Here is a 56739-nt window from a genome sequence, read left to right as displayed (position 1 = left end):
CGGCCTGGCGTCGTACATCTGGACCCAGGACGTCAGCAAGGTGCTGCGCCTGGCGCGCAATATCGAAGCGGGCATGGTGTTCGTTAACACCCAGAACGTGCGCGACCTGCGCCAGCCGTTTGGCGGCGTGAAGGCCTCCGGCACCGGCCGCGAGGGCGGGGAGTACAGCTTCGAGGTGTTCGCGGAGATGAAGAACGTCTGCATCTCCATGGGCGACCATCCGATTCCAAAATGGGGGATCTGACCATGGGTACATTAGCGTTAGCGGCAAAAATCACCCACGTTCCGTCGATGTACCTCTCCGAGCTGCCGGGGAAAAACCACGGCTGCCGCCAGTTGGCCATCGACGGGCATAAAGAAATCAGCAAGCGCTGCCGCGAGCTGGGCGTCGATACCATTATCGTCTTCGACACCCACTGGCTGGTAAACAGCGCCTACCACATCAACTGTGCGGACCATTTTTCGGGCGTCTACACCAGCAACGAGCTGCCGCACTTTATCCGCGACATGACCTACGACTACGACGGCAACCCGGAGCTGGGCCAGCTGATTGCCGACGAGGCGGTAAAGCTCGGCGTGCGCGCCAAGGCGCACAACATCCCGAGCCTGAAGCTGGAGTACGGCACGCTGGTGCCGATGCGCTACATGAACGCGGATAAACGCTTCAAGGTGGTCTCCATCTCGGCGTTCTGCACGGTCCACGACTTCGCCGACAGCCGCAGGCTGGGCGAGGCCATCGTCAGCGCCATCGAAAAATACGACGGCACCGTGGCGGTGCTCGCCAGCGGCTCGCTGTCGCACCGCTTTATCGACGACCAGCGCGCCGAGGAAGGGATGAACAGCTACACCCGCGAGTTCGACCGCCAGATGGACGAGCGGGTGGTGAAGCTGTGGCGCGAGGGCCAGTTCAAAGAGTTTTGCAGCATGCTGCCGGAATACGCCGACTACTGCTACGGCGAGGGCAACATGCACGACACGGTGATGCTGCTGGGCATGCTCGGCTGGGACCAATACGACGGCAAGGTGGAGTTTCTCACCGAGCTGTTCGCCAGCTCCGGCACCGGCCAGGTCAACGCCGTTTTCCCGCTGCCCGCGTAAGGAGCCATCATGCCGCACTTTATTGCTGAATGTACCGACAACATCCGCGAGCAGGCAGACCTGCCGGGGTTGTTCGCCAAAGTGAACGAGGCGCTGGCCGCGACCGGCATCTTCCCGATCGGCGGCATCCGCAGCCGCGCCCACTGGCTGGACACCTGGCAGATGGCCGACGGCAGGCACGATTACGCGTTCGTGCATATGACGCTGAAGATTGGTGCCGGGCGCAGCCTGGAGAGCCGGGAAGCCGTGGGGGAGATGCTGTTTGGGCTTATCAAAGCGCATTTTGCCGACCTCATGGCCGCCCGCTATCTGGCGCTGTCGTTCGAGCTCGACGAGCTGCACCCGACGCTCAATTACAAACAGAACAACGTGCACGCGTTGTTTACGTAATACCGCTCGATCTGTCCCCTCTCCCTCAGGGAGAGGGAGAAAAAAACATAAAACAGGATATCGCCATGCTCGATAAACACACCCATACCCTGATCGCCCACCGCCTGCATCAGGCGGAACAATCCCGGGAGCAGATCCGCGCGATCTCGCTGGACTACCCGACGATCACCATCGACGACGCCTACGCCGTCCAGCGCGAATGGGTCAGCCTGAAAATCGCCGAAGGCCGCGTGCTGAAGGGCCACAAGATCGGCCTGACCTCCAAAGCGATGCAGGCCAGCTCGCAGATTAGCGAGCCGGACTACGGCGCGCTGCTGGACGACATGTTCTTCCACGACGGCAGCGATATCCCCGTCGATCGCTTTATCGTCCCGCGCATCGAAGTAGAGCTGGCGTTCGTGCTGGCAAAACCGCTGCGCGGCCCGAACTGCACGATCTTCGACGTCTACAACGCCACGGACTACGTCATTCCCGCGCTGGAGCTGATCGACGCCCGCTGCCACAACGTTGATCCGGAGACCCAGCGCCCGCGCAAGGTGTTCGACACCATCTCCGATAACGCCGCCAACGCGGGGGTGATCCTCGGCGGCCGTCCGATTAAGCCCGACGAGCTGGACCTGCGCTGGATCTCCGCCCTGCTCTACCGCAACGGCGTGATCGAGGAGACCGGCGTGGCCGCAGGCGTGCTAAACCACCCGGCGAACGGCGTGGCGTGGCTGGCGAACAAGCTGGCGCCGTACGACGTGCAGCTTGAGCCGGGGCAGATCATACTCGGCGGCTCGTTTACCCGCCCGGTGCCCGCCAGCAGAGGTGACACTTTCCACGTCGACTACGGCACCATGGGCTCCATCAGCTGCCGCTTTGTTTAGGAGAGACGCATGCAAAACGCATTTAAAGCGGCGCTGAAGGCGGGCCGTCCGCAAATCGGATTATGGCTGGGGCTGACCAGCAGCTACAGCGCCGAGCTGCTGGCGGGGGCAGGCTTCGACTGGCTGCTGATCGACGGCGAGCACGCGCCTAACAGCGTGCAGACCGTCCTGACCCAGCTGCAGGCCATCGCCCCTTATCCGAGCCAGCCGGTGGTGCGCCCGTCGTGGAACGATCCGGTGCAGATCAAACAGCTGCTGGACGTCGGCGCGCAAACCCTGCTGGTGCCGATGGTGCAAAACGCCGACGAGGCGCGGCTGGCGGTACGTGCCACCCGCTACCCGCCTGCGGGCATTCGCGGGGTGGGCAGCGCGCTGGCTCGCGCGTCGCGCTGGAACCGCATACCAGACTATTTGCAGCAGGCCAACGACGCCATGTGCGTGCTGGTGCAGATTGAAACCCGCGAGGCGCTGAGAAATCTGCCGCAAATCCTCGACGTGGAAGGCGTCGACGGCGTGTTTATCGGCCCGGCCGATCTCAGCGCCGACATGGGCTTTGCCGGTAATCCGCAGCACCCGGAGGTCCAGGCCGCCATCGAGCAGGCCATCGCGCAGATCCTCAGCGCGGGCAAAGCCCCCGGCATCCTGATGGCCAACGAGGCGCTGGCAAAACGCTATCTCGAGCTCGGCGCGCGGTTTGTCGCCGTCGGCGTTGACACCACCCTGCTCGCCCGCGGCGCGGAAGCGCTGGCGGCACGCTTTATCGAAAACCCGGTTACGTCAGTTAATAACAATAAATCCGTCTACTAAACGTAAGATCTGGAGCGCACCATGACGACCTCTACCCTGCAAACCCATGATAATAAAGCTGTTGAACACCGCGCCATTAGCAAGCTGTTCCGACGTTTAATCGTCTTTCTCTTTATCCTGTTTGTCTTTTCGTTTCTCGACCGCATCAACATCGGCTTTGCCGGGCTGACGATGGGTAAAGATCTGGGCCTGACCTCCACCATGTTTGGCCTGGCCGCGACGCTGTTTTACGTCACCTACGTGCTGTGCGGGATCCCGAGCAACATCATGCTGGCGAAGATCGGCGCGCGGCGCTGGATCGCCGGGATCATGGTGGTGTGGGGCATCGCCTCCACCTGCACCCTATTCGCCACCAGCCCTGAAACCCTCTACGTGCTGCGCATGCTGGTGGGCATTGCGGAAGCGGGCTTCCTGCCGGGGATCCTGGTCTATCTCACCTGGTGGTTCCCGGCCTATCACCGCGCCCGCGCCAACGCGCTGTTTATGATCGCCATGCCGGTCACCATGATGCTCGGTTCGATCCTGTCCGGCTACATTCTGGCGATGGACGGGCTGTGGAACCTGAAGGGCTGGCAGTGGCTGTTCCTGCTGGAAGGGCTGCCGTCGGTGGTGCTCGGCGTGGTAACCTGGTTCTACCTTAACGACACGCCGGACCAGGCCACCTGGCTGGATGAGGACGAAAAGCAGGCGCTGAAAACGATGATCGCCCGCGAGCAGGAAGTCACTATTGCCCAATCCGTCACGCCGCGCTCGACGCTCCGTGAGGTGCTGACTCCGGCGGTGCTGCTCTACACCCTCGCCTACTTCTGCCTGACCAACACGCTGAGCGCCATCAACATCTGGACGCCGCAGATCCTGCAGAGCTTTAACACCGGGAGCAGCAATATCGTCATCGGCCTGCTGGCGGCGATCCCGCAGTTCTGCACTATCCTCGGGATGATCTGGTGGAGCCGCCGCTCCGACAGGCTGAAAGAGCGAAAAAAGCACACCATCCTGCCGTACCTGTTCGCCGCGGCGGGATGGATGCTGGCCTCCGCCACCGATCACAGCCTGATCCAGCTGCTTGGCATCGTCATGGCCTCAACCGGATCGTTTACCGCCATGGCGATATTCTGGACCACGCCGGATCGGGTCATTAGCCTGCATTCCCGGGCGGTGGCGCTGGCGGTGATCAACGCCATCGGCAACGTGGGATCCGCCGTCAGCCCGCTGCTGATCGGCATTCTGCGCGACGCGACCGGCAGCTTCAGCTCCGGGCTGTGGTTTGTGGCCGGGCTGCTGGTGGTCGGCGCGCTGGTGCTGACCCGCATTCCGATGACGCAGCGGGATCAACAGAGGAACGACCGTGTGCCAGAGCCCTATCGCCAACATTGATATCAGCAGGGAGTACGACGAAAGCCTGGGCACCGACGACGTGCACTACCAGTCGTTCGCGCGCATGGCGGCCTTTTTTGGCCGCGACATGCAGGCGCATCGTCACGACCAGTATTTTCAGATGCACTTTCTCGATACCGGGCAGATTGAGCTCCAGCTCGACGATCACCGCTACTCGGTGCAGGCTCCGCTGTTCGTGCTCACGCCGCCGTCGGTGCCGCACGCGTTTATCACCGAATCCGACAGCGACGGGCACGTGCTGACGGTGCGCGAGGATCTGATCTGGCCGCTGCTGGAGGTGCTCTACCCCGGCACCCGGGAAGCGTTTGGCCTGCCGGGGATCTGCCTCTCGCTGGCGGATAAGCCGGACGAGCTGGCGGCGCTGAAGCACTACTGGCAGCTGATTGCCCGTGAGTCCACGGAACAGCTGCCCGGGCGCGAGCATACTCTGGTCCTGCTGGCCCAGGCGGTGTTTACCCTGCTGCTGCGCAACGCGAAGCTCGACGACCACGCCTCAGGCGGCATGCGCGGCGAGCTGAAGCTGTTCCAGCGCTTTACCCAGCTGATCGACACCCACTACCACCAGCACTGGACGGTGCCGGAATACGCCAGCGAGCTGCACCTGACCGAATCCCGCCTGACCGATATCTGCCGCCGCTTCGCCAACCGCCCGCCGAAGCGGCTGATCTTCGACCGCCAGCTGCGGGAAGCCAGGCGGCTGCTGCTCTTTTCCGACAGCGCGGTCAGCGAGATTGCCTGGCAGCTGGGGTTTAAGGATCCGGCCTATTTTGCCCGCTTTTTTAACCGCCTGGTGGGGTGCTCGCCCAGCGCGTATCGGGCGCAGAAAGTACCGGTTTCCCCTGTTCCCCTCACCCCTGCCCTCTCCCAAAGGGAGAGGGAGTAATCGTCCCCTCTCCCTTTGGGAGAGGGTTAGGGTGAGGGAAATCACACTCTGCGATCTCTCGCGAAAAGTACCCGTCGTTGTCCCAATCGTCCCTTCACGTCCCGCCCCTCTCACGCTTCAATTAAACAACAAAAACAAAACATAAATTTAACATCACCATTCCGATACGAGGTCCCTATGAAGCCTGAAGAGTTCCGCGCCGATGCCAAACGCCCGTTAACCGGCGAAGAGTATTTAAAAAGCCTGCAGGACGGGCGTGAGATTTATATCTACGGCGAGCGCGTCAAAGACGTCACCACCCATCCGGCGTTTCGCAACGCGGCAGCGTCTATCGCGCAGATGTACGACGCGCTGCACAAGCCGGAGATGCAGGACACCCTGTGCTGGGGCACCGACACCGGCAGCGGCGGCTATACCCACAAGTTCTTCCGCGTGGCGAAAAGCGCCGACGACCTGCGCCAGCAGCGGGACGCCATCGCCGAGTGGTCGCGCCTGAGCTACGGCTGGATGGGCCGCACGCCGGACTACAAAGCCGCGTTCGGCTGCGCGCTGGGCGCCAACCCGGCGTTCTACGGCCAGTTCGAGCAGAACGCCCGGAACTGGTACACCCGCATTCAGGAAACCGGCCTGTACTTCAACCACGCCATCGTTAACCCGCCGATCGACCGCCACAAGCCAGCGGACGAGGTAAAAGACGTCTACATCAAGCTGGAGAAAGAGACCGACGCCGGGATTATCGTCAGCGGCGCGAAAGTGGTGGCAACCAACTCGGCGCTGACCCACTACAACATGATCGGCTTCGGCTCCGCGCAGGTGATGGGCGAAAACCCGGACTTCGCGCTGATGTTCGTCGCGCCGATGGATGCCGAGGGCGTCAAGCTCATCTCCCGCGCCTCCTACGAGATGGTGGCAGGCGCGACCGGCTCCCCGTACGACTATCCGCTCTCCAGCCGCTTCGACGAGAACGACGCGATCCTGGTGATGGACAACGTGCTGATCCCGTGGGAAAACGTGCTGATCTACCGCGATTTCGACCGCTGCCGCCGCTGGACGATGGAGGGCGGTTTCGCCCGCATGTATCCGCTGCAGGCCTGCGTGCGTCTGGCGGTGAAGCTCGACTTCATTACCGCCCTGCTGAAGAAATCCCTGGAGTGCACCGGTACCCTGGAGTTCCGCGGCGTACAGGCGGATCTCGGCGAAGTGGTGGCCTGGCGCAACATGTTCTGGGCGCTGAGCGACTCCATGTGCTCCGAAGCCACGCCGTGGGTCAACGGGGCGTATCTGCCGGATCACGCCGCGCTGCAAACCTACCGCGTGATGGCGCCGATGGCCTACGCGAAGATCAAGAACATCATCGAACGTAACGTCACATCCGGGCTGATCTACCTGCCTTCCAGCGCCCGGGACCTGAACAACCCGCAGATCGACCAGTATCTGGCGAAATACGTGCGCGGCTCCAACGGCATGGATCACGTCGAACGCATCAAGATTTTGAAGCTGATGTGGGACGCCATCGGCAGCGAGTTTGGCGGTCGCCACGAGCTGTATGAGATCAACTACTCCGGCAGCCAGGACGAAATTCGCCTGCAGTGCCTGCGCCAGGCGCAAAGCTCCGGCAACATGGACAAGATGATGGCGATGGTCGACCGCTGCATGTCCGAATACGACCAACACGGCTGGACGGTGCCGCACCTGCACAACAACAGCGATATCAACATGCTGGATAAGCTGCTGAAATAGCGCAGCGGGAGGTTGCAATGCAATTAGATGAACAACGCCTGCGTTTTCGCGACGCGATGAGCAGCCTGTCGGCTGCGGTCAATGTGGTCACTACCGAGGGGGAGGCGGGCCGCTGCGGCATCACCGCCACCGCCGTCTGCTCGGTCACGGACACCCCGCCGTCGGTGATGGTGTGCATCAACGCCAGCAGCGCCATGAACCCGGTCTTTCAGGGCAACGGCCGGCTGTGCGTGAACGTGCTGAACCACGAGCAGGAGATCGTGGCGCGCCACTTCGCCGGGATGACCGGTATGGCAATGGACGAGCGCTTTGCCCTCTCCTGCTGGCAGAAAGGCCCGCTGGCGCAGCCGGTGCTCAAGGGCGCGCTCGCCAGCCTTGAAGGCGAGATTAGCCAGGTGCAAACCATCGGCACGCATCTGGTTTATCTTGTTGAAGTTAAGAACATCATCCTGAGCGACGCGGGACACGGCCTGATCTACTTTAAGCGCCGCTTCCACCCCGTCATGCTGGAGGCGGAAGCCGCCGTCTGATCCCCACCCGCGCTGGCCTTTTATCCGGCCTGCCCGGCTTTCTGCAAAAAATCCTAAGGTTTCCGCTAAATCACGCCGTTATATAACCATAAGAGAAATTTTCTGTGACTGAATACTGACGCCACCCGTCAGCGCATCCGCATCATTCAGCGCATACCTAATATACAGGATGACCTTATGGCTAAAACGACGCGGAGCCGCTCGGCTGAACGTCTGGTCGATATTCTCCTTGAGCTACATTTAAACGGTGTGGTAAACCGCAGTGCGCTAATGGAGAAATTTAATATTACCGAGCGCACCGTTTACCGGGATTTAAATGCCCTCTCCCCCATTGTTGAACATACCGGTAACGGGCTATATCGGCTCATCCATTCGGCACAATCGCCCGGCGGACAAGGCCTGCATCACACCCTTGCTAACTTCCTGAATGCTGATAGCTTTTTCCCTGAAAGAAATACGGAATTCTGGCAAAAGCTTGAAGCGCGCGTTGACGAAAACCATATTCTTATTCTTGCGAATGAAGCCGAACACACGGTACAGCGTGATATTCGCCGTCATTTAACAAAGATTGAGAAATCGATTAAAAACCATAATGTTTGTCAGATTGTTTATAAGGGTAAAACCCGTCTGATTAATCCCTATAAACTCATTAACAAAAAAAATATATGGTATTTACAAGCCACCGAAAATAGCCGCCTGAAATCCTTCTCCCTGAGCCAGCTTAGCTGGTTTGATATTCAGAAAACGACCTTCACCCCGGAAGAAAATGTCCTTGAACTGCTGGAAAAAAGCCTCGATCCCTGGGTGTCTGAAGATACTTTCGCCGTGAAAATATTTATCAAGGATAATATTTCACATTACTTCCTGCGCCGCGATCTTCTGCCGGAACAGGAGCTGCTGGAGGAACAACAGGACGGCGTCACGCTGCGCTGCCGGGCGGCCCACGAGAACCAGATCCTGCCGCTGCTGTTCTACTGGCTGCCCCATATTCAGATTCTGGAACCGAGCTGGCTGAAGGAGAAACTCATCAGGACGCTGGAAGGCTATCTGGCCGTGGAGCGTAGCCCGGCTAATCAAGTGATCTCAATCACATAATTTCGCCCACCGGCGGCGAGCCGGAACCGCTCGTCGCCACCTTTGACCGTTCACCTGGCACTTTCAACCTCTCATTCATTTACCGTCCTTTACACGCGCGTGGATCTGGCACGATCGCTCCAGCATTAATCAATACCTCCTCACAACGAACCCTGACCCTTTTTTCTTTACATAAAAAACCAGGTCTTACTATGGATACTAAAAAACTACTGAAGCACGTGCCCTGGGCCTTACTCGGGATCCTCGGCGCTTTCTGTCTGGCGGTTGTCGCATTACGCCGGGGCGAACACGTAAGCGCCCTGTGGATCGTGGTCGCGTCCGTTTCCGTCTATCTTGTGGCTTATCGCTACTACAGCCTGTACATCGCGCAGAAGGTCATGAAGCTTGACCCGACGCGCGCCACCCCGGCGGTCATTAACAATGACGGCCTGAACTACGTGCCGACCAACCGCTACGTGCTGTTTGGCCACCACTTTGCCGCTATCGCCGGTGCGGGCCCGCTGGTTGGCCCGGTCCTGGCCGCGCAGATGGGCTACCTGCCGGGTACCCTGTGGCTGCTCGCCGGCGTGGTGCTGGCGGGTGCGGTGCAGGACTTTATGGTGCTGTTTATCTCTTCTCGCCGTAACGGCGCCTCTCTGGGTGAGATGGTCAAAGAGGAGATGGGCCGCGTGCCGGGGACCATCGCGCTGTTCGGCTGCTTCCTGATTATGATCATCATCCTCGCGGTGCTGGCCCTGATCGTGGTGAAAGCGCTGGCCGAAAGCCCGTGGGGTGTCTTCACCGTCTGCTCAACCGTGCCGATTGCGCTGTTCATGGGGATCTACATGCGATTCCTGCGCCCGGGACGCGTGGGTGAAGTGTCGGTGATTGGTATCGTGCTGCTGGTAGCTTCCATCTACTTCGGCGGCGTGATTGCGCACGACCCGTACTGGGGCCCGGCGCTGACCTTCAAGGACACCACCATCACCTTCGCGCTGATTGGCTATGCGTTTATCTCCGCGCTGCTGCCGGTCTGGCTGATTCTGGCCCCGCGCGACTACCTGGCGACCTTCCTTAAAATCGGCGTGATCGTCGGTCTGGCGATCGGCATCCTGGTGATCAACCCGGATCTGAAAATGCCTGCGGTAACGCAGTACATCGACGGTACCGGCCCGCTGTGGAAAGGCGCCCTGTTCCCGTTCCTGTTCATCACCATCGCCTGCGGTGCGGTCTCCGGCTTCCACGCCCTGATTGCGTCCGGCACCACGCCTAAGCTGCTGGCGAACGAGAAAGACGCGCGTCTCATCGGCTACGGCGCGATGCTGATGGAGTCCTTCGTGGCGATCATGGCGCTGGTTGCCGCGTCCATCATCGAACCGGGCCTGTACTTCGCGATGAACACCCCTCCGGCGGGCCTCGGCATTACCATGCCAAACCTGCACGAGATGGGCGGCGACAACGCGGCGATGATTATGGCCCAGCTGAAGGACGCGAGCGCGCACGCGGCGGCGACCGTTAGCTCCTGGGGCTTCGTGATTTCGCCTGAGCAGATCATGCAGACCGCGAAGGACATCGGTGAACCGTCCGTGCTGAACCGCGCCGGCGGTGCGCCTACGCTGGCCGTCGGTATCGCACACGTGTTCCACAAGGTGCTGCCGTGGGCGGACATGGGCTTCTGGTACCACTTCGGTATTCTGTTCGAAGCGCTGTTCATCCTGACCGCGCTGGACGCCGGTACCCGTGCGGGCCGCTTCATGCTGCAGGATCTTCTGGGTAACTTCGTGCCGTTCCTGAAGAAAACCGACTCGCTGGTGGCGGGCATTCTGGGTACCGCTGGCTGCGTCGGCCTGTGGGGTTACCTGCTGTATCAGGGCGTGGTCGACCCGCTGGGCGGCGTGAAGAGCCTGTGGCCGCTGTTCGGTATCTCTAACCAGATGCTGGCCGCCGTAGCCCTGGTGCTGGGTACCGTGGTCCTCGTGAAGATGAAGCGCACCAAATACATCTGGGTCACCGTGGTCCCTGCGCTGTGGCTGCTGCTCTGCACCACCTGGGCGCTTGGCCTGAAGCTGTTCAGCGCCAACCCGCAGCTGGAAGGCTTCTTCTTCATGGCGAATCAGTACAAAGAGAAGATTGCCGCAGGCGGCGCGGATCTCACCGCGCAGCAGATTGCCAACATGAACCATATCGTGGTGAACAACTACACCAACGCGGGTCTGAGCATTCTGTTCCTGGTGGTGGTGTACAGCATCATCTTCTACGGCATCAAGACCTGGCTGAAGGTGCGTAACGCCGACGGTCGTACGGATAAAGAAACCCCGTACGTGCCGGTGCCGGAAGGCGGCGTGAAAACTTCTTCACACCATTAATCCGCAATCCTCCCCCTCTCCCTTTGGGAGAGGGTTGGGGTGAGGGGAACACAAGCCCAGCGGACTCACATCGCCGGGCTTTTCCTGTCTGGAACCCACAATGTTTGGTAACTTAGGCGAAGCAAAAAAATACCTCGGTCAGGCGGCGAAAATGCTGATTGGCATTCCGGACTATGACAACTACGTTGAGCATATGAAGACCAACCATCCGAATAAGCCGTACATGACCTACACCGAATTCTTCCGCGAGCGTCAGGAAGCGCGCTACGGCGGAAGTGGAGAAGGCGGCGTCCGCTGCTGCTAAAGGAGAGACCATGACCCCGATTGCCGTTACCCTGCTGACCGGTTTTCTCGGCGCCGGAAAAACCACCCTGCTGCGCCACATCCTGAATGAACAGCACGGCTTCAAAATCGCCGTCATCGAAAACGAATTTGGCGAAGTCTCCGTAGACGACCAGCTGATTGGCGATCGCGCCACGCAGATCAAAACCCTGACCAACGGCTGCATCTGCTGCACCCGTTCTAACGAGCTGGAAGACGCCCTGCTGGACCTGCTCGACAGCCGCGAACGCGGTGAAATCGACTTCGACCGCCTGGTGATCGAGTGCACCGGCATGGCCGACCCCGGCCCGATTATCCAGACCTTTTTCTCGCACGAGATCCTCTGCCAGCGCTACCTGCTGGACGGCGTCATCGCCCTGGTCGACGCGGTTCACGCCGACGAGCAGATGAACCAGTTCACCATCGCCCAGTCTCAGGTGGGCTACGCCGACCGCATCCTGCTGACCAAAACCGACGTTGCGGGCGACAGCGAGAAACTGCGCGAGCGGCTGACGCGCATCAACTCCCGCGCCCCGGTTTACACGGTGACGCACGGCGATATTGACCTGTCTCAGTTGTTCAATACCAACGGCTTTATGCTGGAAGAGAACGTCACCGCGAAACCGCGCTTCCACTTTATGGCAGACAAGCAAAACGACGTGACGTCGATTGTGGTGGAGCTGGACTACCCGGTGGATATCAGCGAGGTTTCACGCGTGATGGAGAACCTGCTGCTGTCGTTTGCCGACAGGCTGCTGCGCTACAAGGGGATGCTGTGGATCGACGGCGAACCGAACCGCCTGCTGTTCCAGGGCGTGCAGCGCCTGTACAGCGCCGACTGGGACAGACCGTGGGGCGATGAAGCGCCGCACAGCGTGATGGTGTTTATTGGCATCCAGCTGCCGGAAGAAGAGATTCGCGCGGCGTTTGCGGATCTGAAAAAATAACCGCCCTGCTTCCCCTCTCCCCCGTGGGGAGAGGGTTAGGGTTAGGGGTGCCTAAACTTATTTCAACGCCTCCGGCAGCGTCACAATCCACAGTTCGCTGTCGGATTCCGGCTTCTTCAGCGGCTTCACGCCGAGCGTGGTTGCAACCGGCTTATCATCCAGCGTCAGCGTGCCCTCCGCGTTCACCCGATAATCCTTGAGCTTCTTGCCCTCGACCGGGTGTTGCATCGCCACCTTCACGCCAAAGTCGTTATCGTTCGCTACCGCAAGCCGTTTGCTGTCGATCAGCGCCAGCCCTTCGGCCTTCTCCTGCTGCCAGCCCAGCGCGCGCAAATCCACGACCTGCGTTTTTGCCGCAAGCGTTATGCCGCGCTGCGCCAGGGTTTTCTCATCATCAAACTCCGGGTACTCGCCCGGCTTGTCGAAGGCGCTCAGGTCGCTCGCCTTGCTGAGATCCACCTTGTAGATGAGATTGCGCATCCCGTCATTTTTATCGCTGCCCTGCTCAATCAGCAGGATGTGCTGATCATCAAGCGCGACAATGTCGCCGATTTTGGCGTCGCTGTTTTTGTCGTAGGCCGCGCTGTCGATCGGGTAACCGTACATCGCGGTCTTGCCGGTCGCCGGGTCGAAGCTCACCAGACGCGTAAACAGCGCCTGCTTTTTGCTTTTACCGTCGATGTCCAGCGTGCTCTGCACGGCGGCGATAATGCGTCCGTCCGGCATACGGGTCAGGCCCTCAAAGCCCCGGTTCGGCTGGCGCCATTTGATAATATTTGGCAGACCGCCCGCGATGGATTTCTCGCCTTCCGCCGCCTGCGGGCCGTGGATCGCCAGGATCTTCCCTTTGCTGTCGACGTTAATCAGGAACGGGCCATACTCGTCGCACAGCCAGTAGCCGCCCTTGCCGTCCGGCGTGATGCCTTCCGTATCCAGCCCGCGGTTGTCACCCTTGAGGATCTTGAGGGTATCGCTGAACGCCACTTCGTTGGTGGAGCCAATCACGCCGCTTTGCAGCGGCAGGCCGTTAATCTCGCCTTTATCGTCATGCAGCGGGCGGGCATCCACAGCCTCCGCTTTGCCGTTCTGCACGCGGATGGTCATCAGCAGCGGCGCGAAATCCGGCGTGACGAATATTTTGGCTTCGTTTTTACCCATTTTTGGCGCATCGGCGTTAGGGCCGCGATCGGTCACGGTCGCAAAGGTCAGAGCATCGCCCTGCTTGCCCGTAAAGAGCAGGCCAGAACCAATGCCCACGGGAAGACCGTCAGGAAACGCATCGGCAAACGCGCCGCTGTACTTCACGTGTGAGCCTTCAGGGAAGCTGACGAGATAGCGCTCAGCGGTGGGCTGCGCCGCCAGGCCAGAGAAAGAGAGCGCACAGCCGATAAGCACAGGAATAATTTTTCTTTTCATATTGTTAGCGTCCAGTGAGTGAAGCCAACAACGTAAAGAATAAACGTGTCAGAAAAATGACATGGAGGGGACAGCGGATCGGCGCAACGAGACGTATATTCTTCCCCAGAAATGTAAACCTGTGTCTTTATCTGTGACAACTGAAACACTTTTGGAAACTATTAGAAATTCTATTAATGCGTTTCAAAGCAATTTCCCCCGGTTCGTTCAGCCTGTGTTTAGTCAAAATGCTGAACCTTCCCTAAACGCGACCTTATTACGTATTGACTCTCTGCCTTCCAAACATTTACCCAACATTTAAAAATCAGAAAACCAACAAAATCAGCATAAAAACGCGACATGACTCACATTTGCAGTCATAAACATCCCTTGTTAAGGTGCCCTCAGATTACTTTTGACGACGAGGAAATACTCATGAAAAAGCTGAACATTCTCATCCTGTCTGCTCTGACCGCCGTCTCCGGCTCCGCACTCGCCATGGGTGGCAGCATTGAGCAGGGTAAAAACTTTACCAACCTTAATGTGGAAATGGGTAAATCGACCTCCGGTCTGTACACCGAAGGCAGCTGGCTTAAAAATACCGATGACGGCACCACAACCGGTGGCGTGGGTGCAGGCTACAACTTCGAAGTTGGCCCGGTAATGTTGAACGCGGGCGCTAAGGCCCTCTACGTTGGCCCGAAAAAAGGGGATAACGGCGTGGCATTCCCAATCGGCGGTGGCGTGAGCGTTGCCCTGACCGACAGCATCAAGGTATTCGGTGAAGGTTACGTTGCGCCAGACGGGCTGAACAACAGCGTCAAAAACTACGTTGAAGCGAACGGCGGCGTCAGCTGGACCCCAATCAAACCTGTGACCCTGAAAGTGGGTTACCGCCACGTGAGCGTGGATGGCAAAGACGGTCGTCCAAACCACACGCTGATTGACGGCGCATACGTGGGCGGCGGCGTGTCCTTCTAAGGCGGTATTGCGCGTTTCGCCCGGCGGCGCTACGCTTGCACGGGCCTACAATAAATTGTGCAATGTATTGATACTGCTGCACATTGTAGGCCGGGTAAGCGCAGCGCCACCCGGCAAGAAAGGCGATGACGTTATTTACGCACCACCACCAGCTTCTGGTTCACAAACTCTTTGATCCCCAGATCCGACAGCTCGCGTCCGTAACCGGAGCGCTTCACGCCGCCGAACGGCAGCTCTGGCGCGGTATCGGTGAGCCAGTTGATATACACCATCCCGGTCTCAATCCGCGACGCCATTTTCTTCGCGCGCTCGATATCCTTGCTGAATACCGCCCCGCCCAGACCGTAGTGCGAGTCGTTCGCCAGGGCGACCGCTTCATCATCGCTTTTCACCACGTAAATCTGCGCCACCGGGCCGAAGAACTCTTCGAAGTACGCCGGATTGTCGCGGGAGATATTCGTCAGGATAGTCGGCTCGAAGAAGCTGCCGTCGCGCTGCACCGGCTTGCCGCCATAGTGCAGCGTGGCGCCGTTTTTCACCGCCTCGTTAACCTGTTTGGTCAGCGTTTCCAGCGCGTCCTTAGACGACAGTGGCCCCAGCGTGGTGCTTTCGTCCAGCGGATCGCCAATCTTCACCTGCTTAAACGCCTCGGTGAATTTGCTCAGGAAGGCATCCGCAATCTTTTCATGCAGGATAAAGCGCTTCGCCGCGGTACACACCTGCCCGGCGTTGTTGAGCCGCGCATTCACGCCAATCTTCACCGCTTTGTCCAGGTCCGCATCGTCCAGCACCACGAAGACGTCGTTCCCGCCCAGCTCCAGCGTGGATTTCTTAATGTGCTTCGCCGCCTGCGCGGCCACGACGCTGCCGGCCTTTTCGGAACCGGTCAGCGCGGCACCCTGCACGCGATCGTCGGCGATGATGTTTGCCACCTGTTCGGACGAGATGAACAGGTTAGTCCACGCCCCTTCCGGCGCGCCCGCCTCGCGCACCAGGTGCGCAAAGGCCTCGGCGCAGTGCGGCACGATGCTCGCGTGTTTAGCCAGAACGGGGTTACCCGCCGCCAGGTTCGGCGCCAGAACGCGCATCAGCTGGTAATACGGGAAGTTCCACGGCTCAACGGCCATCAGCACGCCGATGGGGTGATGCTCCACCCACGCTTCCCCGAGTTCAGAGTCGTACTTCACCGGGGCCAGGAACTGCTTCGCGTTGTCGGCGTAGTAGCGGGCAATCAGCGCGCATAGCTTCACCTCGCCGCGGCTCTGTTCGATGAGCTTACCCATCTCCTGGCTGGCGATTTTCGCCAGTTCCTCCACGCGCTGGTCGATAAGATCGGCAAGCTTGTGCAGCACCGGCAGGCGCTGGTTGATGTCGCCCTTTGCCCAGTCTGAATGATAAAGGGCATCGGCCGCCTTCAGCGCCGCTTCAATATCCGCGTCGGTATGTGAGGGGTATTCTTTGATGAGCTGGTTAGTGGCAGGATTTACTGTCTGATAAGCCATATCGAATCTCCATGTTTTACCGCTTAGGGTATTAAGGGTAGTCAACATGACTGGCTTCGGGCCTAAAGATGGGCAGATCCGGAAGGTTCTTAATGAGGCGCTGCTGGCGAAAGGTTCACGCGGCGCAAAAAATTATCATTTATTTTGAAAAACACATTCATGGAAAACATGGAACAGCTCAATTGATTTACATAACTCATTGATTTAGATCTATTTTTTTAGTGATTGATATCTTTACCCATGATAAAAAGAGGGTTTTAAATCATCACTGAAATGCCTGCATCAAAGGCAAGGATGCTTTATGACCTCACTGAATTTCTCCCAAACGGCAGCCTTTATCTGGTCTGTCGCAGATTTGCTGCGCGGCGATTTTAAACAGTCTCAATATGGCCGCATTATTCTCCCCTTTACCCTGCTGCGGCGTCTGGAGTGCGTGCTGGAGGAGACCAAAGACGCCGTCGTTACCGAGGCTGCAAAAGTCCGGACCTCTTCCCTGCCTGAAGAGGCCAAAGAAAAATTAATCCTCCGCGCCACCAATGGCCTGACGTTTTTTAACGCCTCGCCGCTCAACTTGAGCAAAATGGGGCAAAATGACATCCAGGCCAACCTGGAAAACTACATCCAGTGCTTTTCCAGAGACGCACGGGAAATTTTCGAGCACTTTAAATTCAGCGAATTTATTGGTCTGCTGGATGATGCCAACCTGCTGTACAAGATCGTGCAGAAGTTTGCCACCACCGACCTCAGCCCGCAGGCCATCTCCAACCACGAAATGGGCCTGGTGTTTGAGGAGCTGATCCGCCGTTTTGCGGAAAGCTCCAACGAAACCGCCGGAGAGCACTTTACCCCGCGCGACATCGTGCGCCTCACCACCTCGCTGGTCTTTATGGAGGATGACGAAGCGCTCACCAGGGAGGGCATCATTCGGACCCTCTATGACCCGACGGCGGGCACGGGCGGCTTTCTTTCGTCCGGGATGGAATACGTCCACGAGCTGAACCCGAAGGCGGTGATGCGCGCGTTTGGCCAAGAGCTGAACCCGGAGTCGTACGCCATCTGCAAAGCCGACATGCTGATCAAAGGTCAGGACGTCAGCCGCATCAAGCTGGGGAATACCCTCTCTAACGATCAGCTTCCTGCCGACCGCTTCGATTACATGCTGTCGAACCCGCCGTTTGGCGTGGACTGGAAGAAGATCGAAGCGGACATAAACAACGAGCACCGCAAAGGGTTTTCGGGGCGCTTCGGGCCCGGCCTGCCGCGCGTGTCCGACGGCTCGCTCCTGTTCCTGCTGCACCTGATCAGCAAAATGCGCGATGCCGATACCGGCGGGCGCATTGGGATCATCCTCAACGGCTCTCCTCTGTTTACCGGCGGAGCGGGCAGCGGCGAAAGCGAGATCCGACGCTACATTCTTGAGGCGGATCTGCTGGAAGGGATCGTTGCGCTGCCCACCGACATGTTCTACAACACCGGGATCGCCACCTACGTGTGGATCCTGTCGAACAAAAAAGCGGCTGAGCGTAAGGGCAAGATCCAGCTGATCGACGCCAGCAGGCTCTACAGCAAAATGCGTAAGTCGCTGGGCTCTAAGCGCAACATGATGAGCGAGGAGGATATTCGGCTCATCACCCGCACCTTTGGCGACTTTGAGGTTGCGGAGGCGAAAAACGCCGAGGGCGAACGCATCCTCGCCAGCAAGATATTCAGCAGCACCGACTTTGGCTTCCGCCGTCTGACCATTGAGCGCCCGCTGCGTTTAACGGCACAGGTCACGAATGAATCCATTGCCGCGCTGCGCTTTGCGCCAAAACCGCTCAATGCCCCGATGGCGTGTCTGTACGACGCGTTCGGCGCCTTCTGGCAGGACGAGAACTACGGCAGCTTTGCGGCGTTCGAGCCGGAAGCGCGCGCCATTATCAAAGCCGAATTCCCCGAGCTTAAAGAGAAGCAGATTAAAGATCTGCTCGACGCATCGCTGTGGCAACGCCAGCGCGCGCTGATGGTCAAAGCGCAAACAATCCAGTCGGCGCTGGACGGTAAAGCGGGTGGAAAAGCGCTGCCGAGCGATGATTTCAATCAGTTCCAGCTGACGCTCAAAGAAGCGCTTAAAAACGCCGCCGTGAAGCTCGATGCCAAAGAGCATAAGCAGCTTATCGAGGCGATCGCCCGCAAAAACCCGGACGCGGAGCCGGTCGTTAAAAAAGTCCTCAGGGAAGGTGCGCAGCCGCTGTACGGCGCGTTTGCGTATTGCGGTCAGGTAGTGGAATTTGAGCAGGACGGCGACCTGCGCGACAACGAGAACGTGGCGCTCGATCCGTCTGTTTCGACCAGCGATTTGATTGAAGGCTACGTGAAGGCGGAGGTGCTGCCGCACGTGCCGGACGCCTGGATTAACGCCGACAAGCGCGACGCACGCGACGGCGAGGTCGGGATTGTTGGATACGAGATTCCGTTTAACCGGCATTTTTATGTGTATAAGCCACCGCGCCCGCTGGAGGAGATTGACGCGGAGCTGGATGCGCTGAGCGCGGAGATTATGAAGCTGCTGCAGGAGGTACACTCCTGATGGCTAAGTATAAGGCGTATCCGGAATATAAGGATTCTGGTGTTGAGTGGTTAAACTCTACACCTGCTCATTGGTCGAAAGCACCAATCAAGTATCTCGCACTGGCTGCTAGTTCTGTTTTTCTTGATGGTGACTGGATTGAAAGCAAGGATCTCTCTGATGACGGTGTTCGCTATATTACTACTGGTAATATAGGCGAAGGTTTCTACAAAGAACAAAGTTCAGGATTTATAACCGAAAAAACTTTTAATAAACTTGATTGCACTGAGATATTAGAGGGGGATATATTAATATCTAGGTTAAATAAGCCAATTGGAAGAGCATGTTTAATATCTGAACTCAATTTTAAAACTGTTACATCTGTTGATAATGTGATATTACGAACAGATGAATCTTACAACAAAAAATATTTAGTATACCTTTTTTCAAGTGATTATTACTTCCAGCACACTGGTAACCTGGCTCGTGGCACCACTATGCAAAGAATTAGTCGAGGGCATCTTGGTAATATTAGGATTCCTGTACCTCTATTATCAGAACAAGTAATTATTACTGCTTTCCTAGATCACGAAACCACAAAAATCGATAACCTGGTGGAAAAGCAACAACAACTCATCGAACTACTAAAAGAAAAACGTCAGGCATTGATTAGCCATGCCGTAACCAAAGGGCTAAACCCTGATGTGCCGATGAAAGATTCTGGGGTTGAGTGGTTGGGGGAAGTCCCAGGCCACTGGAGCGTGGCAAAACTAAAATACATATCCACACTAAAAAATCAGATACTACCAGATTCAACAAGCAAGCACTTTTTGATACAATATATAGATATCGGTAATATTTCAGCAGAAAATGGAATAAGTAAACCAGAAGAAATGTTTTTTTCTGACGCCCCATCTCGAGCAAGAAGAATCGTTAAAGATGGTGATATAATCATATCAACAGTGCGAACATATCTCGAGGCTATTGCGATTATAGAAAACCCACCATATAACTTAGTCGTTTCAACTGGCTTTGCTGTCATACGCCCCAAAAAATTAAGTAAAAAATTCTGTTTATATTCATTTAAAGATCGAAATTTCATCCAAAAAATAATTTCCATGTCCGTAGGAATAAGTTATCCAGCGATAAATCCTTCTGATCTTGTAACAATAAAAATACCTTTCCCTGGATACCTGGAACAAGATGAAATTGGTGATTTCTTACACAGAGAAACCGCAAAAATCGACACCCTAATCCAAAAACAGCTCCAGCAAATCGACCTCCTCAAAGAGCGCCGCACCGCCCTCATCTCCGCCGCCGTCACTGGCAAAATCGATCTCCGCGACTGGACGCCTCCTGCCAGCAGTCCTGAGGAATCTCCCATCGCTGAGGAGGCCACCGCATGATCGCCGACGTCACCAAAGAATCGAACCTGCAGGCCGATATCATTCAGCAGATGTGCCAGCACGGCTGGATCCCCGGCAAAGGCGAGCAGTACGATCGCGAACGTGCGCTCTACTCTCAGGATGCGCTGACCTTTGTCCAGAGCACGCAGCCGCAGGAGTGGGAAAAATTTACCCGCATCTATCCCAACGATACCGAGCGTCATTTTTTAGATGCGCTGGTCGCGCAGCTTAAAAAAGCCGATACCAACGCCACCGACGTTCAGTCACGTCATTACGGCACCCTGGGCGTGCTTCGCCACGGCATCCGAAGCCATAGCGCGCGCTTTTTCCTGTGCCAGTTTAAGCCGGACCACGGCCTCAATCCGGACACCCTTGCGCGCTATCGGCAAAATATCTGCCGCATCGTACCGGAGCTGGTCTACAGCCCGAATGCGAACGGCACCGAGACGGAGGTGAAAGCCAAACGCTGGCGCATCGACCTGGTGCTGTTTATTAACGGCCTTCCCGTCGCCACGCTTGAGCTGAAATCCGAGTTTAAGCAGACGGTCAACAGCGCCATCAACCAGTATAAGAAAACCCGCCTACCAAAGGATCCGGCGACCAATAAGCCGGAACCGCTGCTGACCTTCAAGCGCGGCGCGCTGGTGCATTTCGCCGTCAGCCAGTATGAGGTCTATATGACCACCAGGCTGGCGGGAGATGACACCTTTTTCCTGCCGTTCAACAAAGGCACCAAAGAGGGCGGCGCGGGTAACGACATCCCGGAAGATAGCCAGCAGTACGCCACCAGCTACCTGTGGAACGAGGTACTGCTCCCCGACAACCTGCTGAAAATCCTTGCCTGCTTTGTGCATCTGCAAATCGAGGAAAAAGAGAGCTGGGACGGTAAAAAGGTCAAAAAAGAGAGCCTGATCTTCCCGCGCTACCACCAGTGGGACGTGGTGAACAAGCTTATCGCCGCCGCAGAGGAAGAAGGCACCGGCAACAAATACCTTATCCAGCACAGCGCCGGATCCGGGAAGTCGAACTCGATCGCCTGGACGGCGCATCAGCTCGCGAGCCTGCACGATAAAAAGGGTGAAAAACGCTTCCACTCGGTGATCGTGGTGACGGACCGCACCGTGCTCGACGATCAGCTCCAGGACACGATCTATCAGTTCGAACATGCGGACGGCGTGGTTGGCCGCATCAACAACCGTGAAGGTGATGGCTCGAAATCTGAGAAGCTTGCCAACGCGCTGGAGCACTCGCAGCCAATTATTATCGTGACCATCCAGACCTTCCCGTACGTGCTCAAAGCCATCGAAAACAGCACCCGCCTTAAGGAACGAACCTACGCGATCATCGCTGATGAAGCGCATTCGTCCCAGAGCGGCTCTACGGCGCGTCAGCTAAAAGAAGTGCTGATGAGTGAAGGGGCCAGCGACGACGTGGTCCTTACCTCAGAGGATATCCTCGACGCCACCCTTGCCGCCCGCAGCGGAAGCCCGAACCTTAGCTTCTACGCCTTCACCGCAACGCCAAAGGCGAAAACCCTGGAGCTGTTTGGCCGTCGACCCAGCCCCAACGAACCCGCGTCGAGAATCAACAAGCCCGTGGCGTTTCACGTTTATTCCATGCGCCAGGCCATCGAGGAAGGCTTTATCCTCGACGTGCTGAAGAACTACACCAATTACAAAGTGGCCTATAAGCTGCTGCAAAAAATCGGTGATAAGGACCAGGAGGTGGACAGCAACCGGGCGAAGATCAGGCTCAGCCAGTGGGTAGCGTTGCACGAGCATAACGTCTCGCAAAAGGTGATTGTCATTGTTGAGCACTATCGTCAACACGTTATGCATCTGCTTGGCGGACAGGCGAAAGCGATGGTGGTCACCAGCTCGCGCAAGGCGGCGGTGCGCTACAAGCTGGCTTTTGATAAATACATCGCGGAAATGGGCTACGGGAAAATCGCCGCGATGGTGGCGTTCTCAGGCGAAGTCGAGTTCCAGGAAAATGACATGAGCGACCTCGCGCTGCTGCACCAGAAATTTACTGAAATCAGCATGAACCCGGCGCTCAAGGGCCGCGATATGCGAAAGGCGTTTGATAGCGATGACTATCAGGTCATGCTGGTGGCCAACAAGTTCCAGACCGGCTTTGACCAGCCGAAGCTGTGCGCCATGTACGTCGATAAGGCGCTGGGCGGCGTGGAGTGCGTCCAGACGCTGTCGCGTCTTAACCGTACTTATCCCGGTAAAAAGGAATCAGGCACCTTTGTGCTTGATTTTTATAATGAACCTGACGATATCCTGTCCGCCTTTCAGCCCTACTATCAAACGGCAGAGCTAACCGATGTTAGCGATCCGTACCTGGTGTTCGATCTGTACGAAAAGCTTCGCGCCAGCGGCATATTTTTATGGAACGAGGTTGAACAGCTGTGTGTGGCCTTTTACAGCAAGAAGAAGTCGAATGCGACGCTCAGCAATATTTGCCTGCCCGCGGTAAACCGCTGGCGAATGCGTTATACCTCAGCGAAAGAGGCGTATATCAGCGCTAAACAGATCTATGAGTTAACAAAAAGGGACTCCCCTAACCCCATTTTGCTGGCAAACGCGGAAAACAGTTTTAAAGCCTGCAAGCAGGAAAAAGATCGTCTGGAGATCTTCAAAAAAGATCTTGGCAGCTTTGTACGCTTTTACGAATTTATGTCGCAGATCGTCGCCTACGATGACAAGTCGCTGGAGAAGTTAAGCCTGTATTGTCGACACCTCCGCCCCTTACTGCGTGAAGAGTCAGTCGATGAAGATGATGTCGATCTTTCCAACGTTGAGATGAGCCACTATCGGCTTTCAAAAATCCAGGAGCAGCATATTAAGCTTCAGGAGGATGCGGCAGAGTATAAGCTCAACCCAGTTAATGACGTCGGCACCGCAAAAGCAAAAGATAAAAAAGAGGAGTTTATGTCGCAGGTGCTGTCGCAGCTTAACGAGCTGTTTATCACCGAAAACCTGACCGACAAAGATATGCTCAACTATGCCTTTGTAGTTTACGATAAGCTCGCAGAGAACAACATCGTAATGACCCAACTCGACAATAACACCCGTGAGCAGGCCATGCTGGGCGACTTTCCTAAAGCCATTGATGATGCCGTGATGGACAGCAACGACGCGCACAGGGAGATGATGATGCAGTACTTATCGTCGCCTGAAGTTGCCAAAGGCTTTGCTCACCTGATGTATGACATAGCAAAAATGCGCAGGGAAATGGCTCATGAGTGATATTCAACTTTTTCGCTATAGTGCAAGCGGCGTAAAAGAGCTCTCAGGTAAAGCAGCAACCATCGAAAAAGAGCTGCAATCGCTGATCGAATCCCGAATGGAGATCTTTCTCGGGGTTCGTTTTCTCTACAGTGAATACAGCACCGGTAAGACCCACCGTGGGCGCATTGATTCACTCGGGCTGGACGAAAATAACTGCCCGGTTATTATCGAATACAAACGTCACAGCAACGAAAATGTCATCAACCAGGGACTGTTTTATTTAGACTGGCTTCTCGATCATAAGGCTGAATTTAAGTGGCTGGTGATGGAGAAGCTCGGCAAAGAAACGGCAGAGGCGATCGACTGGTCAGGCACGCGTTTGCTCTGTATTGCCGCTGATTTTAATAAGTATGATGAACATGCCGTTCAGCAAATTAACCGCAATATCAGCCTGATTCGTTATAAGCTTTTTTCTGACAATCTGCTGATGTTCGAGCTGGTCAACGCCGTTGTTGAGAACGCCTTTTCTGAAGCGGCAACCGAAACATTACCCTCCGCAATTGGCAAGCGCAATACGCGAACGCATAGTGAACAGCTCGCCAGCGCGTCCACAGAATTAGCCCTTCTTTTCGAACAGCTAAAAAGTTACGTCCTGTCTCTCGGCGATGAGGTGCAGTACAAAGAGCTGAAGCTGTACGGCGCCTTCCGTCGTCTGCGGAATTTTGTCTGTGCCGGGGTTTACCCCTTAACCGATCCGCATATCCGTTTGTGGTTGAAACTGGATCCTGAGCATATTCAGTTTGAAGAAGGCTTTAGCCGGGATGTGACTCACATCGGCCACTGGGGAACAGGCAACGTTGAACTCGCTGTGCGCAATGAACATGACCTGATGAAAGCTAAACTGCTCATCGAAAGGGCGTATCAGGAGAATTGATGCTGATTTGTTCATGACAGGAGTGTTACATTCTTTTTGTCATCATGCGTTTTTGCTCCGGGAAAAATTTTTCTCCCGGAGCAAGCGAATCAAGCCCCTAACCGATAATCCCAGTCATCCGAGTGAATAACGTTACCGTCACGGTAATGCCAGGTAATCTTTTCATAACGAAGCAAAACGAGCTCAAGATGCCCCTGTTTTTCATGGTAAGCCTCTTTCACGTCATGCATTAATGAAAACACCGTGACGACCTTCACCGCTTCCAGCGCGATCGTGAAATAGATTTCTTCCTGGCCGGCATCATTTATTCTGTACAGGTCGATAGTCGCTTTCCTGAGCGTACCGCCAGTACTGAGTGCTTTATAGAGAAAAACGCTGGAGGCATCAATTTCCTTCTCAATAAGAAAGGGACGATGCTGGCGTTTGCTCAATGCTCTGCCATTATGCAGGTCAGAATTATAGCTTACGTTATGATAGAGCCCTAAAACCTCAATCTGGTTTTCACGGTCTTTAACTCTCACGCTGCCTTTTATGTTATTACCCGCATCGTCAGTTAATGACATATATCCCGGAATAGCCATTTACATATCCTTATCGAATGGAACAGAGTGTTCAACGGTCACGGTCATAACAGCGAGGCATCTTTTACCCTGCGGGCTTTTTATTTTGAACATCTCCCTGATTGAATCCACAAAAAGCTTGTTACTTTCTGCCTCCGTTTCGGGGAAATTCGCAAACGCGCAGATTTGTTCAACAGTGAGTAACGGTTTATCGTCTTTTAAGATTGCTAAGACACCTTCAGGGTTATGTGGGATGGCTTCAGAAAGCGCAGCCTTTAAATCTTCAGCCGTACTGGCGTCCACTCCGGGTTCAAGGGCACTCGCCACGGCTAACCAGGCCTGAGTTCCTTTACTTATCTCTGGTATGACATGATTCCACCATTCCGACTCACCCGTATCGTTAGAATCCAGCTCCGTTACAACAGACATGGCGCCTTTGCCGTTTATCATCTGCAAGATCTGTTCAGGAGTGTGGTTTTTGGCAAATAACCCCATCGGTAAGCACAAGAAAAACAGCGCAATAATATACTTCATTATCGCACCACCAGTATTGTATCACCCGAATCATAAATCATATGACGCTTGTCCTGACCGTTCATAATGATGCAACCAGCTGATGCAGAACCTGGCGGCTGGCCTTTTTTATCACCATGAATTTGAAAATGATCTCTACCAAAGGTATTGGTCCCCGCTATAGGCTCAAGAATAATGGCCTCAGCACTTTTATGATTATTCCACCCGGCAATAAAATAAATACCTCTGGGAATGGGGCCTCTGTTTCGTTGACTTTCACACTCTGGCTTATCTTTCGATTCACCCGCACCGCTGTAGCAGTTAGCGACAAACACACCATTATGGCTCAATACCCCCGTCGAAACTTTATACTCCCATGTCATCGATACCGTCTCCTTTCATAAATAGTCCTTTATCTTATGGCTAACAGGAGCGTTAAAATGACTACGACGGTCACAAAACATTACGTCCGAAAATAAATAAGCACAAAAAATATAGAAAAATTAATAATAGAAAATTTAGATGTATATATTTTTTATATAGACGCCATTTGTTCACACTGAGAATGCGTCTCCCCCTTACACCAGCTTTGCACTTTTGGTTCACTTCCCTCTATCCTTACCTCATGGAAAAAATAGCTGAACTCAAACGCGCCAAGCTTCTTGCGCTATCGCTGCTGCTGGTTGCCGCCGCGGCCTTTATCACCACTCTGTTCATGCCGCAGACCTTCTGGGTGCGCGGCGTCAAGGCCATTGCCGAGGCGGCGATGGTAGGCGCGCTGGCGGACTGGTTCGCCGTCGTCGCGCTGTTCCGCCGGGTGCCGATTCCGTTTATCTCGCGCCATACGGCAATCATTCCGCGCAACAAAGACCGGATCGGCGACAATCTCGGCCAGTTCGTGCAGGAGAAGTTTCTCGATACCCAGTCGCTGGTAGCGTTAATCCGCCGCTATGAACCCGCGCACATGATCGGCGCCTGGTTCAGCAAGCCCGACAACGCCGAGCGCGTCGGCCTGCATCTGGTGCAGGTGATGAGCGGCTTTCTCGAACTCACTGACGACGGACGCATTCAGCGCCTGCTCAAGCGCGCGGTGCATAAGGCCATCGACAAGGTCGATTTCACCGAAACCAGCGCCGTAATGCTGGAGAGCATGACCAAAAACAACCGCCATCAGGTGCTGCTGGACGCCATCATCAACCGGCTGATCACCCTGATTCAGCGGGACAGCACGCGGGACTTTATCGCCGTTCGGATTGTCCACTGGCTCAAAACCGAGCACCCGCGCAAGGCGATGTTGCTGCCCACCGAGTGGCTGGGGGATCAAAGCGCGGAGATGGTCTCGCACGCGGTCAACACGCTGCTGGACGATATCAGCCACGACCGCACGCACCAGATCCGCCAGGCGTTCGACCGCGCCACGCTGAAGCTTATCGACAACCTAAAAAACGATCCGGACATGGCGGCGAAAGCCGACAACATCAAGCACTACCTGAAAAATGACGAGGCGTTTAACCGCTATCTGGGGGAAATGTGGGCCGACCTGCGCCAGTGGCTGAAGGCGGATATGCAGAGTGAAGACTCGCGCGTGAAGCAGCGCATCGCCAACGCCGGGCTGTGGTTTGGCGAAACGCTGACGAACGACGCCAGCCTGCGGGCGTCGCTGAACGAGCATCTGGAGCAGGCCGCGCACCGCGTCGCGCCGGATTTCGCCGCGTTCCTGACCCGCCACATCAGCGACACGGTCAAAAGCTGGGATGCGAAAGACATGTCCCGCCAGATCGAGCTGAATATCGGCAAAGATCTGCAGTTTATCCGCGTCAACGGTACGCTGGTGGGCGGGACGATTGGCCTGATCCTGTTTTTACTCTCGCAGCTGCCCGCCGTGCTGGGGCATTAATCTGCCTTGGGCGGCGCGATGACGTAGCGCGTCGCCTCGAAGCGGTTCAGGATCAAATGCACCAGAAAGACCAGCGTCAACGTGGCCACCAGCGAAAAGGTCACGGAGGTGATGCGGTACAGATCGCTGAACACCAGGTCTGTGTCCGGATGCATGTTCTGACCGAACATAATGCCGATGGTGGTGATGCTGGAAAACCCCACGCCCGCGCCCACTTTCTCCATCACGTGCAGCCGCGCGCCAAACGCCAGCCCGAGGCCAATCAGCGGCATCATCAATAGCATATGGCTGCTGTGGTCGTAGAGGATCAGCTGGACAACCAGAATATAGAGACAGCCCAGCACCACGCCGACAACGCGCCAGATCGAGCTCATCACCGCGCCGCGATAGTGCATCGGGAACAGGATCAAAATCCCGGCCATCAGCGCCGAGAGAGAATCGCTTAAGTCACTGATTTGAAACACCACGAATATCAGCGTCGCGACCGTGCCGGAGAGCAGCGACTCGTGGCGCACGCGAGCATCGTCTTTCTCAATCAATGGCGGCGGCCTGCGGGGCTCCACGTCCGGCAGGAGATAGTTCATCAGCGCGCTCAGGCATACCGCCATCACGCTCGCTTCGATGTTGGAAAACAGCAGCGTGTGCCAGCTGGTGGTGGGGTAGCTCATAAAGTTGAGCATCACGCTCTGGCACACCACGCCCATCGACCCGAACAGGAACAGCGGCCCCTTGCTCATAAATCGAAAGCGCATCACGTAAAGGGCAAACACCACCAGCGTCATGATGACCGGCCATTGGGACAGATAGCCGATGATAATCACCATTTCAACGCAGTTCAGCGATGCGCTGAAGATAAACTGCTTCGCCACGTGGCGGTTGAAGACCGGCACCAGCGACAGCAGCATGATCGGGTAAACCACAAAAAACACGCCATAGCTGGTGTTGTAGAAACTCGAAATGCTCAGCGCAATCATCCCGGCAAAGACGATGCGCAGGGTCTGGCGAAAGTCGTTTGCCGTGTAGACGATGTTGCCGTGCGGGGTAAACACCCGCGCCAGCGTATTAATAGACATAGTGCAGCAGGCTCACCAGGTGGATCTGCATCCCGGAGAAGAAGCGCGCAAATGGCCCTTCGCTGTTGTAGAGCTGCACGGTCGCCCGCGCGCCGGTCGGAAGATGCTTCGGCAGCGCTTCATCCAGCGTCACGTGAATGCGCATGCGCTGGGCGTCGCGCACCCAGCGGTTGGAGGTTTCCGGCTCGGAGAGCTGACCGTTAACGGCCTCCTGACCCGCCAGTATCCCCGCGTCGCTGCTGGTCACGTGGGCGCGGAACACGCGTCCAGGAAAGGCGTCGAACACCACGGCGGCATCGGTGCCCTGATGGGTATGGCGCAGGCTTTTCTCGCGGAAATCGGCCACGATATCGGTCTGGTTGTTCACCAGCGCCAGCGCGGCTGACCCTGAGGAGGCGTAAAAGCCCGGGCTTAACTGCAGGTTACTGACCGTGCCGTCCGCCTGGGCGTAGACCTTCGTCCAGCCGAGGTTAAGCTCCGCTTCATCCAGCGCGTTACGGTATTTTTGCAGCGTCACGTTGCGCTGCTCGTCCCGCTCGCCGCGCTGAATGCGCAGGTTCTGGATGTTGGCCTGAATGGAGCTGACGGACTGTTCGCTGCTCTGCCAGGTGGTGCGCACCTTATCCAGATCCGCCTGCGAGACGTTCTGCAGCGTGCTCAGCTTCTGGTAGCGGTCGAAGGTCACTTTATCGTTCCGCGCGGTCAGCACCGCGGTTTTCAGGCTGGCCTGCGCGGCGGCGATCTGCGCGTCCAGCTGCTGGTTGGAAAGACGAGCCTGCTCCAGCGCGATTTGCGCCGCTTCCACCTTATTGCGAAACGGCGTGTCGTCGAGCTCAAACAGCAGATCGCCTTTCTTCACCTGGCTGTTGTTGTGGACATGTACCGCCGCCACGTAGCCGGAGACGCGCGGAGACACCGGCGTCACCACGCGCATCACGGTGGAGTCCGGCGTCAGCGGGATCCAGATATCCGCGACGATAAAGTAGACAAACATCAGCAGGAAAGAGGCAATACTCACCCTTACCCAGCGGGCAAACTTTTGTTCAGGGGTCATTATTTTTCGGTCTTTTTATCTTCTTCGCGGATTGTCCGCAAATTGCAGGCGATTTGATTCAACGTGGCGCTAAAAATGTCGAGATGTTCCGGCGCGATGTTCTGCGATACGCGCGCCTGATACGTCTCAATCACCTGAGTGAGCCTTTTTAAGATGGCTTTACCCTCGGGCGTCAGCGTCAGAAGCCGGATGCGCCTGTCGTAAGGCGATACGGCGCGCAGCAGGTATCCCTGCTTTTCCAGCTGTGTCAGGGTGCGCATCAGCGGCGGCAGTTCAATACCCTGCACCTCCGCCAGCTCGCTCATCGAGACGTTATCCCCAAGCTGAAAAAGCTGCATCATCACCGTCCAGCTCGCCTGGGTTAGCCCGGTATCGAGTATGGCGTCGTCGATCACCGCGCGCCACTGCCGCACGATCATCGCCATCCGCATGCCCATCGGCCTGCGGCTAAACAGTTCTTCTTCACTCATGGGAAACCTCTCGTCACATGCGGTCAAGATAATAGTTATCAGGGTAACTATCAAGAAACGAGAGGGTAAAGCGCAGGAATTGCGAAAAGGGTGTTCTCCCTCTCCCTGTGGGAGAGGGTCGGGGTGAGGGCATCAGCCCGCAGCGGCGTTTAGCGGCTAAAATGCTTCCTGACGGCACTTTTCCCCGACGCCGTCACCACCACCTCCCGATACCCCATCACCCGCTGGATCCAGCCTTTACTCTCCAGATAAGTGAGCAGCGCCGTGCCAGCGTCTCCCCCAAGATGAAACCGTCGCTCGCTCCAGTCGAGGCAGGCGCAGCAGGCCTTGCGACGGGAATGAGCATTTAATGGAATGTCGAGTTTCAGGAACTGCTCCCGGCCGTACAGCGTCAGCGCTGAACCATCAGCCTCCAGCCAGCCTTCCGCCTGCATAAAATCATAGATCTGAACCGCCACCGTTCCGGCAAGGTGGTTATAGCAGGTGCGGGCTTCACGCAGGGCTTTTGGCGCAGACGTTTCCGGCGGCGTAATGCGGCTCCATGAAAGCCCCATCATCTGCTCCACCAGCGCCGCCACGTCGTGCCCGGCAAGGCGATAATAGCGATGCCGCCCTTGCGACAGGCAGGTAATCAGTTGCCCTTCAAGCAGCCGGGCGAGATGCCCGCTGGCGGTCGACGGTGCAACGTCTGCCGCAGTGCTGAGTTCGGTAGCGGTCCACGCCCGCCCGTCCATCAGCGCGCAGAGCATCTTCACGCGCGAGGGATCGGCCATTGCCGCCGCTACAGCGGCAATGGCCTTTTCCAGCATCGCGCTGTTATCGGGGGGTAAACTCGTCTTAAGCATGGGCCGCCCAGGGTTCGGTGATCTCTGCGGCCAGCTTATCATCATCCGTCAGCAGTTTCGGAGCAGTAATCCCGCACCAGCTGCGTCACGCGAATGCGGTAGTACGCAAAAATCGACTCCCGCCCTTCAGCCTGCGCCGCCTGATGAAACACGTTCTGCTTCCAGCGGCGGACGGCCTCTTCATCCCGCCACCAGGAAAGGGAGAGGATTTTGCCGTCGGTGGTCAGGCTCTGGAACCGTTCGATATCAATAAAGCCGTCGATGTCCGCCAGCAGAGGCTTAAGCTCTGCGGCAAGCTGAAGATAGCGCGCCTGATGGGCGGGCTCGGCTTTGGCTTCGAAAAGGACAGCGATCATGGTTTTCTCTCCGTTGTGATGTTGGGGAGAGAATGCAGGAGGGAAAAGCACGATGCTTCGGCAAGGAGCGAAGCGTTGCGCCGGATGGCGCTGCGCTTATCCGGCCTACGGGCTCATGTAGGCCCGGTAAGCGCAGCGCCACCGGGCGGGCGAGCGCGGCATTATTCCAGGTTAGCCTTATTCAGCCCGTAAGCCGCATCCAGCGAGCCGGGCGCCATGCGGGAGGTGATCCCCAGACGGTTCCAGGCGTTGATCGCCACGATGGCGAAGTTCAGCTCTGAAATCTCCACGTCCGAGAAGTGCTCAGCCACGCTGCGGTAGAGCGCATCGCTCACGCCGTGCACGCCAATCTGGGTCAACGCTTCGGTGAAGGCCAGCGCGGCTTTCTCACGGGCGCTGAACAGCGGTGACTCGCGCCAGGCCGCCAGATGGTACAGGCGCAGCTCGCGCTCGCCGGCTATTTTGGCCTCTTTCGAGTGCATATCCAGGCAGAACGTACAGCCGTTCAGCTGCGACACGCGAATGTCGATCAGATGCTTCAGCGCCGGGTCGATGGAGGTTTTTGCCACCTCCATGCTCAGGGCGGACAGCGCGTTGGCGAGGGCAGGTGTAGCCTTATGGTGGTTGACGCGAGTGCTCATGGTCTTTCCTCTTTTTTGTGCGGCATCGGTGATGCGATGAGGCAAATCTACGCCGTTCATGACATAGTAAAAAGACACAAAAAGCGTGAAATGAGGTAGGACATGAAGCCGGGCTATCACGAGATTTATACCCGCTATCGCGACAACATCACGCGCGGCGTGCTGAAGCCTGGCGATAAGGTGCCCGCCATCCGCGTGCTGGCGGAGGAGCTGAAGGTGGCTCGCAAAACCGTCGAAACGGCGTATGCCATCCTGACGGGCGAAGGGTATCTGGTGAGCCAGGGCGCGCGGGGTACGCGGGTGAATCCGGATCTTCTGCTGCCCGCGCAGAACGCCTCTGCGGAACAGCCCACCGGCACGCTTCCGGCATCGCTCATCAGCCAGCGCGAGCGGGCGGGGTTTTTGCGCCCCGGCATTCCCGCCCTCGATAGCTTTCCGTATAAAAAATGGCTGCTGCTGGCGGGCCAGGCGACGCGCGCCATGCGCCAGGAGGAGATGCTCAACCCGCCCGTTCTGGGCTGGTATCCGCTGCGCCAGGCCATCGCCAGCTATCTCAACATCTCGCGCGGCTTGTCCTGCAGCGCCGAACAGGTGCTGATCACCAGCGGCTACAGCGGCAGCCTGCGGCTGATCCTCGACACGCTCGCCAGCCGCAGCGACAAGGTGGTGTTTGAAGATCCGGGCTATTTTATGGGCCAGCAGCTTCTGAAGCGGATCGTGCCGCGCCTGCACACGGTGCCGGTCGATCGCTGCGGCATCGACACGGACTACCTGCTGCGCCACCATCGCGACGCCCGCTTTGCCATCGTCACCCCGTCGCACCAGAGCCCGCTGGCGGTGACGCTCTCCCTACCGCGCAAGCAGCAGCTGCTCGACTGGGCCAGCCAGAACGAGGCGTGGATTATCGAAGACGACTACGACGGGGAGTTTCACTACACCCGCAAGGTGCTGCCATCGCTGAAAAGCCTCGACCAACACGACCGGGTGATCTTTATGGGCACCTTCAGCAAAACCATCATGCCGTCGCTGCGCATGGGCTACGTGGTGATGCCCGCCAGCACGGTAGGCGCCTTTACCGACTGCGCGGACATCACCACCAGCGGCCAGCCGGTGCTGACGCAAAAGATCCTCACCGCGTTTCTCAACGAAGGGCATTTTTTCCGTCACCTGAAAAAGATGCGCACCCTGTACCAGACCCGCCGCGAGTGGATGATTACCGCCCTGCGCGAGGTGTATGGCGATCTCTTTTTCACCGAGCAGAACGACGGCGGGATGCATATCGTGGCGTTTCTGACCAAAGGAAGCGGCGACCGGGAGGTGGCGCGCTGCTGGCAGGAACAGCAGCTGCAGGTCAACGCGCTCTCGGAGTGGTATCGCGGGTCGGGCAAACGCTACGGGCTGGTGATGGGGTATAACAACGTACGGTCGTATCAGGAGGCGGTTGAGCTGCTGGAGAGGCCGAAACGGCAGACGTTTGAGCTGTTGCGGTGAAAATCGCCCGGTGGCGCTACGCTTACCGGGCCTACGGGATCGAGTAGGCCGGGTAAGGCGCAGCCGCCACCCGGCAACGACGTGGCTCACACATCATACCGCGACAACCCAACGTCCTTGAGCTGCTCGTCGCTCATCTGGCTCAGGATGCGGCGGGTACGGTTGATGCGATACCAGTTGCAGATCGTTTTGCCGATCCAGATAAACGCGACGAACGGACGTTTTGAACGGTTCTCATTGAATTCCATGATGCTCTCCTCACTGTGCCAGTGGGGTTATCATCCTGGAAATCGACCTGCGCAATACAGATGCAAAAACACCTTTTGTTTACCATACAGATCCGCTAAAACAGTATCTGCATGGCAATTTTCGCAGCAATCTGTACTGGTTTTATAATCTGTATGGTGAAAACAAAGGATACAGCATGACGCGCTATCAACATCTGGCCAACCTTCTGGCGGAACGCATTGAACAAGGGCTGTATCGCAGCGGCGAACGCCTGCCGTCGGTACGCACGCTGAGCCAGGAGCACGGCGTGAGCATCAGCACCATACAGCAGGCCTATCAGATCCTCGAAAACCTCCAGCTGATCACGCCCCAGCCGCGCTCCGGCTATTTTGTTTCGCAGCGTAAAGCCCAGCCGCCCGTTCCGGCCATGACCCGCCCGGTGCAGCGCCCGGTGGACGTTACCCAATGGGATGAGGTAATGATGCTGCTGGACGCCCGCGCCGACAAAGAGATGATCTCCTTTGGCGGCGGCTCGCCGGACATTAACCAGCCGAGCCTGAAGCCCCTGTGGCGGGAGATGAGCCGCATCGCGCAGCATAATCCCGGTGAGATGCTGAGCTATGACGTGCTCGACGGACGCCTGGAGCTGCGCGAGCAGATTGCCCGCCTGATGCTCGACGGCGGCTCTACCGTGGCGGCGAACGAGATTGTCATCACCAACGGCTGCCACGGCGCGCTGTCGATCGCCCTGCTCTCGGTATGTAAACCGGGGGATATCGTGGCGGTGGAGTCGCCGTCGTTTCACGGCACCATGCAGATGCTGCGCGGCTTCGACATCAAGGCGATTGAAATTCCCACCGACCCGGAAACCGGGATCAGCATCGAGGCGCTGGAACTGGCGCTGGAGCAGTGGCCGATCAAGGCGGTGATCCTGGTGCCCAACTGCAATAACCCGCTCGGGTTTATCATGCCGGAAGCGCGGAAAAAGCAGGTGCTGGCCCTCGCCCAGCGGCACGATATCGTGATTGTCGAGGACGATATTTACGGCGAGCTGGCGGCGGAGTATCCGCGCCCGCGCACCATTCATTCAATGGACATCGACGGCCGCGTGATCCTCTGCAGCTCGTTTACCAAAACCGTGGCGCCGGGCCTGCGCGTCGGCTGGATTGTGCCGGGGCGCTACTACGACCGGGTGATGCACATGAAATATGCCGCCGGGGGGTTTAACGTGCCGGGTACCCAGATGGCGATGGCGGCGTTTATTCGCGACGGGCATTATCATCGCCACGTCCGCCGTATGCGCCAGATTTATCAGCAGAATATGGAGACCTACACCTGCTGGGTGCGGCAGTATTTTCCGGCGGAGATTTGCGTCACGCGCCCGCAGGGGAGCTTCCTGCTGTGGGTTGAGCTGCCGGAGAAGGTGGACATGGTGTGCGTCAGCAAGCAGCTGTGTCGGCTGAAGATCCAGGCCGCGGCCGGGTCGCTCTTTTCCGCCTCCGGGAAGTACCGCAACTGCCTGCGCATCAACGTGGCGCTGCCGCCGACGGAGAAACATCGCGAGGCGTTGAGGAAGATGGGTGAAGCGATTGTGATTGCGATGGAGGAGGGCTAGTGCGGCCTGATGCCCTCACCCCACCCCTCTCCCACAGGGAGAGGGAGAAAACCGTGCCGCACTACTCGTCGAAGTACCAGTAACCCTGGTTAATCAGCCCGGTAAGCTCTTCAACAAACGCCGGGTTTTTCAGCGCATCGCCCAGCTCGGCCTGGCCGAGTTCGGTGTAGCGGCACAGCGCATCCGCCGCCTTCGCGTCTACCGTCTCCAGCTGCTCGCTGTTGATGAAGAAGCTGCCGTTAACGTTCAGCACGCGCAGGCCGCTCAGGCGAGACAGCGTTTCGCCGCCCTGCAGCGCGTCCAGCACCTCTTCCGGCGCGTAAGGCGGCTCGGCGGCGGCGATATCCAGCTCGTGGCGCGGCGTGGAGACAAAGCTACCGAACCATTTTGTGAAATCATCCGGCTTGCTGATCATCTCGATCATCATCTGACGAACGCGATCGAGCTCGTACTGCTCCACGCGGCCCGGGTGTTCGCGACAGGTCAGATCCGGATCGCTGTAGTGCTCGCCGCCCAGATCGTTTTCCAGCGCGTAATCGGCGAAGCTGCTGATCAGATCGCGGCCGTTCGGCCCGCGGAAGCCGACGGAGTAGTTAAGCGCCGTTTCATGGGTAAAGCCGTCGTGCGGGAATCCAGGCGGGATGTAGAGAATATCGCCCGGCGCAAGATCTTCGTCGATGATCGGCTCGAACGGATCGACGTGCAGCAGCGCGGGATGCGGGCAGAACTGGCGCATCGGCAGCCTGTCGCCCACGCGCCAGCGGCGGCTGCCCATCCCCTGAATGATAAACACGTCGTACTGATCGATATGCGGCCCCACGCCGCCGCCCGGCACGGAGAAGGAGATCATCAGGTCGTCCAGACGCCAGTCCGGCAGGACGCGGAACGGACGCACCAGCTCCGCCGCAGGCATATGCCAGTGGTTTACCGCCTGCGCCAGCAGCGACCAGCCGGTTTCACCCAGATCGTCAAAGTGCTCGAACGGGCCGTTGCTGGCCTGCCATTTGCCGTTGAAATGGCTCACCAGACGGCTATCGACCTCCGGCTCCATCGCCAGCCCCGCCAGCTCGTCCGGGGTAATCGGGTCGACAAAATTCGGGAAGGCATTTTTCAGCACGACGGGTTGTTTTTGCCAGTATTTTTCGAGAAATTCCGGCCAGTTCAGGTTCAGTTGATACGCCATGGGTAGCACCAGTGAGAGGGGAAACAGGCGCGATTATAGGGGAGACGGTGGAGGGGGAACTTGTCATGGGTCAAACCAGCACGCGTAGGTCGGGTAAGGCGAGGCCGTCACCCGACACGTACGCGGCGCGAAAACTTAGTCCAGCTTCAGCTCGTCATAATGGGTAATCAGTTTACCCACGATGCCGTAGTCCAGCGCTTCCGCCGGAGACATCCAGAAGTTGCGATCGGTGTCTTTTTTCACTTTTTCCAGCGGCTGGCCGGTCGCGTCGGCGATCAGCTTGTTCACGCGATCCAGCATGCGGATGATCTCGCGCGCTTCGATCTCAATGTCCGTTGCCTGACCGCGCACGCCGCCCAGCGGCTGGTGGATCATAAAGCGGGTATTTGGCAGGGAATAACGGTGCTCTTTTTTCGCCGCCAGGAAGATGGTGATCCCCGCGCTCGCCACCCAGCCGGTACCGATCACGTGCACTTCCGGACGAATGAATTTGATAAAGTCGTGGATGGTGTCACCCGCTTCCACGTGGCCGCCCTGGCTGTTGATGTACAGCTTGATCGGATCGTTGCTGACGCTTTGCAGCAGGATCATCTGGGTGATCACCTTCTGCGCCAGCTCCTGGTTGATCTCACCGGAGATCACAATCGAACGGGACTCCAGCAGTTTTTGCTGCAGAGCGCCCGCGCCGTTTGACCCTTCCGCTTTTTCCTTGTCGCTCTCTTTCAGTGTGTAGTGCATTGTTATTTCCTTCAGCTTGTCGCGCTCAAAACCAGAGTGTAGCCTGTTTTACCGGTGAAAGTCCTCAGGCGCACACAATGCAAACGTCCTGCGCCGCAAACGCGTCGAGAACGCCCTTTTCTATCCCCGCGTCCACCACCAGCATATCGATGTCGCGACTCTTCGCCACGACATAGCGCGCCACGCCGGGAAGCTTATCGGCGGTCAGGGCCACGATGGTCTGGTTACTCTGGGCAATCGCGACTTTTTTGAACGCGCAATCGGCAAAGTCAAACCCGGTAAGTCCCATTTCAGGGTCCATCGCGCAGCCGCCGATAAACGCCTGATCGAATATCATCCCCTGGATCTGGCCTGTCGCCGTGGCGTCCACCGCCCCGCCGGACGTCCGCTGGATCTGCCCGCCGGTCATGATGAGCTCGCACAGCGGATGATGCAGCAGCTCCGCGGCAATCGCCGGGGAGTTTGTGACCACAGTGACGCGGAGATCCCCCGGAAGGGCTTTCGCCAGCGCCAGGTTAGTCGTGCCCGCATCAATATAAATACAGCCGCCAGGCTTAACCAGCGCTGCTGCTTTATGCGCGATTGTGTTCTTTTCTGCACTTATTTGCTGTTCGCGGCTGGAAAAATTCCCCGCATCCGGCAGCTGCAGCACCGCGCCGCCGTAGACCTTTTTACACATCCCTTCTTTGCTAAGTTCATGTAAATCCCGGCGAATGGTGTGCTCTGACACGTTCATCTGGCTCGCCAGCTCGGTACAAACCACCCTTCCGCGCGCCTGAAGGATCTGGCGGATCCGCGCTTGTCGTTGTTCCGGAAAAGCAGCATAATCGAGCATGAGTAGTTCCTGGCAAAGTTTAATCGAGTATCAATGCGCATAATGTTGCATAACCGCGCAATGCACACAACGAGGGTTATTATGAATATTGCACACGTCGCACTCTGGACCCGAAGCCTTGATGCACAGGTTCAGTTCTGGCAAACGGTGTTTGGTGGCCGCAGCAATGAACGCTACGTCAGTAAAAATCGTCCGGGGTTTGAATCGCACTTTATTACGCTGGATAACGGGCCGACCGTCGAGCTGATGACCCTGCCGGAGTTGCCCGACGCCCCGTCGCACCCGGAGTTTATCGGCTGGGCGCATATCGCCATCAACGTCGGCAGCAAAGCGCAGGTCGATACCATGGCCGAGCGGGCACAGGAAAACGGCACGCTGCTCAGCGCCCCGCGTATGACCGGGGACGGCTTCTATGAAGCGGTGATTGCGGATCCGGACGGCAACCGCATTGAGCTTGTTGGTGCATAAAATCAGTGTTTCGTTACTTAACCGCCCCGGCTACGGCTCGCTATACTTCCTCTTCATACGGTTATCATATTGTTAAATGATAATGATAGTTAATGTGTTAAGATGAAAGCCAGCAGAAACAGTCTCTTACGTCAGGAGACGTGTTTATATTCTCGACAGTGAACTCAGCACCGGGGCGGTGAATGGAACACATTGTATATGTGGTTGACGACGACGATGCGGTCAGGCAGTCCGTTCTCGGCCTGCTGGAATCCGCAGATATAGACGCCATGGGCTTTTCATCGGCAGAGGCGTTTCTTCAGCACCGCTTTGAGGATCTGCCCTCGTGCGTGATCCTCGATATGCAAATGCCCGCTATCTCGGGCTTCGAGGTGGCTGACGCGCTCAAGGACAGCGGACGCGAGATCCCGATTATTTTTCTTACCGGCCACGGCACCATCCCGATGTCGGTGCGCGCGATCAAAGGGGGCGCTTATGAATTTCTCACCAAGCCCGTGGAATCCGCCGCGCTGATCGACGCCATTCAGTCCGCGCTTCAGCTGGCGGAGAACAACGCCGAGCGCAGCAAAGCGCACTTCGCCCTGAAGCAGCGCCACATGTCCCTTACCCCGCGCGAGCACGAGGTGCTGACGCTGGCGATAAGCGGCATGCTGAACAAGCAAATTGCCGCCGAGCTGGGCGTTAGCGAGATCACGGTTAAGGTGCACCGCCGCCGGGTGATGGAAAAAATGCAGGTGCGCTCCGTGGCGGAGCTGGTCAGGGCCGTTGAGCGCCTGACCCAAAGCCAGCCTGCGGAGTAACCTTTACCCTTCCTGCGCGGCCAGCGGCAGCGCAAAGGCAAACACGGTGCCGTACGGCTCCCGGCGGCGCGCGCTCAGCTTCCCGCAGTGGCGTTCGATGATGCTGGCGCTGATGGTCAGCCCCATGCCCATCCCCTGCGCCTTGGTGGAGTAAAACGAGTCAAAAATCTGCTCCAGACGCTCGGGCTCAATGCCGCTGCCGGTATCGGCGATCTCCACGATAACTTTTCCGTCCGCGTTGGCCGTGCTGAGGGTGATGGTGGAGGCGCGATCCTTCACCTCGGCCATCGCCTCCACCGCGTTCATCACCAGGTTGAGCAGCACCTGCTGGATCTGCACGCTATCGCCGGTGATAAAGCTGTCCTGCGCCTTTAAAAGATAATCCACGCTAATGTGTCTCTGCTCCAGCTCGCTGCGGGAGAGCGCGATGATATGGTGGATCAGGTAGTGCAGATCGATGCGCACGAAGGTCGGATCCTGCTTGCGCGTCAGGGACTGGATGCTGCGAATGATCTCCCCCGCCCGCGCGCCCTCCGCGGCGATCTCCTCCAGCCCTTCCCGCACTTTATCCAGCCGGGCGGGCTCGCGGTTGAGCCAGCGCAGGCTCGCCCCGGCGTTCGAGACGATCGACATCAGCGGCTGGTTGATCTCGTGGGCGATAGAGGAGGTCAGCTGCCCGACGGTGGTGGCGCGCGACACCCGCGCCAGATCCGCCTGCGCCACCCGCATGGCATCCTCCGCGGCGCGCTGGCTGGTGATATCGGTGATGATGCCGTAGTACTCGTTTACCTCGCTGCCCACGCCCACCGGATCGCCGATGCCGAGGATATAGCGCGTGGAGCCGTCGGTACGCTTAATGCGAAACTCCGCGCGCATGGAGAGCCCCTCGCGCACGCTCTGGGTGACGATGGCGCTGATGCGGGCGTAGTCATCCTCATGGACGAAGGTCAAAAACTCCGCCATGGAGATCATCTTTTGCTGCTCGGGCAGGCCGAGAATGCGGGCGTACTCTTCGGACATGAACATCAGATCCTGCTCCAGCTCCCAGCGCCAGCTGCCGGTGTGGCTGATCTGCTCGCCCAGCATCAGCGACGTCTGGCTGGCGCGCAGCTCTTTCTCCACCCGTCGGCGCTGAATGTTCTCCGCCAGCAGCTCGGCGTACAGCCGCGCCGTCTCCAGGGAGACCGCAGCCTGCGCCCCCAGCAGGCTCACCACGCGCGAGTGCTCGGCGGTAAAGACCTCCGGCATCAGGCGGTTTTCCAGGTAAAGCACGCCCACCAGCCGCGCCTGCTTGAACATCGGAACGCACATCACCGCCGCGCCCGAGGTCACCAGATAGGGATCCTGGCTGAAGGGATGGAACTCCTCCGGCCTGCCGGTGCGGATCTCCTGCCCGGTACGGATCACCGCCGCCAGCACCGACAGGGGCATGTCGGTCGCCGTCGGCACGTCCTTCAGGATCCGCACCCGCACGCCCTCGGTGCTGGTCCAGGCGCTGGCCTCGATCTCCGGGATCAGGTTCTCGCTCACGCGAAGCAGCAGCCCGCGCTGCGCTCCGGCGCGTTCAAGCAGCAGCGTCATCAGGTTTTCGATTAAGCGTTCAAGGTTGATCTCTTCCGACAGCGCGCGGGAGGCTTTGATCACGCTCTGCAGATCGCGGATCGTCTCGTTCTGGGCGAACGCCACGGTGTCGTAGGCGCTGGCCTGCCCGGAGGCCAGCAGGTGCGGGAAATCCTGCTCCAGCTGGCGCACCTTGGCCTGCGCCCCGGCGCGTCCCCAGGCGGCAATTGCGCCGCGGAAGTGCGCGTCCGAGGCGGTCGGGTAGCCGCAGGCCAGCGAAAAGCGCCCCGCCAGCTCGTGGGCCAGGGCGTTGATCGGGTTAAACCCGCCCTCCCGTGACAGCCGAACCGCCCTCTCATACTGCTCCAGCGCAATGCTGTTCATCCCGTCCAGACGCACGATTTCGGCGTAGATCAGGGCCTCTTTATCCGCGAACGTGCCGGGATTGATGCGCGCCCAGAGGGCGATTTTGTCGTAGTGGGCGTGAATGCTGCGGCGGTGATTCGCCGAGAAGGTCTCCGGCGTCAGCTGGCGGGAGAGCGCCAGCGCGCTGTAGAGATGGTAATCCAGCAGGTGGATATGCCCCGGCGCAGACCACGCGTACCACCCCGCCATCTCGAGATCCGCCTGCGCATGGGCAAATTCGCCGCAGGTAAAGTGCGCCATGCCGCGGTAGAGCCAGTACCAGAACAGCATGGTCGACGTTTGCTCCGGGGCCTGCTCCGGCGACGCGGGAAGCAGCGCCTCCGGCAGGACCTGCGAGGCGGTCCAGGTGCCGATGACCGGCGCGCGCAGAAACTCAACGTAGCCGCGCTGCACCAGCAAAATGGCTTCAACGTCCTGGAAGTGGGTCTTACGCACGAACGCCAGGCCGCGATCGATGCTGGTCAGCACCCCGTCCAGGTGGTCGCCCCGCGAGAGGAAGTTGATGACCTGATGACAGGCCGCAAAGCAGGCCATCGTCATGTCGCCGTGCGTCACCGCCGAGGTGAAACAGGCTTTTGCGCACTCGATGGTAAACGATAAAGGCTGGGTCCAGACGCTAAGCTGATCGAGCGGCAGCAGGGTTTTGGCTTCAAACGCATCGTAGCCGTGGCGATTCACCAGCTCGCGGGCCAGGGTGCCGTACTGGAACCCGAGGCGATACTCGGCGTAGCGGTGGCCCATCAGCACGCCAAACCAGGCCATCGCCGTGGTGGACGCGCCGGTGATGCCGTGGTCGAGGGTCAGGTGCATCATGCGGCAGAGCAGCAAAAAGTGCAGGCGCGGGCAGATGAAGCTGGCGCAGATGCTGGCGCTGTAGAGCAGGTTCATCACCGCTTCGGTTTCCGGGTTATCCATTCGCGAAAGCGGGGCAAACAGGGCCTGCGGCGCGTCGCCCGCGCGACGACAAAACTGTTCCCAGGCCTCGTCACAGTCGGCATCTTCCGGATAGCGCCCGATCTGGATGCCAAAAATTCCCAGCCAGCAGAGCGCCGCCTCCAGCGCCAGACGGCTGTCCGACTGGCGAATGTAGACCTCCACCAGCAGGTTGGCCGCCAGCGCCTTTTCGGTCAGCGCGCCGGGGCAGCCGAGGATCGCGTCGCACAGCTCGCGGGTGCGCGCCAGATTTCCCAGCGCAAACTCGCAGCCCGCCTCTTCGATATCGAGCATAAAGTCTGACACCGTTCCGGCGTTGCCCAGCGCTCTGGCGGTCTGGATATAGCTCAGCGCCGAAAGGTAATCACCCGAACGCTTCGCGCGGCGCGCGGCCAGCAGGCTCAGCTCGCGGAACCTCTGGCGCTGCGGGGCGGGCTGGATGCTGTCCAGCGCGGCCGTGACGTGATGTACGGCGCGGAACAGCAGCTCGTTCCCCGCCGCCTGCCGCGCGGCGTCGGCCAGCAGGCTGGCGGTGGTGAGGTGAAGATGGCTTTTCTCATGCGGATCCAGCAGCGCAAAGGCGGCCTCCTGCACCCGGTCGTGGGTGAAGGAGTACGCTTTTCCCGTCAGCACGATCAGCTGCGCCATCACCGCCGGGTGCAGCGCGTAGCGCATTTCCGCCATCGACAGGCCGACCACGCGGCAGATCATCTCCATCTCGCCGGTGCCGCCGAGACAGGCGAGGCTGCCCAGCAGGCGGCGCGTCTCGTCGGGCAGCTCTTCGAGCTGCTCCAGCACCAGGGTGACGACGTTTTCGGTGTAGTGCCTTGCGCGGATCGCCTGCAGATCGTAGTGCCACCTGTCCTGATATTTGTTGTGCACCACCAGGCCGTCATCAACGATGCGGCGGAAAAACTCGTGCACAAAGAGCGGGTTGCCGCCCGTTTTCTCGTGGATCAGCGTCGCGAGGTCGGTCGTCGCCGCGCTGCGGGTGCGAAATACCGTCGCCAGCCAGCGCGCTACCGCTTTCACCGAGAGCGCCTGCGGGACAATCTCGCTCGCGTTTTGCGCCGCCTCCGGCAGGCTGACCAGCAGCGCCTGCAGGGCTTCGTCGGCCACGGAGCCGATATCCCGGTGCGCCACGACCACCAGCAGCGGAACCGCGCCGCAGTTCATCAGCAGAGCGTTGAGCGTCTGCAGGCTGGCGGCGTCGCTCCACTGAAGATCGTCGAGCACCAGCACCAGCGGGCAGCCCTGCGAGGCAAAGGTTTTCACCAGCGCCAGCACCATATGGCTGAAGCGCGCCCGGGCATCAATGGAAAACGTATCCGCCGAGAAGCGCGGCTTGCTCTCAAGCAGCAGGCCCAGCTCGGGCACGAGGCTAACGGCCAGTTCTTCATACCCTTCCAGCGCGCGAGACAGGCGGATTTTCCACTTCGCCACGTCGTCCGCGGGCAGCCCCAGCAGGTGCAGCGTCAGGGTGCGGAAGGCGGAGCTGAGTACGCCGTAGGGCAGCGACGGCGAAAACTGATCGACTTTGCCCACCGCCAGCAGCGCCGTGCGCTGCTGCAGCGTTTTGAGCGCCGTCGCGATGATCGAGGATTTGCCGATCCCCGACGGCCCGCCGATGGTCACCAGCTCCGGCACCCGGCTCTGCCTCACCCGCTCAAACGCGGCAATCACGTCATTCGCCTGCGGATGCGCGGCGAACAGGGAGTCCGCCAGGTGGATCGACGGGGTGCGGTCCTGCTGGCCGGGAGTAAAGGGGGCGATCTCGCCCTCGCCGGTCAACATCGCCTGGCAGCGTCGCAGGTCGGCAATCAGCCCGTCGACCGTCTGGTAGCGGTTATCGGGATGCTTCTCCAGCAGCTTCAGGATGATGGTCGACAGCATGCCCGGCACGTCAGGGCGGATCGCGTCCGGGGCCAGCGGCGCCGAGGCAATGTGGTAGTGCGCCCAGCGGGTCTGATCGTCCTCTCCCAGATCAAACGGCAGGCGTCCGGTCAGGAGTTCATACAGCACCATGCCGAGGCTGTAGAGATCGCTGCGGCAGTCGACGGCGCGCCGGGTGCGGGTGGTGTGCTCTGGCGACATATACGCGGGCGTTCCGCCCTGCACGGCAAGCCGGGTCTGGGAGAAAGCTTCGGAGAGGCTGCAGGAAAGGCCAAAGCTGCCCAGGCGGCAGGTGGCATCGTGATGAACAAAAATCGAGCCGGGTTTGATATCGCCGTGGATCAGGTTTTGCAGGTGCATCTGGCGCAGGGGAATGCAGATCTGGATCGCCATCTCGATAAAGCGCGTGATGCCCGAGATCGCCCTGCCCGCGCGCCGCGCCAGCAGCTCAAACGCAAACGGGGCGTACACCAGCGCGAAGCGCCCCCGGTACTGGGTGGAGGCGACGGCGCGGATGGCCCAGCCGTCCTGCAGCACGTCACGCAGCGCAAACTCGTTTTTAAGCAGCCGGGTGGCCCGCTCTTCCTCTTCGTCGCTCACCGCGGTGGCGATAATGAACGAGCCGCCGGAATGCGGATGCCGCGCGTGCATCCAGGCGATGCCGCCCTCCTGCGCCATCACGGTAAACATCACATCCTCTTTAAGGACAAAAACCCGCCCCTGGTGAAGATTCCCCTGGGCGGGCCAGAATGCAGGCTGCTCGTGTTCGTTCATCCGCGATCCTTATTGTCGGCGGGCCAGCTCCCGCTGAATATGATCCAGCAGAATATCGATGTTAATGGGCTTACGCAAAAATGCAGCGGCGCCCAGGCTGAGAGCGTACCGCTGCATATTTTCATCTGCATGACCGGAGATAAAGATCACGGGCGGCGGCGGGACGGCCAGCAGCCGCAGCTTGTCAAACAGCTCCAGGCCGCTCATGCCCCGCAGCTTGAGATCGGCGATCACCAGCGCCGCGCCGGACAGGGCGAGCGGATGGCTGAGAAACACCTCTGCCGAATCGAACGTATCGGCCGAATAGCCTTCCGACTCCAGGAGATTACTCAGCCCGCTGCGGACGGAACGTTCGTCATCAATGATGGCAATGCGCCACGGCAGCGTCATGCTGTCTTTCCTCTCACAAATCATTAAGCGTCGCGATCGTCCTTCGCGGGCGCAGGGGGCGCCGTGCCGCTGATTTTCGGTACGCATTCGTGACGAAACCAGGCGAGGGTAAGCGGTTCGCGACTCAGTAAACGCCGTCCCACCGGGATGAGCTGTTCGCCCACCAGCATGCCAAACAGGCCAAGCAGGGCGACAACCGGCGGCGCCGGGGAATGGACGTCGAGCAGGGCGTAAATTACCCCAGCTGCCACGCCGCACACCAGCGAAATTATCCATGCTTTCATGACGACGCTCCCGTCTGCGAGGTGGCCTGCGGAGCGGCCACCTGAGGCGGCGGCACGGCGTCGCGGGACAACAGATGCCGCGTCGCCTGCTCACCCGCCAGCATCCCCAGCAGGCCAATCAGCGCCAGCGCGGGCGGCGCGGGGGATCGCACCTTCAGCACGGCATACATCAGGCCAATCAACACGCCTGCGGCAAGGGATATCAGCCCAGTGCTCATTGTGAACTCCAGAGAAAGAGGCAGCGGCGAGCCGGATGAGGGACCAGCCCGCCGACAAGGCTTAGCGAGCCGGAACCGGTGCTAAGGTGCGGTGCTCGCTCTTCTGGCGAGAAGGCGCTTTGTGCACCATGGTGTAGGCATAATCAACGCCCATGCCGTACGCGCCGGAGTGCTCGCGCACGATATCCATTACCGCGGTGTAGGTCTCTTTACGCGCCCAGTCGCGCTGCCACTCCAGCATCACCTGCTGCCAGGTCACCGGGATCACGCCCGCCTGGATCATGCGCTGCATCGCGAAGTCGTGGGCTTCTTTGGAGGTGCCGCCGGAGGCATCCGCCACCATGTAAATTTCGTAGTCGCCTTCCAGCATCGCGCACAGGGCAAAGCTGTTGTTGCACACTTCGGTCCACAGGCCGGCTACCACCACCTTCTTCTTGCCGTTGGCCTTCAGCGCGTCGCGCACCTTCTGGTCGTCCCAGGAGTTCATGGAGGTACGCTCCAGAATGTCCTGGCCCGGGAAGACGTCCAGCAGCTCCGGATAGGTATTGCCGGAGAAGCTTTCGGTCTCTACGGTGGTAATGATGGTCGGGATGTTAAAGACCTTAGCCGCTTTCGCCAGCGCCACGGTGTTGTTTTTCAGCACCTGGCGGTCAATAGACTGCACGCCAAACGCCATCTGAGGCTGGTGATCGATAAAGATAATCTGGCAGTTCGCAGGGGTTAACACTTCGAGCTTTGAAGAGGTCATAGCATTTTCCAGTGGTTAAGGGGAGAAATCGCCGCGATCGCCACGGCGATAAAGTCACCCTCATCCTGCGGTTTATCGCCCCCGGGCGTAATTATCTCTTCGTATAGTTAACCTTAGGTATAGTTATACTTTGGTATACCTATCCTATTGTATAACTGGATCTTTGCCGAAACCGGTTCCCATAATCCTGACCATTCCCCTCTCAGTCAGGAGCAGTTATGGTTACCCTCGGTAAAGCCGATCTCATTCTGGTTAACGGCCAGTTTCATACCGTCGATCGCGAGAACCCCATCGCGGAAGCCGTTGCCGTGCGCGATGGAAAATTTCTGGAAGTGGGTACCGTCGCCGAGGTGATGCAGCACCACTGCGACGGTACGAAAGTGGTCGATTTGAAAGGCCACACCGCCATCCCCGGGCTGAACGATTCGCACCTGCACCTCATTCGCGGCGGGCTGAACTACAACCTCGAGCTGCGCTGGGAAGGCGTGCCGTCGCTGGCCGACGCCCTGCGGATGCTGAAAGAGCAGGCCCTGCGCACGCCGTCGCCCCAGTGGGTGCGCGTGGTGGGCGGCTGGACCGAGTTCCAGTTTGCCGAGCGCCGCATGCCGACGCTGGACGAGATCAACGCCGCCGCGCCGGACACCCCGGTTTTCATCCTGCACCTCTACGACCGCGCCCTGCTCAACCGCGCCGCGCTGAAGGTGGTCGGCTACACCAAAGACACGCCGAACCCGCCGGGCGGCGAGATCCAGCGCGACGCCAACGGCAACCCGACCGGGATGCTGATTGCCCGCCCTAACGCCATGATCCTCTACGCCACGCTGGCCAAAGGGCCGAAGCTGCCGCTGGAGCAGCAGGTCAACTCCACCCGCCAGTTCATGCGCGAGCTCAACCGTCTGGGGCTGACCAGCGCCATCGACGCGGGCGGCGGCTTCCAGAACTACCCGGAAGATTACGAGGTGATCGCCGAGCTGCACGCGAAAAAACAGATGACCATCCGCATCGCCTACAACCTGTTTACCCAGCGTCCGGGCCACGAGCTGGAGGACTTTGAAAAATGGACCGACATGCTCACGCCGGGCCAGGGCAGCGACTTCTTCCGCCATAACGGCGCGGGCGAGATGCTGGTCTTCTCCGCCGCCGATTTTGAAGATTTCCTCGAACCCCGCCCGGATCTCGCGCCGGGCATGGAGGACGAGCTGGAGCGCGTGGTGCGCCATCTGGTGGAGCACCGCTGGCCGTTCCGCCTGCACGCCACCTACAACGAGTCCATCAGCCGCATGCTGGACGTGTTCGAGAAGGTGAACCGCGACATTCCGTTCAACGGCCTGCACTGGTTCTTCGACCACGCGGAAACCGTCACCCAGGCCAACATCGACCGCATCAAGGCGCTCGGCGGCGGCATTGCCGTCCAGCACCGCATGGCCTTCCAGGGCGAGTACTTTGCCGAGCGTTACGGCATCGACGCCACCCGCCACACGCCGCCGGTGGCGAAAATGCTCGAGACCGGCGTACCGGTGGGCCTGGGAACGGACGCCACCCGCGTGGCGAGCTACAACCCGTGGACCGCGCTCTACTGGCTGGTCTCCGGCCGCACCGTCGGCGGGATGCAGATGTACGACCACAGCGCCCGCCTGGATCGCGACACCGCCCTGATGCTCTGGACCCAGGGCAGCGCGTGGTTCTCCAGCGAGCAGAATCAGAAGGGGCAGATCAAGGTCGGCCAGCTCGCCGACCTGGCCGTGCTCAGCAAAGACTACTTCCGCGTGCCGGAAGAGGAGATCAAGGGCATCGAGTCCGTCCTGACGGTGGTCAACGGCGACATCGTCTACGCCGCGGGCAGCTTTGGCCCGCTCGCGCCGCCCGCCATTCCGGTTCTGCCCGACTGGTCCCCGGTCGTGAAAGTGCCGGGCCACTACCGCAGCGCGCCGCCGCAGGCCGCACGCGTGGGCATGAGCGCCGTTCACCACTGCAGCGGCCCGTGCGGGGTTCACCGCCACCAGCACGATTTCGCCCGCACGTCAGAGATGCCGGTGTCCGACGATAACGCTTTCTGGGGGGCGCTGGGCTGCAGCTGCTTTGCATTCTGATGAAAAACACCACTATGCCGCCCCGGGTTGACCTGGGGCTGTTCTTTCTGCGCCTGACCGGCAGCCTGCTGCTGCTCTACGTGCACGGCCTGCCAAAGGTGCTGCACTTCAGCGAAGAGCTGACGCGCATTGAAGATCCGTTCGGCTTCGGGCCCTATGCCAGCCTGATCCCGGCGATTGTCGCCGAGGTGGTTTGCCCCCTGTTCATCATTGCGGGCGTGTACACCCGCCTGGCGTGCCTGCCGATTATCGCCGTGCTGCTGGTGGCGATGCTGGCGGTCCACCCGAACTGGTCGATTGCCGAAGGGCAGTTTGGCTGGCTGCTGCTGATTATCTTCACCACCCTTGCCCTCACCGGGCCGGGCCAGTGGCGATTGCAGCGTAAGGCAGCGGAGAGGTTCGCATGACCCAGGTTAACGACGTTCGCGACGCACACGTCGAGACGACGCCCGCACCGACGGTTTCACCCTGGCAGCCGCTGAGCCAGCCGGTGTTCCGCATGCTGTGGATCGCCACGGTGGTCTCTAACGTCGGCTCATGGATGAGCGACGTCGGCATCAACTGGAGCATGCTGACCCTGAGCGCCGATCCGCTGGATATCGCGCTGGTGCAGGCGGCCAGCAGCCTGCCGATGTTCCTCTTCGCCCTGCCGTCCGGGGTGATGGCGGATATCGTCGACCGGCGTAAATACCTGCTCTTCTCCCAGCTGTGGGTGTTCATCGCCGCCGCCGGGCTGACGGTGCTCTCCTTCACCGGACACGTCACCCCCACCGTGCTGCTGGTGGCGACGTTTCTGCTGAGCGTAGGGGCGGCGATGAGCTCGCCGCCGTTCCAGGCCGTGGTGCCCGATCTGGTGAGCAAGCCGGAGCTGGGCGCCGCCGTGGCGCTGAACTCGCTCGGGGTGAACATCAGCCGGGCGATTGGCCCCGCGCTGGGCGGCTTTCTGCTGTCGCTCGCCGGGCCGTGGATGGTGTTTGCCCTGAACGCGCTGTCCGTGGTCGGCGTGGCGTGGGTGCTGTGGCGCTGGCGTCCGGCCCCATCGGTGCAGCGCCTGCCGCCGGAGCACTTCTTCTCTGCGGTGCGCACCGGCATCCGCTACGTGCACGCCGCCCCGGTGCTGCGCAACGTGCTGGTGCGTACGGTGGCGTTCTTCGTTTTCGGCAGCGCGGGCTGGGCGCTGCTGCCGCTGGTGGCGCGCCGCGAGCTGGGCTTAGGCCCGGCGGGCTACGGCGTGATGTTGGCGTGCATTGGGCTGGGGGCGATTGCCGGGGCGATCCTGCTGCCGCGCCTGCGCCAGCGGCTGAACGCCGACCGCCTGATGGTGGCCGCCAGCCTGACCTTTGCCCTGACCATGCTGGCGCTGGCGTTTGTGCGCCACGTCTGGCTGCTCAACCTGTTTGAGTTCTTCACCGGCTTCGCGTGGATTGCGGTGCTCTCCACCCTCAACCTCGGGGCGCAGCGCAGCGCCGCCCGCTGGGTGAAGGCCCGCGCGCTGGCGGTCTACCTGACGGTGTTCTTCGGCTCGATGACCGCGGGCAGCGCCCTCTGGGGGCAGATCGCCTCCCGGTTCGGCACCCCAACCTCGCTGGTGGTCGCCACGCTGGGGATGGTGCTGGCAAGCGCCACCGTGTTCCGCTGGAAGCTGGAGAAAGATCCGGACCTGAACCTCGACCTGAGCGGTCAGCCGCTGGACGGCGTGGAGATTGACCTGCCGAACGAGCGCGGCCCGGTGCTGGTGTCGCACGAGTACCTCATCGACCCGCAAAACGCCAAAGCCTTCCTGGAGGCGGTCCACGAGCTGCGCCGGGTGCGCCGCCGCGCCGGGGCGATGAGCTGGGCGGTGTACGAGGATATCGAGCGTCCCGGCCTGTTTATCGAGACCTTCCTGATGGGCTCGTGGATTGAGCATCTGCGCCAGCAGGAGCGCCACACCATGAATGACCTCCTGCTGCAGAGCCGCGTTCTGGCTTTTCATCAGGGCACAACCTCACCGGCTATTCGCTACCTGGTCGCGCCGGTATAACCATAACCATCACCTGTACAGGAACACACTATGGCAACGTTTAAGGCAAAAGACGGCACGCAGATTTACTACAAAGACTGTGGCGCGGGTAAACCGGTTCTCTTCAGCCACGGCTGGCCGCTGGACGGCGACATGTGGGACAGCCAGCTGAACTACCTGGCCGAGCGCGGCTTCCGCGCCATCGCCTTTGACCGTCGCGGGTTTGGCCGCTCGGATCAGCCGTGGAACGGCTACGACTACGACACCTTTGCGTCCGACATTAATGACCTGATCACCACCCTGGACCTGCAGGACGTGACGCTGGTGGGCTTCTCCATGGGCGGCGGCGACGTGACCCGCTACATCAATAACTACGGCAGCGCGCGCGTCGCCGGGCTGGCGCTGCTGGGCGCGGTCACGCCGATCTTCGGCAAATCCGACTCCTTCCCGCAGGGTGTGGATCAAAGCGTGTTCGACGGCATTCGCGACGGGCTGCGTAAAGATCGCGCCCAGTTCATCAGCGACTTCGCCACCCCGTTCTACGGCACCAACGCCGGACAGACCGTTTCTGCCGGTGCCCTGACCCAGACGCTGAACATTGCCCTGCTGGCATCGCTGAAAGGCACCATCGACTGCGTGACCGCGTTCGGCGAAACCGACTTCCGCCCGGATATGGCGAAAATCGACGTGCCGACGCTGGTGATTCACGGCAGCAACGACCAGATCGTGCCGTTTGAAAGCACCGGCAAGCTGGCGGCGGAGATGATCAAAAACGCCACGCTGAAGGTGTACGACAACGCGCCGCACGGCTTTGCGCTGACCCACCAGGACCAGCTCAACGAAGATCTGCTGGCGTTTGTGAAGTCGCTGTAAGTCTTAAAAAGCGAAGCCTGATGGCGCTTCGCTTATCAGGCCTACAAGGGCTGGTCCTGTAGGCCGGGTAAGGCGCAGCCGCCACCCGGCGCTTTCGCAGACGCGTTCCGCTCCGCCAGCAGCCGACAAATCTCCGCGTGCTTCTCCTCGGTAAAGGTAAAGCGCGACATGAAGCCCATTCGAATCAGCGACCCTATTGCCGGCAGCAGGCAAATCCCGAAGAACAGCCCCGACAGCACGCCTTCGCTCTGGATTTGCGCCTGCGGCACATAGCCGATCATCGTCAGAAACACCCCGATTAACCCGCCGCCCACCGCCACCGACATCTTGCCGGTAAAGGTCTGCCCGGAGAAGGTGATCGCCGCGCAGCGCTTGTGGGTGTGGTACTCCGCGTACTCGATGGTGTCGGCAATCATCGACGAGGTGAGGATGTTGGTCATCATCACGAACAGCGTGCTCAGGCCGAGCAGAATAAACAGCATCGTCACCTGCTGATAGCCGACAAACCACATCACCACGCGCACCGCCACGTCCAGCCCGCAGAGGATCATAAACAGCTTCCGCTTCTGCATCCGGCGCGTCAGCATCGGGGCGACCAGGCACAGCACCGCCGCGACAATCCCCATCACGCCAATCGCCATCTGCAGGCTGCCGTCGCCCAGGTTGTTGATAAAGAAGTAGATATACAGGCCGCCCGCCACGTTGTGGAACACGCAGAAGAAGAACGACAGCAGGACGATAAACAGCGGCTTGTTCTGACGCAGGTTGTGGAAGGTATCACGGATGGTCACCTTTTCCGGGCTCGGCGGCACGCGCTCTTTGATCTGCATAAAGCCGTTAAGCATCAGCGGCAGCCCCACCAGCATCATCACCAGCGCCGCCATAAAGTAACCTTTGTCGTTACTGTACTGGGCGAAAAACGCCGCCAGCTTCGGGAAGAAGATATTGGCGCAGGCAATCCCGGCGTTCACCCCGAGCATCGCCGCCGTTACCGCGCGGGTGCGCTGGGCGGAGTCGTTGGTCATTACCGACGACATCGACCAGAACGGAATATCGGAGATGGCATACAGCGTCCCCCACAGGATGTAGGTCACCCCGGCGTAGAGGATTTTGGTGGTCATGTCCGCTTCGATTTTATAGAACGACAGCAGCGTGACGCCGGTGATCAGCAGCGGGGCGATCAGCAAAAAGTGGCGAAACTTGCCGAACCGGCTGTTAATGGTGTCCATAATGCTGGCAAACAGCGGATCGTGAACCGCGTCCCACGCGCGGGCAATCAGGAAGATGGTGCTCGCCGCCAGCGCCGAAATGCCCAGCACGTCGGTGTAAAAATAGTTAATAAACGAACCCACTAAACCAAAGCTAAAACACTGACCTAAACCATAACCAAAATAAGACCACAGCTCGCGAGACGGTATTTTCATTGTCGTTGCCATTGTTATATGCCTGCCTGGTTGCCCGGCGGTGGTCCGCCGGGTCGATATTATTAGCCCTGAATTTTCGGGGCGATCTTACGCAGCTGCTGCATTAGGGCGATTTCACGGCGCGAGAACGGAATGCCGTTCTCCTCGAACACGTCGTGGAACCAGAGGCGGCAGTAGTCCGTGGACTCCTTCATCACCACCGGCCACGGCAGCCAGGTCTGGGTTTTGCCGCGCACCAGCCCCCACTGGTAGGGCGCGACCTTCGCCGCGTACATCAGCGGGAGCTGCTCTTCAATGGTGCTGCCCACGTGGCGCGCCAGCCATTCGGTGCAGAACAGCGGGCGACCGAGCTGTTGCAGCTGCTGGATAATCGCCGTCATCCGCCCGGTGTGGGTGTAGGCGTGGAAGCTCACCACGTCCGAGAGCGCCAGCGCGGTCTGGTCCAGCGGGTGCTGGAAGAACGTCTCGCCCTCCTCTTCCGGCGGCAGGCGCCACGCGCAGACGGTGAGCGGCTGGGTCGGGTTCTCTTCACGCACCCACTGGAATGCGAGCTTCATAAGCTTATGGGCGCAGGTCTCCAGCTTCGCGTCGTACTGTACCTCCTGCGTGCCCGTCGCGAAAATGCCGCGGTTGCCCGGCTCGTTGTAGAGATCCCACAGCAGCACGCGCCTGTCGTCGCGGAACTGGCGGACAACGTCGCGGATATAGCGCTCAATCTGCGGCCAGCAGTCGGGATCGCACACCTTATCCCGTCCCGGGCTTGCCGCCGCCTGGCTGTTGTGCTTGCCCGGTACGGGCGGCTTTTGCGGGCCGAGATACGGCTCGTCGCCCGAGAAGCCGCAGTCGTCCATCAGGGTCAGCATGGTGCTGAACCCGCGACCGTCGGCAATGGTCAAAAACCGGTCGATACGCGCCATCAGCCCGTCGCGGTCATGCTCCCAGACGATAAACGGCAGGTTGATGCGCAGGGTGTTGTAGCCCGCCTCCGCCGCCCAGCCCAGCTCGCGCTCGATGGTGGCGGCATCAAAGGTCTCTTCCTGCCAGATATCGGTCCAGTTAACCGCCGTCGACGGCAAATAGTTAAACCCGCACAGCCAGCCTTTTTGCTCATACCACGCCTGTGCCTGCTCCCTGCTCCACTGCTCTTTCATTACGCGTCCTCTTACTGATAATATTTAGCTAATAAATATTAGCTGCGGGATAAATGCGCAATTTGCCGCACGAAGAAAAGCGACGGCCTTCACAAAGTTCGCGCTTCGATGAATGAGAAACGTGATCGACGGCGCGTAAGCGCGCGGTTAGGGTATGATGCGAATTCGCGAAAGGGAGAGGACGGATGAAGCGAAAACCGAAAGTGACGATGAACGATATTGCGCGGGCGGCAGGGGTGTCGCAGGCGACGGTATCGCTGGTGCTTAACCAGTCCCGCAACATCAAGCTCAGCGACGACACCCGCCAGCGGGTGATTAATGTGGCCACCGAGCTCGGCTACGACCGTCTCCCCGCCGTTCACGCCCCGCGCAACCAGGAGGAGATCGCCCTGCTGGTCAGCTCCATGCAGAGCTTCGACCCGTTTATCGACGCCATCAGCCAGGCGCGGGAAGCGGCGTGGCGCAACGAGACGCTGCTCACCGTCTACGACTACGGCGACGACATCGAGCTGGCGCTGAACATCATCCGCCAGCTGGAGAAGCGCAACTGCATCGGGATTATCCTCGCCTCCCCGGTCACCACGCTGGTGGACATGACGGCCCTCCAGGACTGCACCCGCATCCCGCTGGTGCTGCTCAACCAGCGCGACCCCGGCTCGCCGCTGCTGCCGTCGTTTATTCCGGACGACTACGCCAACGCTTTTCAGGTTACTAAACACCTGATTGCTTGCGGTGCGACGCGCATCGCCCACATTACCGGGGAGAGCTGGATGGAGGCCTCGCGCCAGCGTCTGGCAGGCTACCGGGCGGCGCTGGAACAGGCCGGACTCGCGTGCGACGACGGTCTGGTGCGCCAGACCAACTGGCAGTTCAGCGAGTCCTTTACCGCCACCATGTCCCTGTTGGAACTGGCCGGGCGCCCGGACGCCATCTTCTGCGCCAGCGACTGGCTGGCGATCGGCTGCTATCAGGCGCTGGCGGTGAACGGCGTGCGCATCCCGCAGGACATGCTGCTGGCGGGCTACGACGACCAGAAGATTTCCGAGCAGCTCACCCCGCCGCTGACCAGCATCCAGCTGCCCTACAGCGAGCTGGGACGGCTGGCGGTGGAGTACCTGTGCAATCAGGAAGATGCCGCCACGCACGTGACGCTGGCGGGCAGGCTGAAGGTGCGCGCCTCAAGCCTCGTCTGAGGTAAATACCATGCCCGCATAGGGCTTCTCGCGACACGCCGCCAGCCGCGCGGCGAGGCTGCCCACGTGCAGCTCCAGCTTGTGCCCGTCCGGGTCGAGAAAATAGAACGACGCCCCCTCGCTTTTGTTCTGCTTCCAGACGGTGACGCCCGCCTGCTCCAGCTTGTTCGAGAACGGTTCAAAATCCGCCTCCACCACGGTAAACGCATAGTGGGTGTAGTCGCTCTCCTGCGGCGGCACGACCTGGCGCGCCTCGTCGTACGACAGGCAGACCCACAGATCGCCGCAGGTGAGATAGGCCCCGCTATTCCAGCGGGCGTGGAGCGCAAGCCCCAGCAGCTCGTGCCAGAAGGTGATGCTTTTTTGCAGGTCGCTGACCGCGAGGGTCAGGTGGTTGAGTGATTGCAGCATGGCGTGCCCTTTTGTTTTTCGCGCCGGACGTGGTACGGTAAAGAGATGAACATAAACCACGCCGTGCTCACCGTAAACCGCTGGTGGCTGCCTTCTTAAAGGCGGCACGGAGTAGTTTTCCCCATTTTCAGATAGCCGCCGAAAGGCGGCTTTCTCACATCTAAGACCCCTTTCGGCATTACAACGTTAAGGAGTCTTTATGAACGCACCCACCATCCTCACCGGCGATCGTCCGACCGGCCCGCTGCACCTCGGCCACTTCGTCGGCTCGCTGCGCCAGCGCGTGGCGCTCCAGCAGACGCACAGCCAGTTTGTGCTGATTGCCGACCTGCAGGGGCTGACCGACAACGGCAGCAACCCGCAGAAGATCCGCGACAACATCCCCGAAGTGCTGGCCGACTACCTCGCCGCCGGCATCGACCCGAACCTGACCACGATCTGCCTGCAGTCCGCCCTGCCCGCCCTCGCCGAGCTGACGATGCTGTATATGAATATCGTCACCGTCGCCCGCGTGGAGCGTAACCCGACGGTGAAAAACGAGATTGCGCAGAAGGGCTTTGCCCGCTCGCTGCCGGTCGGGTTTATGGCCTACCCCATCAGCCAGGCGGCGGACATCACCGCGTTTAAGGCCGAGTGCGTGCCCGTCGGCGACGACCAGCTGCCGATGATAGAGCAGACCAACGAGATTGTGCACAAGATGAACAGCCTGCTGCCCGCCCCGGTTCTGCGCCACTGCAAGGCGATGCTGAGCGACACCAGCCGCCTGCCCGGCATCGACGGCAGCGCCAAGATGTCGAAATCGCTGGGCAACACGCTGCACCTTTCGGCCAGCGAAGAGACCATTCATCGTGCGGTGAGCGCGATGTACACCGACCCGAACCACCTGAAGGTAAGCGACCCGGGGCAGATTGAGGGGAACGTGGTGTTTACGTACCTCGACGCGTTTCATCCGGACAAGGCCAAAGTGGCGGCGATGAAGGCGCACTATCAGGCGGGCGGGCTGGGTGACCGGGTTTGTAAGAACGAGCTGGAGGGGTGCCTGCAGGAACTGATTGCGCCGATGCGGGAGCGGAGGGCGAAGTATATGCGTGACAGGGGCGAGTTGATGGCGATGCTGAAGCGCGGGACGGAGCGGGCGCAGGGGGTGACGCAGGAGACGTTGAGGGAGGTGAAGGGG

Annotated in this window: 52 protein-coding genes (1 of these 52 only partly in view); 29 read left to right on the top strand and 23 right to left on the bottom strand. The window is 59.2% G+C overall.

Annotation, left to right across the window (positions count from 1 at the left end; genetic code table 11):
• From hpaE to yjiA, 13 genes are all read left to right on the top strand, one after another.
• Positions 1 to 244 carry the 3' portion of a 5-carboxymethyl-2-hydroxymuconate semialdehyde dehydrogenase gene (gene hpaE, locus L6R44_RS09510; protein WP_237423992.1) on the top strand. 1223 nt of this gene lie to the left of the window's left edge, so only the last 244 of its 1467 coding nucleotides appear in the window; its start codon lies beyond the left edge, outside the window; it ends in the stop codon at positions 242 to 244.
• Between the two features lie 2 nt (positions 245 to 246).
• A complete protein-coding gene (hpaD, locus tag L6R44_RS09505) occupies positions 247 to 1098 on the top strand; it encodes a 3,4-dihydroxyphenylacetate 2,3-dioxygenase (protein ID WP_237423991.1) in 852 nt (283 codons plus the stop codon).
• Positions 1099 to 1107: 9 nt separating this feature from the next.
• Entirely contained in the window at positions 1108 to 1488 is a 381-nt protein-coding gene (locus L6R44_RS09500; protein ID WP_237423990.1) for a 5-carboxymethyl-2-hydroxymuconate Delta-isomerase, read from the top strand.
• Between the two features lie 65 nt (positions 1489 to 1553).
• A complete protein-coding gene (gene hpaH, locus L6R44_RS09495) occupies positions 1554 to 2357 on the top strand; it encodes a 2-oxo-hept-4-ene-1,7-dioate hydratase (protein WP_237423989.1) in 804 nt (267 codons plus the stop codon).
• A 9-nt stretch (positions 2358 to 2366) separates the two neighbouring features.
• Positions 2367 to 3164 carry a 4-hydroxy-2-oxoheptanedioate aldolase gene (gene hpaI / locus L6R44_RS09490; protein WP_237423988.1) on the top strand — a complete coding sequence of 266 codons (798 nt, stop codon included), beginning with the start codon at positions 2367 to 2369 and terminating at the stop codon, positions 3162 to 3164.
• Positions 3165 to 3185: 21 nt separating this feature from the next.
• The gene (gene hpaX, locus L6R44_RS09485; RefSeq protein ID WP_237423987.1) at positions 3186 to 4538 is read left to right on the top strand and encodes a 4-hydroxyphenylacetate permease; all 1353 of its coding nucleotides are present in this window, start codon (positions 3186 to 3188) and stop codon (positions 4536 to 4538) included.
• A complete protein-coding gene (gene hpaA / locus L6R44_RS09480; protein ID WP_237423986.1) occupies positions 4510 to 5442 on the top strand; it encodes a 4-hydroxyphenylacetate catabolism regulatory protein HpaA in 933 nt (310 codons plus the stop codon). The genes hpaX and hpaA overlap by 29 nt, the downstream gene beginning before the upstream one ends.
• Before the next feature lie 177 nt (positions 5443 to 5619).
• On the top strand, positions 5620 to 7182 hold the full coding sequence (hpaB, locus tag L6R44_RS09475) for a 4-hydroxyphenylacetate 3-monooxygenase, oxygenase component (protein ID WP_032643946.1): 1563 nt from the start codon (positions 5620 to 5622) through the stop codon (positions 7180 to 7182).
• Positions 7183 to 7199: 17 nt separating this feature from the next.
• Positions 7200 to 7712, top strand: coding sequence for a 4-hydroxyphenylacetate 3-monooxygenase reductase subunit (locus L6R44_RS09470; RefSeq protein ID WP_032643945.1), 513 nt, complete (start codon positions 7200 to 7202; stop codon positions 7710 to 7712).
• A gap of 177 nt (positions 7713 to 7889) precedes the next feature.
• Positions 7890 to 8807 (top strand): helix-turn-helix transcriptional regulator, encoded by a 918-nt coding sequence (locus L6R44_RS09465; protein ID WP_237423985.1) that lies wholly within the window; start codon positions 7890 to 7892, stop codon positions 8805 to 8807.
• Positions 8808 to 8998: 191 nt separating this feature from the next.
• On the top strand, positions 8999 to 11152 hold the full coding sequence (locus L6R44_RS09460; protein ID WP_032643943.1) for a carbon starvation CstA family protein: 2154 nt from the start codon (positions 8999 to 9001) through the stop codon (positions 11150 to 11152).
• Between the two features lie 100 nt (positions 11153 to 11252).
• Positions 11253 to 11456: a YbdD/YjiX family protein gene (locus L6R44_RS09455; RefSeq protein WP_237423984.1), complete on the top strand. Its 204-nt coding sequence runs from the start codon at positions 11253 to 11255 to the stop codon at positions 11454 to 11456.
• 10 nt (positions 11457 to 11466) lie between these two features.
• On the top strand, positions 11467 to 12420 hold the full coding sequence (gene yjiA, locus L6R44_RS09450; RefSeq protein ID WP_237423983.1) for a GTPase: 954 nt from the start codon (positions 11467 to 11469) through the stop codon (positions 12418 to 12420).
• A 57-nt stretch (positions 12421 to 12477) separates the two neighbouring features.
• Here the strand turns inward: yjiA and L6R44_RS09445 are convergent, their stop codons facing one another.
• Positions 12478 to 13836: an esterase-like activity of phytase family protein gene (locus L6R44_RS09445; protein ID WP_237423982.1), complete on the bottom strand. Its 1359-nt coding sequence runs from the start codon at positions 13834 to 13836 to the stop codon at positions 12478 to 12480.
• Positions 13837 to 14250: 414 nt separating this feature from the next.
• Here L6R44_RS09445 and L6R44_RS09440 point away from each other — a divergent pair, with 414 nt between their 5' ends.
• Positions 14251 to 14796 carry a YfaZ family outer membrane protein gene (locus tag L6R44_RS09440; RefSeq protein WP_032643940.1) on the top strand — a complete coding sequence of 182 codons (546 nt, stop codon included), beginning with the start codon at positions 14251 to 14253 and terminating at the stop codon, positions 14794 to 14796.
• A gap of 131 nt (positions 14797 to 14927) precedes the next feature.
• Here the strand turns inward: L6R44_RS09440 and L6R44_RS09435 are convergent, their stop codons facing one another.
• Positions 14928 to 16298 (bottom strand): NAD-dependent succinate-semialdehyde dehydrogenase, encoded by a 1371-nt coding sequence (locus tag L6R44_RS09435; RefSeq protein WP_237423981.1) that lies wholly within the window; start codon positions 16296 to 16298, stop codon positions 14928 to 14930.
• A 301-nt stretch (positions 16299 to 16599) separates the two neighbouring features.
• Between L6R44_RS09435 and L6R44_RS09430 the strand changes: the two genes are divergently transcribed.
• The 4 genes from L6R44_RS09430 to L6R44_RS09415 are packed head-to-tail and all read left to right on the top strand — an operon-like array spanning position 16600 to position 24425.
• Complete coding sequence (locus tag L6R44_RS09430) at positions 16600 to 18867, top strand: type I restriction-modification system subunit M (protein WP_237423980.1); 2268 nt, start codon at positions 16600 to 16602, stop codon at positions 18865 to 18867.
• Positions 18867 to 20252, top strand: coding sequence for a restriction endonuclease subunit S (locus L6R44_RS09425; protein ID WP_237423979.1), 1386 nt, complete (start codon positions 18867 to 18869; stop codon positions 20250 to 20252). Before L6R44_RS09430 ends, L6R44_RS09425 begins: the two co-directional genes overlap by 1 nt.
• The gene (locus L6R44_RS09420) at positions 20249 to 23509 is read left to right on the top strand and encodes a type I restriction endonuclease subunit R (protein WP_237423978.1); all 3261 of its coding nucleotides are present in this window, start codon (positions 20249 to 20251) and stop codon (positions 23507 to 23509) included. The genes L6R44_RS09425 and L6R44_RS09420 overlap by 4 nt, the downstream gene beginning before the upstream one ends.
• A complete protein-coding gene (locus L6R44_RS09415) occupies positions 23502 to 24425 on the top strand; it encodes a DUF5655 domain-containing protein (protein ID WP_237423977.1) in 924 nt (307 codons plus the stop codon). Before L6R44_RS09420 ends, L6R44_RS09415 begins: the two co-directional genes overlap by 8 nt.
• 89 nt (positions 24426 to 24514) lie before the next feature.
• On the opposite strand, the gene tssD is transcribed toward L6R44_RS09415, so the two are convergent.
• The 3 genes from tssD to L6R44_RS09400 are packed head-to-tail and all read right to left on the bottom strand — an operon-like array spanning position 24515 to position 25881.
• Positions 24515 to 25006: a type VI secretion system tube protein TssD gene (tssD, locus tag L6R44_RS09410; protein ID WP_237423976.1), complete on the bottom strand. Its 492-nt coding sequence runs from the start codon at positions 25004 to 25006 to the stop codon at positions 24515 to 24517.
• Positions 25007 to 25519, bottom strand: coding sequence for a hypothetical protein (locus L6R44_RS09405; RefSeq protein WP_237423975.1), 513 nt, complete (start codon positions 25517 to 25519; stop codon positions 25007 to 25009).
• The gene (locus tag L6R44_RS09400) at positions 25519 to 25881 is read right to left on the bottom strand and encodes a tlde1 domain-containing protein (protein ID WP_021240619.1); all 363 of its coding nucleotides are present in this window, start codon (positions 25879 to 25881) and stop codon (positions 25519 to 25521) included. Before L6R44_RS09400 ends, L6R44_RS09405 begins: the two co-directional genes overlap by 1 nt.
• A gap of 242 nt (positions 25882 to 26123) precedes the next feature.
• On the opposite strand from L6R44_RS09400, the gene L6R44_RS09395 reads away from it, so the two are divergent.
• On the top strand, positions 26124 to 27395 hold the full coding sequence (locus L6R44_RS09395; protein WP_237423974.1) for a DUF445 domain-containing protein: 1272 nt from the start codon (positions 26124 to 26126) through the stop codon (positions 27393 to 27395).
• Here the strand turns inward: L6R44_RS09395 and L6R44_RS09390 are convergent.
• The 6 genes from L6R44_RS09390 to L6R44_RS09365 form a co-directional block, all read right to left on the bottom strand.
• Complete coding sequence (locus L6R44_RS09390) at positions 27392 to 28468, bottom strand: DUF2955 domain-containing protein (RefSeq protein ID WP_032643932.1); 1077 nt, start codon at positions 28466 to 28468, stop codon at positions 27392 to 27394. The two genes, L6R44_RS09395 and L6R44_RS09390, sit on opposite strands and share 4 nt — an antisense overlap.
• A complete protein-coding gene (locus L6R44_RS09385; protein ID WP_237424082.1) occupies positions 28458 to 29525 on the bottom strand; it encodes an HlyD family secretion protein in 1068 nt (355 codons plus the stop codon). The genes L6R44_RS09390 and L6R44_RS09385 overlap by 11 nt, the downstream gene beginning before the upstream one ends.
• Positions 29522 to 29992 carry a MarR family winged helix-turn-helix transcriptional regulator gene (locus L6R44_RS09380; RefSeq protein WP_032643930.1) on the bottom strand — a complete coding sequence of 157 codons (471 nt, stop codon included), beginning with the start codon at positions 29990 to 29992 and terminating at the stop codon, positions 29522 to 29524. The genes L6R44_RS09385 and L6R44_RS09380 overlap by 4 nt, the downstream gene beginning before the upstream one ends.
• A 149-nt stretch (positions 29993 to 30141) precedes the next feature.
• Entirely contained in the window at positions 30142 to 30837 is a 696-nt protein-coding gene (locus L6R44_RS09375) for an ArsR/SmtB family transcription factor (RefSeq protein ID WP_237423973.1), read from the bottom strand.
• 41 nt (positions 30838 to 30878) lie between these two features.
• A complete protein-coding gene (locus L6R44_RS09370) occupies positions 30879 to 31193 on the bottom strand; it encodes an antibiotic biosynthesis monooxygenase family protein (RefSeq protein WP_237423972.1) in 315 nt (104 codons plus the stop codon).
• A gap of 161 nt (positions 31194 to 31354) precedes the next feature.
• Positions 31355 to 31834 (bottom strand): carboxymuconolactone decarboxylase family protein, encoded by a 480-nt coding sequence (locus L6R44_RS09365; RefSeq protein ID WP_008501331.1) that lies wholly within the window; start codon positions 31832 to 31834, stop codon positions 31355 to 31357.
• Positions 31835 to 31936: 102 nt separating this feature from the next.
• Between L6R44_RS09365 and pdxR the strand changes: the two genes are divergently transcribed.
• Entirely contained in the window at positions 31937 to 33325 is a 1389-nt protein-coding gene (gene pdxR, locus L6R44_RS09360; RefSeq protein WP_237423971.1) for a MocR-like pyridoxine biosynthesis transcription factor PdxR, read from the top strand.
• Between the two features lie 86 nt (positions 33326 to 33411).
• Here the strand turns inward: pdxR and L6R44_RS09355 are convergent, their stop codons facing one another.
• Entirely contained in the window at positions 33412 to 33573 is a 162-nt protein-coding gene (locus tag L6R44_RS09355; RefSeq protein ID WP_032643926.1) for a DUF1127 domain-containing protein, read from the bottom strand.
• A 176-nt stretch (positions 33574 to 33749) separates the two neighbouring features.
• On the opposite strand from L6R44_RS09355, the gene L6R44_RS09350 reads away from it, so the two are divergent.
• On the top strand, positions 33750 to 35168 hold the full coding sequence (locus L6R44_RS09350; RefSeq protein ID WP_237423970.1) for an aminotransferase-like domain-containing protein: 1419 nt from the start codon (positions 33750 to 33752) through the stop codon (positions 35166 to 35168).
• 61 nt (positions 35169 to 35229) lie between these two features.
• On the opposite strand, the gene L6R44_RS09345 is transcribed toward L6R44_RS09350, so the two are convergent.
• The 3 genes from L6R44_RS09345 to L6R44_RS09335 all read right to left on the bottom strand — a co-directional run bounded on the left by L6R44_RS09345 (position 35230) and on the right by L6R44_RS09335 (position 37924).
• Entirely contained in the window at positions 35230 to 36351 is a 1122-nt protein-coding gene (locus L6R44_RS09345) for a ribosomal protein uL16 3-hydroxylase (RefSeq protein WP_032643924.1), read from the bottom strand.
• Positions 36352 to 36486: 135 nt separating this feature from the next.
• Positions 36487 to 37089, bottom strand: coding sequence for an ATP-dependent Clp protease proteolytic subunit (locus L6R44_RS09340; protein ID WP_024909504.1), 603 nt, complete (start codon positions 37087 to 37089; stop codon positions 36487 to 36489).
• 64 nt (positions 37090 to 37153) lie between these two features.
• Entirely contained in the window at positions 37154 to 37924 is a 771-nt protein-coding gene (locus L6R44_RS09335) for a DeoR/GlpR family DNA-binding transcription regulator (protein ID WP_032643923.1), read from the bottom strand.
• 81 nt (positions 37925 to 38005) lie between these two features.
• Between L6R44_RS09335 and L6R44_RS09330 the strand changes: the two genes are divergently transcribed.
• Together L6R44_RS09330 and L6R44_RS09325 are read left to right on the top strand one after the other, a co-directional pair.
• Positions 38006 to 38392, top strand: coding sequence for a VOC family protein (locus L6R44_RS09330; RefSeq protein WP_032643922.1), 387 nt, complete (start codon positions 38006 to 38008; stop codon positions 38390 to 38392).
• A gap of 182 nt (positions 38393 to 38574) precedes the next feature.
• Complete coding sequence (locus L6R44_RS09325; protein WP_032643921.1) at positions 38575 to 39192, top strand: response regulator transcription factor; 618 nt, start codon at positions 38575 to 38577, stop codon at positions 39190 to 39192.
• Between the two features lie 3 nt (positions 39193 to 39195).
• Here the strand turns inward: L6R44_RS09325 and L6R44_RS09320 are convergent, their stop codons facing one another.
• The 5 genes from L6R44_RS09320 to L6R44_RS09300 all read right to left on the bottom strand — a co-directional run bounded on the left by L6R44_RS09320 (position 39196) and on the right by L6R44_RS09300 (position 46418).
• On the bottom strand, positions 39196 to 44778 hold the full coding sequence (locus tag L6R44_RS09320) for a trifunctional serine/threonine-protein kinase/ATP-binding protein/sensor histidine kinase (protein ID WP_237423969.1): 5583 nt from the start codon (positions 44776 to 44778) through the stop codon (positions 39196 to 39198).
• 9 nt (positions 44779 to 44787) lie between these two features.
• Positions 44788 to 45168, bottom strand: coding sequence for a response regulator transcription factor (locus tag L6R44_RS09315; protein ID WP_032643919.1), 381 nt, complete (start codon positions 45166 to 45168; stop codon positions 44788 to 44790).
• Between the two features lie 23 nt (positions 45169 to 45191).
• Positions 45192 to 45452: a XapX domain-containing protein gene (locus tag L6R44_RS09310; protein ID WP_032643918.1), complete on the bottom strand. Its 261-nt coding sequence runs from the start codon at positions 45450 to 45452 to the stop codon at positions 45192 to 45194.
• Complete coding sequence (locus tag L6R44_RS09305; RefSeq protein ID WP_237423968.1) at positions 45449 to 45670, bottom strand: DUF1427 family protein; 222 nt, start codon at positions 45668 to 45670, stop codon at positions 45449 to 45451. The genes L6R44_RS09310 and L6R44_RS09305 overlap by 4 nt, the downstream gene beginning before the upstream one ends.
• 61 nt (positions 45671 to 45731) lie before the next feature.
• The gene (locus tag L6R44_RS09300) at positions 45732 to 46418 is read right to left on the bottom strand and encodes a hydrolase (RefSeq protein WP_023331928.1); all 687 of its coding nucleotides are present in this window, start codon (positions 46416 to 46418) and stop codon (positions 45732 to 45734) included.
• 218 nt (positions 46419 to 46636) lie between these two features.
• Between L6R44_RS09300 and L6R44_RS09295 the strand changes: the two genes are divergently transcribed.
• From L6R44_RS09295 to L6R44_RS09280, 4 genes are read left to right on the top strand one after another with little or no spacing between them, the layout of a single operon-like run.
• The gene (locus tag L6R44_RS09295) at positions 46637 to 48508 is read left to right on the top strand and encodes an amidohydrolase (protein ID WP_237423967.1); all 1872 of its coding nucleotides are present in this window, start codon (positions 46637 to 46639) and stop codon (positions 48506 to 48508) included.
• On the top strand, positions 48508 to 48915 hold the full coding sequence (locus L6R44_RS09290) for a DoxX family protein (RefSeq protein ID WP_032643915.1): 408 nt from the start codon (positions 48508 to 48510) through the stop codon (positions 48913 to 48915). The genes L6R44_RS09295 and L6R44_RS09290 overlap by 1 nt, the downstream gene beginning before the upstream one ends.
• Complete coding sequence (locus tag L6R44_RS09285; protein ID WP_237423966.1) at positions 48912 to 50531, top strand: MFS transporter; 1620 nt, start codon at positions 48912 to 48914, stop codon at positions 50529 to 50531. The genes L6R44_RS09290 and L6R44_RS09285 overlap by 4 nt, the downstream gene beginning before the upstream one ends.
• Before the next feature lie 30 nt (positions 50532 to 50561).
• Positions 50562 to 51383, top strand: a complete 822-nt coding sequence (locus L6R44_RS09280) for an alpha/beta fold hydrolase (RefSeq protein WP_044597222.1) — start codon at positions 50562 to 50564, stop codon at positions 51381 to 51383.
• 41 nt (positions 51384 to 51424) lie between these two features.
• Here L6R44_RS09280 and L6R44_RS09275 read toward each other — a convergent pair whose 3' ends face one another.
• Together L6R44_RS09275 and L6R44_RS09270 are read right to left on the bottom strand one after the other, a co-directional pair.
• Positions 51425 to 52819: an MFS transporter gene (locus tag L6R44_RS09275; RefSeq protein WP_237423965.1), complete on the bottom strand. Its 1395-nt coding sequence runs from the start codon at positions 52817 to 52819 to the stop codon at positions 51425 to 51427.
• Between the two features lie 50 nt (positions 52820 to 52869).
• A complete protein-coding gene (locus tag L6R44_RS09270; protein ID WP_237423964.1) occupies positions 52870 to 53958 on the bottom strand; it encodes a cellulase family glycosylhydrolase in 1089 nt (362 codons plus the stop codon).
• A 185-nt stretch (positions 53959 to 54143) separates the two neighbouring features.
• Between L6R44_RS09270 and L6R44_RS09265 the strand changes: the two genes are divergently transcribed.
• The gene (locus L6R44_RS09265; RefSeq protein WP_237423963.1) at positions 54144 to 55151 is read left to right on the top strand and encodes a LacI family DNA-binding transcriptional regulator; all 1008 of its coding nucleotides are present in this window, start codon (positions 54144 to 54146) and stop codon (positions 55149 to 55151) included.
• Here L6R44_RS09265 and fosA read toward each other — a convergent pair.
• Positions 55137 to 55562, bottom strand: coding sequence for a FosA/FosA2 family fosfomycin resistance glutathione transferase (fosA, locus tag L6R44_RS09260; RefSeq protein ID WP_237423962.1), 426 nt, complete (start codon positions 55560 to 55562; stop codon positions 55137 to 55139). The two genes, L6R44_RS09265 and fosA, sit on opposite strands and share 15 nt — an antisense overlap.
• A gap of 199 nt (positions 55563 to 55761) precedes the next feature.
• Between fosA and trpS the strand changes: the two genes are divergently transcribed.
• The coding region (gene trpS / locus L6R44_RS09255; RefSeq protein ID WP_237423961.1) for a tryptophan--tRNA ligase at positions 55762 to 56739 on the top strand (978 nt) is incomplete at its 3' end.

It is taken from the genome of Enterobacter cloacae complex sp. ECC445, assembly GCF_021892025.1.
GTDB classification, from domain to species: domain Bacteria; phylum Pseudomonadota; class Gammaproteobacteria; order Enterobacterales; family Enterobacteriaceae; genus Enterobacter; species Enterobacter chengduensis.
This window is presented reverse-complemented; position numbering and strand designations above follow the sequence as displayed.

What these genes read in the sequence shown, in the direction of transcription:
- hpaD (WP_237423991.1), top strand. Translation starts at nt 247, where the DNA reads ATGGGTACATTAGCGTTAGCGGCAAAAATCACCCACGTTCCGTCGATG.
- L6R44_RS09500 (WP_237423990.1), top strand. Translation starts at nt 1,108, where the DNA reads ATGCCGCACTTTATTGCTGAATGTACCGACAACATCCGCGAGCAGGCA.
- hpaH (WP_237423989.1), top strand. Translation starts at nt 1,554, where the DNA reads ATGCTCGATAAACACACCCATACCCTGATCGCCCACCGCCTGCATCAG.
- hpaI (WP_237423988.1), top strand. Translation starts at nt 2,367, where the DNA reads ATGCAAAACGCATTTAAAGCGGCGCTGAAGGCGGGCCGTCCGCAAATC.
- hpaX (WP_237423987.1), top strand. Translation starts at nt 3,186, where the DNA reads ATGACGACCTCTACCCTGCAAACCCATGATAATAAAGCTGTTGAACAC.
- hpaB (WP_032643946.1), top strand. Translation starts at nt 5,620, where the DNA reads ATGAAGCCTGAAGAGTTCCGCGCCGATGCCAAACGCCCGTTAACCGGC.
- L6R44_RS09470 (WP_032643945.1), top strand. Translation starts at nt 7,200, where the DNA reads ATGCAATTAGATGAACAACGCCTGCGTTTTCGCGACGCGATGAGCAGC.
- L6R44_RS09465 (WP_237423985.1), top strand. Translation starts at nt 7,890, where the DNA reads ATGGCTAAAACGACGCGGAGCCGCTCGGCTGAACGTCTGGTCGATATT.
- L6R44_RS09460 (WP_032643943.1), top strand. Translation starts at nt 8,999, where the DNA reads ATGGATACTAAAAAACTACTGAAGCACGTGCCCTGGGCCTTACTCGGG.
- L6R44_RS09455 (WP_237423984.1), top strand. Translation starts at nt 11,253, where the DNA reads ATGTTTGGTAACTTAGGCGAAGCAAAAAAATACCTCGGTCAGGCGGCG.
- yjiA (WP_237423983.1), top strand. Translation starts at nt 11,467, where the DNA reads ATGACCCCGATTGCCGTTACCCTGCTGACCGGTTTTCTCGGCGCCGGA.
- L6R44_RS09445 (WP_237423982.1), bottom strand. Translation starts at nt 13,836, where the DNA reads ATGAAAAGAAAAATTATTCCTGTGCTTATCGGCTGTGCGCTCTCTTTC.
- L6R44_RS09440 (WP_032643940.1), top strand. Translation starts at nt 14,251, where the DNA reads ATGAAAAAGCTGAACATTCTCATCCTGTCTGCTCTGACCGCCGTCTCC.
- L6R44_RS09435 (WP_237423981.1), bottom strand. Translation starts at nt 16,298, where the DNA reads ATGGCTTATCAGACAGTAAATCCTGCCACTAACCAGCTCATCAAAGAA.
- L6R44_RS09430 (WP_237423980.1), top strand. Translation starts at nt 16,600, where the DNA reads ATGACCTCACTGAATTTCTCCCAAACGGCAGCCTTTATCTGGTCTGTC.
- L6R44_RS09425 (WP_237423979.1), top strand. Translation starts at nt 18,867, where the DNA reads ATGGCTAAGTATAAGGCGTATCCGGAATATAAGGATTCTGGTGTTGAG.
- L6R44_RS09420 (WP_237423978.1), top strand. Translation starts at nt 20,249, where the DNA reads ATGATCGCCGACGTCACCAAAGAATCGAACCTGCAGGCCGATATCATT.
- L6R44_RS09415 (WP_237423977.1), top strand. Translation starts at nt 23,502, where the DNA reads ATGAGTGATATTCAACTTTTTCGCTATAGTGCAAGCGGCGTAAAAGAG.
- tssD (WP_237423976.1), bottom strand. Translation starts at nt 25,006, where the DNA reads ATGGCTATTCCGGGATATATGTCATTAACTGACGATGCGGGTAATAAC.
- L6R44_RS09405 (WP_237423975.1), bottom strand. Translation starts at nt 25,519, where the DNA reads ATGAAGTATATTATTGCGCTGTTTTTCTTGTGCTTACCGATGGGGTTA.
- L6R44_RS09400 (WP_021240619.1), bottom strand. Translation starts at nt 25,881, where the DNA reads ATGACATGGGAGTATAAAGTTTCGACGGGGGTATTGAGCCATAATGGT.
- L6R44_RS09395 (WP_237423974.1), top strand. Translation starts at nt 26,124, where the DNA reads ATGGAAAAAATAGCTGAACTCAAACGCGCCAAGCTTCTTGCGCTATCG.
- L6R44_RS09390 (WP_032643932.1), bottom strand. Translation starts at nt 28,468, where the DNA reads ATGTCTATTAATACGCTGGCGCGGGTGTTTACCCCGCACGGCAACATC.
- L6R44_RS09380 (WP_032643930.1), bottom strand. Translation starts at nt 29,992, where the DNA reads ATGAGTGAAGAAGAACTGTTTAGCCGCAGGCCGATGGGCATGCGGATG.
- L6R44_RS09375 (WP_237423973.1), bottom strand. Translation starts at nt 30,837, where the DNA reads ATGCTTAAGACGAGTTTACCCCCCGATAACAGCGCGATGCTGGAAAAG.
- L6R44_RS09370 (WP_237423972.1), bottom strand. Translation starts at nt 31,193, where the DNA reads ATGATCGCTGTCCTTTTCGAAGCCAAAGCCGAGCCCGCCCATCAGGCG.
- L6R44_RS09365 (WP_008501331.1), bottom strand. Translation starts at nt 31,834, where the DNA reads ATGAGCACTCGCGTCAACCACCATAAGGCTACACCTGCCCTCGCCAAC.
- pdxR (WP_237423971.1), top strand. Translation starts at nt 31,937, where the DNA reads ATGAAGCCGGGCTATCACGAGATTTATACCCGCTATCGCGACAACATC.
- L6R44_RS09355 (WP_032643926.1), bottom strand. Translation starts at nt 33,573, where the DNA reads ATGGAATTCAATGAGAACCGTTCAAAACGTCCGTTCGTCGCGTTTATC.
- L6R44_RS09350 (WP_237423970.1), top strand. Translation starts at nt 33,750, where the DNA reads ATGACGCGCTATCAACATCTGGCCAACCTTCTGGCGGAACGCATTGAA.
- L6R44_RS09345 (WP_032643924.1), bottom strand. Translation starts at nt 36,351, where the DNA reads ATGGCGTATCAACTGAACCTGAACTGGCCGGAATTTCTCGAAAAATAC.
- L6R44_RS09340 (WP_024909504.1), bottom strand. Translation starts at nt 37,089, where the DNA reads ATGCACTACACACTGAAAGAGAGCGACAAGGAAAAAGCGGAAGGGTCA.
- L6R44_RS09335 (WP_032643923.1), bottom strand. Translation starts at nt 37,924, where the DNA reads ATGCTCGATTATGCTGCTTTTCCGGAACAACGACAAGCGCGGATCCGC.
- L6R44_RS09330 (WP_032643922.1), top strand. Translation starts at nt 38,006, where the DNA reads ATGAATATTGCACACGTCGCACTCTGGACCCGAAGCCTTGATGCACAG.
- L6R44_RS09325 (WP_032643921.1), top strand. Translation starts at nt 38,575, where the DNA reads ATGGAACACATTGTATATGTGGTTGACGACGACGATGCGGTCAGGCAG.
- L6R44_RS09320 (WP_237423969.1), bottom strand. Translation starts at nt 44,778, where the DNA reads ATGAACGAACACGAGCAGCCTGCATTCTGGCCCGCCCAGGGGAATCTT.
- L6R44_RS09315 (WP_032643919.1), bottom strand. Translation starts at nt 45,168, where the DNA reads ATGACGCTGCCGTGGCGCATTGCCATCATTGATGACGAACGTTCCGTC.
- L6R44_RS09310 (WP_032643918.1), bottom strand. Translation starts at nt 45,452, where the DNA reads ATGAAAGCATGGATAATTTCGCTGGTGTGCGGCGTGGCAGCTGGGGTA.
- L6R44_RS09305 (WP_237423968.1), bottom strand. Translation starts at nt 45,670, where the DNA reads ATGAGCACTGGGCTGATATCCCTTGCCGCAGGCGTGTTGATTGGCCTG.
- L6R44_RS09300 (WP_023331928.1), bottom strand. Translation starts at nt 46,418, where the DNA reads ATGACCTCTTCAAAGCTCGAAGTGTTAACCCCTGCGAACTGCCAGATT.
- L6R44_RS09295 (WP_237423967.1), top strand. Translation starts at nt 46,637, where the DNA reads ATGGTTACCCTCGGTAAAGCCGATCTCATTCTGGTTAACGGCCAGTTT.
- L6R44_RS09290 (WP_032643915.1), top strand. Translation starts at nt 48,508, where the DNA reads ATGAAAAACACCACTATGCCGCCCCGGGTTGACCTGGGGCTGTTCTTT.
- L6R44_RS09285 (WP_237423966.1), top strand. Translation starts at nt 48,912, where the DNA reads ATGACCCAGGTTAACGACGTTCGCGACGCACACGTCGAGACGACGCCC.
- L6R44_RS09280 (WP_044597222.1), top strand. Translation starts at nt 50,562, where the DNA reads ATGGCAACGTTTAAGGCAAAAGACGGCACGCAGATTTACTACAAAGAC.
- L6R44_RS09275 (WP_237423965.1), bottom strand. Translation starts at nt 52,819, where the DNA reads ATGGCAACGACAATGAAAATACCGTCTCGCGAGCTGTGGTCTTATTTT.
- L6R44_RS09270 (WP_237423964.1), bottom strand. Translation starts at nt 53,958, where the DNA reads ATGAAAGAGCAGTGGAGCAGGGAGCAGGCACAGGCGTGGTATGAGCAA.
- L6R44_RS09265 (WP_237423963.1), top strand. Translation starts at nt 54,144, where the DNA reads ATGAAGCGAAAACCGAAAGTGACGATGAACGATATTGCGCGGGCGGCA.
- fosA (WP_237423962.1), bottom strand. Translation starts at nt 55,562, where the DNA reads ATGCTGCAATCACTCAACCACCTGACCCTCGCGGTCAGCGACCTGCAA.